Source organism: Hydrogenophaga sp. FG152, assembly GCF_057809615.1.
Map to the genome: position 1 here is coordinate 113095 of NZ_JBMDKH010000015.1, position 50636 is coordinate 163730.

46 protein-coding genes (1 of these 46 running past the window's edge) are annotated in these 50636 nt (G+C 68.8%); 27 read left to right on the forward strand and 19 right to left on the reverse strand.

Going from position 1 to position 50636, the window contains the following annotated elements; all coding sequences use genetic code 11:
- A protein-coding gene (locus tag ACODTB_RS18160) for a glycine zipper 2TM domain-containing protein (RefSeq protein ID WP_291116521.1) crosses the window boundary here: on the forward strand, window positions 1-545 show its 3' portion. It extends 7 nt beyond the left edge of the window; 545 of the gene's 552 nt are visible here — the last part of the coding sequence; its start codon lies beyond the left edge, outside the window; its stop codon occupies window positions 543-545.
- Between the two features lie 33 nt (window positions 546-578).
- On the opposite strand, the gene ACODTB_RS18165 is transcribed toward ACODTB_RS18160, so the two are convergent.
- Window positions 579-2591 (reverse strand): spermidine synthase, encoded by a 2013-nt coding sequence (locus ACODTB_RS18165; RefSeq protein ID WP_291116518.1) that lies wholly within the window; start codon window positions 2589-2591, stop codon window positions 579-581.
- Between the two features lie 66 nt (window positions 2592-2657).
- On the opposite strand from ACODTB_RS18165, the gene ACODTB_RS18170 reads away from it, so the two are divergent.
- Window positions 2658-3779, forward strand: coding sequence for an MBL fold metallo-hydrolase (locus ACODTB_RS18170; RefSeq protein WP_291116515.1), 1122 nt, complete (start codon window positions 2658-2660; stop codon window positions 3777-3779).
- A 13-nt stretch (window positions 3780-3792) separates the two neighbouring features.
- Window positions 3793-4398, forward strand: a complete 606-nt coding sequence (locus tag ACODTB_RS18175; RefSeq protein ID WP_291116512.1) for a DNA-3-methyladenine glycosylase I — start codon at window positions 3793-3795, stop codon at window positions 4396-4398.
- On the opposite strand, the gene ACODTB_RS18180 is transcribed toward ACODTB_RS18175, so the two are convergent.
- Entirely contained in the window at window positions 4395-4694 is a 300-nt protein-coding gene (locus ACODTB_RS18180) for a hypothetical protein (RefSeq protein WP_291116509.1), read from the reverse strand. The two genes, ACODTB_RS18175 and ACODTB_RS18180, sit on opposite strands and share 4 nt — an antisense overlap.
- A gap of 57 nt (window positions 4695-4751) precedes the next feature.
- Entirely contained in the window at window positions 4752-5402 is a 651-nt protein-coding gene (locus ACODTB_RS18185; RefSeq protein ID WP_291116506.1) for a GntR family transcriptional regulator, read from the reverse strand.
- Window positions 5403-5515: 113 nt separating this feature from the next.
- Here ACODTB_RS18185 and ACODTB_RS18190 point away from each other — a divergent pair, with 113 nt between their 5' ends.
- Genes ACODTB_RS18190 through ACODTB_RS18215 form a run of 6 tightly spaced genes read left to right on the forward strand, consistent with a single transcriptional unit; the run spans window position 5516 to window position 10994 of the window.
- Window positions 5516-6049, forward strand: a complete 534-nt coding sequence (locus ACODTB_RS18190; RefSeq protein ID WP_291116503.1) for a TRAP transporter small permease — start codon at window positions 5516-5518, stop codon at window positions 6047-6049.
- 16 nt (window positions 6050-6065) lie between these two features.
- On the forward strand, window positions 6066-7355 hold the full coding sequence (locus ACODTB_RS18195; RefSeq protein WP_488929609.1) for a TRAP transporter large permease: 1290 nt from the start codon (window positions 6066-6068) through the stop codon (window positions 7353-7355).
- Between the two features lie 31 nt (window positions 7356-7386).
- On the forward strand, window positions 7387-8400 hold the full coding sequence (locus ACODTB_RS18200) for a TRAP transporter substrate-binding protein (RefSeq protein ID WP_291113287.1): 1014 nt from the start codon (window positions 7387-7389) through the stop codon (window positions 8398-8400).
- Window positions 8401-8408: 8 nt separating this feature from the next.
- On the forward strand, window positions 8409-9365 hold the full coding sequence (locus tag ACODTB_RS18205; RefSeq protein WP_291113286.1) for a C-terminal binding protein: 957 nt from the start codon (window positions 8409-8411) through the stop codon (window positions 9363-9365).
- Between the two features lie 23 nt (window positions 9366-9388).
- On the forward strand, window positions 9389-10048 hold the full coding sequence (locus ACODTB_RS18210) for an RraA family protein (RefSeq protein WP_291113284.1): 660 nt from the start codon (window positions 9389-9391) through the stop codon (window positions 10046-10048).
- A complete protein-coding gene (locus ACODTB_RS18215; protein ID WP_488929610.1) occupies window positions 10035-10994 on the forward strand; it encodes a sugar kinase in 960 nt (319 codons plus the stop codon). The genes ACODTB_RS18210 and ACODTB_RS18215 overlap by 14 nt, the downstream gene beginning before the upstream one ends.
- Before the next feature lie 7 nt (window positions 10995-11001).
- Here the strand turns inward: ACODTB_RS18215 and ACODTB_RS18220 are convergent, their stop codons facing one another.
- The 3 genes from ACODTB_RS18220 to ACODTB_RS18230 all read right to left on the reverse strand — a co-directional run bounded on the left by ACODTB_RS18220 (window position 11002) and on the right by ACODTB_RS18230 (window position 12947).
- Entirely contained in the window at window positions 11002-11577 is a 576-nt protein-coding gene (locus tag ACODTB_RS18220; protein WP_291113280.1) for a mechanosensitive ion channel domain-containing protein, read from the reverse strand.
- On the reverse strand, window positions 11574-12317 hold the full coding sequence (locus ACODTB_RS18225; RefSeq protein WP_291113274.1) for an ABC transporter substrate-binding protein: 744 nt from the start codon (window positions 12315-12317) through the stop codon (window positions 11574-11576). Before ACODTB_RS18225 ends, ACODTB_RS18220 begins: the two co-directional genes overlap by 4 nt.
- Window positions 12318-12422: 105 nt before the next feature.
- Window positions 12423-12947: a DJ-1/PfpI family protein gene (locus ACODTB_RS18230; RefSeq protein ID WP_291113272.1), complete on the reverse strand. Its 525-nt coding sequence runs from the start codon at window positions 12945-12947 to the stop codon at window positions 12423-12425.
- 94 nt (window positions 12948-13041) lie between these two features.
- On the opposite strand from ACODTB_RS18230, the gene ACODTB_RS18235 reads away from it, so the two are divergent.
- A complete protein-coding gene (locus ACODTB_RS18235) occupies window positions 13042-13854 on the forward strand; it encodes a DUF72 domain-containing protein (protein WP_291113270.1) in 813 nt (270 codons plus the stop codon).
- On the opposite strand, the gene ACODTB_RS18240 is transcribed toward ACODTB_RS18235, so the two are convergent.
- The 6 genes from ACODTB_RS18240 to ACODTB_RS18265 form a co-directional block, all read right to left on the reverse strand.
- The gene (locus ACODTB_RS18240) at window positions 13851-14978 is read right to left on the reverse strand and encodes a Gfo/Idh/MocA family protein (RefSeq protein WP_291113268.1); all 1128 of its coding nucleotides are present in this window, start codon (window positions 14976-14978) and stop codon (window positions 13851-13853) included. The genes ACODTB_RS18235 and ACODTB_RS18240 overlap by 4 nt on opposite strands.
- The gene (locus ACODTB_RS18245; RefSeq protein WP_291113266.1) at window positions 14975-16042 is read right to left on the reverse strand and encodes a sugar phosphate isomerase/epimerase family protein; all 1068 of its coding nucleotides are present in this window, start codon (window positions 16040-16042) and stop codon (window positions 14975-14977) included. The genes ACODTB_RS18240 and ACODTB_RS18245 overlap by 4 nt, the downstream gene beginning before the upstream one ends.
- A 133-nt stretch (window positions 16043-16175) precedes the next feature.
- Complete coding sequence (locus tag ACODTB_RS18250; protein ID WP_488929611.1) at window positions 16176-17138, reverse strand: substrate-binding domain-containing protein; 963 nt, start codon at window positions 17136-17138, stop codon at window positions 16176-16178.
- A 54-nt stretch (window positions 17139-17192) separates the two neighbouring features.
- A complete protein-coding gene (locus ACODTB_RS18255) occupies window positions 17193-18197 on the reverse strand; it encodes an ABC transporter permease (RefSeq protein ID WP_291113250.1) in 1005 nt (334 codons plus the stop codon).
- Complete coding sequence (locus tag ACODTB_RS18260; RefSeq protein ID WP_291113248.1) at window positions 18178-19680, reverse strand: sugar ABC transporter ATP-binding protein; 1503 nt, start codon at window positions 19678-19680, stop codon at window positions 18178-18180. The genes ACODTB_RS18255 and ACODTB_RS18260 overlap by 20 nt, the downstream gene beginning before the upstream one ends.
- Window positions 19680-20876: an ROK family transcriptional regulator gene (locus tag ACODTB_RS18265; protein WP_291113246.1), complete on the reverse strand. Its 1197-nt coding sequence runs from the start codon at window positions 20874-20876 to the stop codon at window positions 19680-19682. The genes ACODTB_RS18260 and ACODTB_RS18265 overlap by 1 nt, the downstream gene beginning before the upstream one ends.
- A 204-nt stretch (window positions 20877-21080) precedes the next feature.
- Between ACODTB_RS18265 and ACODTB_RS18270 the strand changes: the two genes are divergently transcribed.
- A complete protein-coding gene (locus tag ACODTB_RS18270; protein WP_291113244.1) occupies window positions 21081-22139 on the forward strand; it encodes a hypothetical protein in 1059 nt (352 codons plus the stop codon).
- Window positions 22140-22175: 36 nt separating this feature from the next.
- On the opposite strand, the gene xdhB is transcribed toward ACODTB_RS18270, so the two are convergent.
- Both xdhB and xdhA read right to left on the reverse strand, forming a co-directional pair.
- Window positions 22176-24572, reverse strand: a complete 2397-nt coding sequence (xdhB, locus tag ACODTB_RS18275) for a xanthine dehydrogenase molybdopterin binding subunit (protein WP_291113242.1) — start codon at window positions 24570-24572, stop codon at window positions 22176-22178.
- Complete coding sequence (gene xdhA / locus ACODTB_RS18280) at window positions 24569-26068, reverse strand: xanthine dehydrogenase small subunit (RefSeq protein WP_291113240.1); 1500 nt, start codon at window positions 26066-26068, stop codon at window positions 24569-24571. The genes xdhB and xdhA overlap by 4 nt, the downstream gene beginning before the upstream one ends.
- Window positions 26069-26162: 94 nt before the next feature.
- Between xdhA and ACODTB_RS18285 the strand changes: the two genes are divergently transcribed.
- From ACODTB_RS18285 to ACODTB_RS18335, 11 genes are all read left to right on the forward strand, one after another.
- Entirely contained in the window at window positions 26163-27107 is a 945-nt protein-coding gene (locus tag ACODTB_RS18285; RefSeq protein WP_291113238.1) for a LysR family transcriptional regulator, read from the forward strand.
- Window positions 27108-27132: 25 nt separating this feature from the next.
- On the forward strand, window positions 27133-28677 hold the full coding sequence (locus ACODTB_RS18290; RefSeq protein WP_291113236.1) for an ABC transporter ATP-binding protein: 1545 nt from the start codon (window positions 27133-27135) through the stop codon (window positions 28675-28677).
- Complete coding sequence (locus ACODTB_RS18295; RefSeq protein ID WP_291113234.1) at window positions 28664-29722, forward strand: ABC transporter permease; 1059 nt, start codon at window positions 28664-28666, stop codon at window positions 29720-29722. The genes ACODTB_RS18290 and ACODTB_RS18295 overlap by 14 nt, the downstream gene beginning before the upstream one ends.
- A gap of 135 nt (window positions 29723-29857) precedes the next feature.
- Entirely contained in the window at window positions 29858-30778 is a 921-nt protein-coding gene (locus ACODTB_RS18300; protein ID WP_291113232.1) for an ABC transporter permease, read from the forward strand.
- A 57-nt stretch (window positions 30779-30835) separates the two neighbouring features.
- Window positions 30836-31987 carry a BMP family ABC transporter substrate-binding protein gene (locus tag ACODTB_RS18305; protein ID WP_291113230.1) on the forward strand — a complete coding sequence of 384 codons (1152 nt, stop codon included), beginning with the start codon at window positions 30836-30838 and terminating at the stop codon, window positions 31985-31987.
- A 69-nt stretch (window positions 31988-32056) separates the two neighbouring features.
- Window positions 32057-33079, forward strand: coding sequence for a Rieske 2Fe-2S domain-containing protein (locus ACODTB_RS18310; protein WP_291113228.1), 1023 nt, complete (start codon window positions 32057-32059; stop codon window positions 33077-33079).
- A gap of 148 nt (window positions 33080-33227) precedes the next feature.
- The gene (locus ACODTB_RS18315; RefSeq protein WP_291113289.1) at window positions 33228-34235 is read left to right on the forward strand and encodes an adenosine deaminase; all 1008 of its coding nucleotides are present in this window, start codon (window positions 33228-33230) and stop codon (window positions 34233-34235) included.
- A gap of 12 nt (window positions 34236-34247) precedes the next feature.
- Window positions 34248-34814: a 2'-5' RNA ligase family protein gene (locus ACODTB_RS18320; protein ID WP_291113226.1), complete on the forward strand. Its 567-nt coding sequence runs from the start codon at window positions 34248-34250 to the stop codon at window positions 34812-34814.
- A gap of 72 nt (window positions 34815-34886) precedes the next feature.
- Window positions 34887-35981 (forward strand): BMP family ABC transporter substrate-binding protein, encoded by a 1095-nt coding sequence (locus ACODTB_RS18325; protein WP_291113224.1) that lies wholly within the window; start codon window positions 34887-34889, stop codon window positions 35979-35981.
- Window positions 35982-36055: 74 nt separating this feature from the next.
- On the forward strand, window positions 36056-37336 hold the full coding sequence (guaD, locus tag ACODTB_RS18330) for a guanine deaminase (RefSeq protein ID WP_291113219.1): 1281 nt from the start codon (window positions 36056-36058) through the stop codon (window positions 37334-37336).
- A gap of 274 nt (window positions 37337-37610) precedes the next feature.
- Complete coding sequence (locus ACODTB_RS18335; protein ID WP_488929612.1) at window positions 37611-40082, forward strand: response regulator; 2472 nt, start codon at window positions 37611-37613, stop codon at window positions 40080-40082.
- Window positions 40083-40105: 23 nt separating this feature from the next.
- Here ACODTB_RS18335 and ACODTB_RS18340 read toward each other — a convergent pair whose 3' ends face one another.
- Genes ACODTB_RS18340 through ACODTB_RS18350 form a run of 3 tightly spaced genes read right to left on the reverse strand, consistent with a single transcriptional unit; the run spans window position 40106 to window position 43133 of the window.
- Window positions 40106-41116 (reverse strand): cytochrome d ubiquinol oxidase subunit II, encoded by a 1011-nt coding sequence (locus ACODTB_RS18340; RefSeq protein WP_291113215.1) that lies wholly within the window; start codon window positions 41114-41116, stop codon window positions 40106-40108.
- An 18-nt stretch (window positions 41117-41134) separates the two neighbouring features.
- The gene (locus ACODTB_RS18345; protein WP_291113213.1) at window positions 41135-42499 is read right to left on the reverse strand and encodes a cytochrome ubiquinol oxidase subunit I; all 1365 of its coding nucleotides are present in this window, start codon (window positions 42497-42499) and stop codon (window positions 41135-41137) included.
- A gap of 34 nt (window positions 42500-42533) precedes the next feature.
- Window positions 42534-43133 carry a GbsR/MarR family transcriptional regulator gene (locus tag ACODTB_RS18350; RefSeq protein WP_291113211.1) on the reverse strand — a complete coding sequence of 200 codons (600 nt, stop codon included), beginning with the start codon at window positions 43131-43133 and terminating at the stop codon, window positions 42534-42536.
- Between the two features lie 116 nt (window positions 43134-43249).
- On the opposite strand from ACODTB_RS18350, the gene dcd reads away from it, so the two are divergent.
- The 4 genes from dcd (at window position 43250) to ACODTB_RS18370 (ending at window position 47607) form a co-directional block, all read left to right on the forward strand.
- Entirely contained in the window at window positions 43250-43816 is a 567-nt protein-coding gene (dcd, locus tag ACODTB_RS18355) for a dCTP deaminase (RefSeq protein WP_291113209.1), read from the forward strand.
- Between the two features lie 62 nt (window positions 43817-43878).
- Window positions 43879-44982 carry a fatty acid desaturase gene (locus ACODTB_RS18360; protein WP_291113207.1) on the forward strand — a complete coding sequence of 368 codons (1104 nt, stop codon included), beginning with the start codon at window positions 43879-43881 and terminating at the stop codon, window positions 44980-44982.
- Window positions 44983-45053: 71 nt separating this feature from the next.
- A complete protein-coding gene (gene ypfJ, locus ACODTB_RS18365) occupies window positions 45054-45956 on the forward strand; it encodes a KPN_02809 family neutral zinc metallopeptidase (protein ID WP_291113205.1) in 903 nt (300 codons plus the stop codon).
- Between the two features lie 157 nt (window positions 45957-46113).
- On the forward strand, window positions 46114-47607 hold the full coding sequence (locus ACODTB_RS18370; RefSeq protein ID WP_291113204.1) for a DEAD/DEAH box helicase: 1494 nt from the start codon (window positions 46114-46116) through the stop codon (window positions 47605-47607).
- 49 nt (window positions 47608-47656) lie between these two features.
- On the opposite strand, the gene ACODTB_RS18375 is transcribed toward ACODTB_RS18370, so the two are convergent.
- The gene (locus ACODTB_RS18375; protein WP_488929613.1) at window positions 47657-48493 is read right to left on the reverse strand and encodes a symmetrical bis(5'-nucleosyl)-tetraphosphatase; all 837 of its coding nucleotides are present in this window, start codon (window positions 48491-48493) and stop codon (window positions 47657-47659) included.
- Between the two features lie 9 nt (window positions 48494-48502).
- Here ACODTB_RS18375 and ACODTB_RS18380 point away from each other — a divergent pair, with 9 nt between their 5' ends.
- Window positions 48503-49819, forward strand: coding sequence for a hemolysin family protein (locus ACODTB_RS18380; protein ID WP_291121287.1), 1317 nt, complete (start codon window positions 48503-48505; stop codon window positions 49817-49819).
- A 9-nt stretch (window positions 49820-49828) separates the two neighbouring features.
- On the opposite strand, the gene ACODTB_RS18385 is transcribed toward ACODTB_RS18380, so the two are convergent.
- The coding region (locus tag ACODTB_RS18385; RefSeq protein WP_488929614.1) for an ATP-dependent DNA helicase at window positions 49829-50636 on the reverse strand (808 nt) is incomplete at its 5' end.

Here is a 50636-nt window from a genome sequence, read left to right on the forward strand (position 1 = left end):
AATCAATGATGAAGGGACTGGTCGTCGGCGGGCTCGCCACGGTCGTCATCGGCGCCAGCGGCGTCACCGGCTACCAGACGCTGATGAAACCCAAAGTCGCCGAGGTTGTCGAGGTGAAGGAAGTCATGGCCACCGTGGTCACGCCGCGCGAGCATTGCGAGGACGTGGCGGTGCAAAGGCAGGCCCCCGTGAAGGACCAGCACCGCATCGCCGGCACGGTGATCGGCGGCGTGGCCGGCGGCCTGCTGGGCAGCACCATCGGCGGTGGCAGCGGCAAGACGCTGGCGACCGTGGCCGGCGCCGCGGCGGGCGGCTATGCCGGCAACCAGGTGCAGAAGAACATGCAGCAGAAGGACACGGTCGCTTCGGTGGAGCGGCGCTGCAAGACGGTCAACGAAAAGACGCAGAAGCTCAGCGGCTACCAGGTGACCTACCGCCTGGACGGCAAGGACGGCACGGTGCGCACCTCGTTCAAGCCGGGCGCGACGCTGCCGGTGAAGGACGGCCAGGTGGTCACCACACCACCGCCCGACGCGAAGTCGTGAAGCCGGCGCGGCGCATTTGAAAAAGAATGCAACTCAGATCAGGATGTCGAACAGGTTGGAAAAGGTGTCCGTCCACGGCCGGAAACCCGGCCGGGGTTGCAGCACCTGAGCGCCCTGCAAGGCCGGTGGCAGGTGCGCCGCCTGTGTGGGGTTGACGAACACCACCCACGACGAGCGCCGGCAGAACGGGTCGCCGTGGCCCGAGGGCAGTTCCAGCAGCAAGGCCACCTTGCCCATGTCTTGCGCGGCCGAGGCCATGACCGGGCGCAGGTCCAGGTAGGTGTTGGTGATGTGCACCGCCAGCAGCCCATCGGGTTTCATGTGGCGCTGGTAGGCCTGGAAGGCCTCGAGCGTGAGCAGGTGGGTGGGAATCGAGTCGCCTGAAAACGCGTCCATGGCCAGCAGGTCGAAGGCCTGCGGGGTCTCGTGTTCCAGCATCAGGCGGCCGTCGCCCAGCACCGGCACGGTGCGCGCGGCGCTGTCGGCGAGGAAGCTGAAGTGCCGCCGCGCCAGGTCCAGCACCTGGTCGTTGATCTCGTACAGGCGCATCTCGTCGCCCGCGCGGCCGTACACCGCGAGCGTGCCCGCGCCCAGGCCCACCACGCCCAGCTTGCGGGGTCGGTCGGTGGGCAGGCTCAACAACGCGCGGCCGATGCCGGTGCGCTCGCAGTAGTAGGCGGTGGCGCGCCTGGGGTGGTTCAGGTACTGCTCGCCGTGCGTGATGCTGCCGTGCACCATCTTGCGGACCGGGCCCAGGCCGTCCTCGTCCACGCTCTGCTCGATGCGCGTCTGGCTGTAGAAGTTGCGCACCACCTCGGTGTAGCCCCGCACATCGTCCAGCGAGAGGCTGGCCAGGCGCGCGCCATAGAGCAGCAGCGCCAGCAGCAGGGCGGCGCGCCAGCGCGCGCGCAGCCCGGGCCAGAGCACCCGCACCACCAGCAGCGCGCACAGGAACAGGCCCAGCGGCAGTTCGAAGTAGGCGCTGAAGACCGCTGGCGCCACCAGGCCCACGAACAGGCCGCCCAGCGCGCCGCCCACCGAGAGCATCAGGTAGAACAGCGTGAGGTGGCGCAGCGGCGGGCGGCGGCGCACCAGTTCGCCATGGCAGACCATGCAGAACACGAACACCGCCGCGCACAGCAGCGCCACCAGCATGGGCACGTCCAGGCCCTGGTTCATTGCCACGTCGAGCGCCACGAAGGCCAGTGGCAACAGACTCAGGAAGAAGGGGCGCACGTAGTAGCGCGGCGCGTCGAAGCACAGGATGAAGCTCAGCAGGTACAGCGCCAGCGGCAGCACCCAGAGGAAGGGCACGGGCGCCACGTCCTGCGTGAGATGGCGGGTGATGGCCAGCAGCAGCGTGGAGGCGGTCGCCGCCAGGCCGACCCACAGCAGGCACTCGCGCCAGCCGGGGCGGGGCGCGTCTTCCAGCGGTGCGGCGTGGGCCTCGGCGCCGTTCTGCCGCCGCACCGTGTAACCGGCCGTGGCCACGCAGACCAGCACGAACAGCGCATACCCGGCCGACCAGACCCAGGCCTGCGGTGTCACCGCCAGCGCCGGCTCGACCAGCACCGGGTAGGACAGCAGCGCCAGCATGGACGCCAGGTTGGACAGCGCGTACAGCCGGTAGGGCTGCGCGCCGTGGGCCAGGAAGGCGCGCGCGTACCAGGCCTGCATCAGCGGGCCGGTGGTGGACAGCAGCAGGTAGGGCACACCCACCGTGGTGGCCAGCACGCCGAGCACGCTCCAGGTCGGGTGCGCCTGGGCGTCGAGCTTCCAGGAAGGATCGGCCACCACCGGCAGGGTGGCCAGGCTGAGCAGCAGCAGCGCGCCGTGCACCCAGGGCTGGCGCCGGGGGCTGAGCTTCTCGTGCACCCAGTGCACATAGGCATAGCCCAGCAGCAGCTCCACCTGGAAGAACACCATGCACAGCGTCCAGACCGAGGACGAACCACCGAACCACGGCAGGATCATCTTGGCCACGATGGGCTGGATCTGGAACAGCAGGAAAGCGGACAGGAAAACCGTGGCTGCGAACAGAGGCATGGTAGTGTGGTCCTGGTCGGCGGGATGCCGGAGTATGGCCGGGCGCGCGCAAAAGGAGTGACCACCATGAACAGTTTTGGCAGACGGGCGCAGGGCGAGCGCCTGGAGCGCATGCGCGCTTCGCCCCGGTGGGACGGCACGGGTTTTCGCAACCTGCACCCGGTGCTGCCCGGGCTGCGCGACCTGACGGTGCCCCGGCCCACGCTCAAGGAGTTCCTGAGCGCGGGCGACCGGCGCCTGCCGGGCGCCGCGCTGCCCTCGCTGGACCCGCGCGAACGCTGGGGCCGCCCGGCCCAGAGCGGCCTGCGCGCCACCTGGCTGGGGCATTCCACGGTGCTGATCGAGATCGACGGCCACCGGGTGCTGACCGACCCGGTGTGGGGCACGCGCGCCTCGCCGTTCCGCCTGCTCGGCCCCAAGCGCTTCCAGCCCGTGCCGCTGCGCCTGCGGCAGATGCCCGAGGTGGACGTGGTGGTGATCTCGCACGACCACTACGACCACCTGGACTACCCCACCATCCGCGCGCTCGCGCGCCACAGCCGCGTGCCCTTCGTCACCTCGCTGGGCGTGGGCGCGCACCTGCAGGCCTGGGGCGTGGCGGCCGAGCGCATCACCGAGCTGGACTGGTGGGACAGCCACCGCGTGCCCGGCACCGGCATCACGGTCACGGCGGCGCCGTCACAGCACTTTTCCGGCCGCAGCTTCAAGGACCGCAACGCCACGCTGTGGTCGTCGATGGTGATCGCCGGCGAGCGGCACCGCGTGTTCTTCAGCGGCGACACCGGCCTGACCACCGAGTACGCCGCGATCCGCGAGCGGCTCGGGCCGTTCGATCTGGTCATGCTGGAGGTGGGCGCCTTCCACCCCGCCTGGGGCGACATCCACCTCGGGCCGGCCAACGCCCTGAAGGCGCACGCGCTGCTGGGCGGCGGCGCCCTGCTGCCGGTGCACTGGGGCACCTTCAGCCTGGCCATGCACGCCTGGGACGAACCGGTGGAGACCCTGCTGCAGCTCGCGCAAGGGCAGGGCACCCCCTTGCTGATGCCCCGGCTGGGCGAGGCGGTGGAGCCGGCCCACCTGGAGGTGGTGGTGCCCTGGTGGCGCGGGTTGAATGCGGGCAGCGAAGCCGCGCCCGCACCGGCCGGGCCGCCGGCCCTCCAGCGGGATTTGCCCTGGCCCCTCGATTGAAGAAAGACCTCGCATGAACACCACCGTTGCCGGCCCCGATGGCCAACCCCGTTGCCGCTGGTGCGCCGCCGCGCCCGAGTTCTTTGCCTACCACGACCGGGAATGGGGCTTCCCGGTCGACGACGACCGCCGGCTGTTCGAGAAGCTGTGCCTGGAGAGTTTCCAGTCGGGCCTGAGCTGGCGCACCATCCTCGCCAAGCGCGAGAACTTCCGGGCCGCCTTCCACGGCTTCGATTTCGATCGCGTCGCCCGCTTCACGGCCAGGGACGTGGAGCGCCTGCTGGGCAACGAAGGCATCGTGCGCCACCGCGGCAAGATCGAGGCGGTGATCAACAACGCGCAGCGCGCGCAGGAGATGGTGAAAGCCGAGGGTTCGCTGGCCGCGTTCTTCTGGCGCTACGAACCCGATGAGGCCGGCCTGGGAACGCCGCAGACCGCCTCGACCTCGGAGGCCTCCGTGCGCCTCTCGAAGGACTTGAAGAAGCTGGGCTGGGCCTTCGTCGGCCCCACCACGGTGTTTGCCTTCATGCAGGCGATGGGCCTGATCAACGACCACGCCGAGGCCTGCGTGGTGCGCGCGCAGGCCGCGCAGGCACGCCGGCGCTTCAACAGGCCTTAGAGCGGGTCGGCCAGCAGCTTGGAGAGGGCCGCGATGTTGGCCGCGCTGGGCACCTGGGGCTTCATCTCGTCCTCTTCGGCCGTGGCGTTCTCGTGCGCCTGGATCGCATTGACCATGGCGTACTGGTTCTCCCACGACAGCGTCTTGCCCTCGGGGCAGAGATCGCGCACGGTGCCGAACCAGTAGTAGCCATCCTTGCCGCCGAACAGCGCGTCGATGCCGCCGGCATCGCCCGGCTTGAGGCCATGGGCGGCCAGGATGAGCTTGAGCTTGTGGTGCGAAACGGAATACTGCATGGGGTGGTCGCGGGGTGAGGGGTCGGCGATTGTACTGAAGGGCCGCCGCCCACGCTGTCACGCGATGCCGCAGGCCAGCAGGTAGCGCGGCTCGTTTTCCAGCACGTGGCCGTGCAGCAGGGTGCTGGCCTTCTCAGTGTCCTGGTCTTCCACCGCGTCCACCAGCACCTGGTGGCTGGAGACCGCGTTGCTGATGGGCGAGCGGTGGCGCAGCGCGGTGAGCTGGTAACGCAGCAGCTCGTAGCTGGCGCGCAGGTAGTGGTTGTCGCAGTTCTCGAAGAACGCCCAGTGGAAGTTCATGTCGATGCGGGCGAGCGCGGGCAGGTCTTTCGCGCGCTCGGCGGTTTTCATTTCCTTCACGCACTGCGCCATGCGCTGCAGCAGCTCGCGCGGGTGGGACTGCATGGCCTCGCGCAGCGCCTCGGTCTCCACCATCGCGCGGAATTTCAGCAGGTGCGACAGCTCCTGCGGCGAGAGCGTGAAGACGAAGGTGCCGCGCTGCGGATGGATCTCCACCAGGCCTTCGCTCTTGAGCCGCAGCAGGGCCTCGCGCACCGGCGTCTTGCTCACGCCCATGCGCTGGGCCAGCTGGGCCTCCGACACCTGTTCGCCCAGCTTGAGGTCGCCATTGACGATGGCCTCGCGCAGCCGCTCGGCGACCACGTCGGTGAGCAGTCGGGGGCGTTGCAGTTCCAGGGTGGTGTTCATGGGGTGGTCAGGTTCGTGTGGCGGAGAGTATAGGGTTATTGCTGATTTAACATCTGAGATATCAGATACCATTGCACCCAGCAAGTCAAGCTGAGCAACCCGGAGACATTCACGTGAGTTCCCCGCCTTCCCCGTCCTCTCTCGCGCACCCGCTGGCGCGCGCCTTTCTCGCTGCCAACCGCTGGGTGCTCATCGTGCTGCTGGGGGTGATGGCCGCGCTGGTGATCGGCAACGTGTTCGCGCGCTATGCCTTCAGCCACTCCTTCACCTGGGTGGAAGAGGCCACGCGTTACATGATGATCTGGGCCGCCTTCATCGGCGCCGGGCCCGCGCTGCGCGTGGGCGGCCACATCGCCATCGACACGCTGCAGGCCTCGGTGCCGGTGGCCCTGGCGCGGTGGCTGCGTGTGCTGATCGTGGCCATCGTCGCGGCCACGCTGGTGACGCTGGTCTGGCTGGGCGTCGAGTACGTGGAGTTCGCCTGGTACCAGGAATCGCCGGTGCTGGGCTGGTCCCTGGGCAAGGTGTACCTCGCGTTGCCGCTGGGCGCGGCGCTGATGCTGGTGCACCTGGCGATGGTGGCGCGGCAGTGGGTCGTGTCGGGCGAGTGGGACCGGGTCGAAGGCTTCGACCCGCAGGCCCTGTGAACCCGGAGGGCCTGCGATGACGACGGTTCTCGGTCTCGTTTTTCTGGCGCTGATGGTGATCGGCGCACCCATTGCCTTCGCGATGCTCATCGCCGGCCTGGTGGCGGTCTGGCTCAAGCCCGGCCTGTCCTCGCTGGTGGTGATGCAAAACCTCTTCAGCGGGCTCGACAGCTTCCCGCTGATGGCGATCCCCTTCTTCATCCTCGCCGCCGAGCTCATGACCGGCGGCGCGCTCACCGACGTACTGCTCAAGTTCGCCGCGCGCCTGGTGGGCATGCGCCGCGGCGGCCTGGGCCACGCCAACATCCTCACGCTCACCTTCTTCTCGGGCATCAGCGGCTCGGCGCTGGCCGATGCAGCGGGCCCGGGCGCCATGCTCATCAAGATGATGCGCAAGGCCGGCTACAAGGACTCGTACGCCGCCGCGCTCACCGCGAGCACCGCCATCGTCGGCCCCATCATCCCGCCCTCGATCATCATGATCGTCTACGCGATGACGGACAACAGCGTGAGCATCACCGGCCTGTTCCTGGCCGGTGTGGTGCCGGGCTTCCTGATCGCGCTCTCGCTGATGGTGGTCAACCACATCGTGAGCGTGCGGCGAGGCTACCGCTCCTCGCCCGAGCTGCTGGACCCGGCACCGCTGCTGCGCCTGTTCTGGCGCGCGCTGCCGGCGCTGATGCTGCCGGTCATCATCCTGGGCGGCATCCACCTGGGCATCTTCACGCCCACCGAGGCCTCGGCCGCCGCCGTGCTGTATGCGCTGCTGGTGGGTCGCTTCGTCTACGGCACGCTGCGCATGGACATGCTGCCCGCCATCCTGTTCCGCTCGGCGCTGATGACGGCCTCCATCCTGTTCATCGTCGCCACCTCGGCGGTGTTCGCCTGGGTGCTCACGGTGGGCCAGATCCCGCAGCAGATGGCGGCATGGATCGCCGGCATGGCGCTTTCCCCGATCGAGCTGCTGATCGCCATCAACGTGCTGCTGCTGCTCGTGGGCATCTTCATCGAGCCACTGCCCGGCGTGATGATCATGGTGCCCATCCTCGGGCCGCTGGCCGACGCGGCCGGTCTCAACCCGTTGCACTTCGCCATCGTGATCATCGTGAACCTCACGCTGGGCATGGTCACGCCGCCCGTGGGCGGGCTGCTGTTCGTCACCTCCGCGGTCTCGGGCGTGCGCATGGGCCCCATGGTGCGCGAAATGGTGCCCATGCTGGTTGCGCTGTTCGGCGTGCTGATGCTGCTCACCTTCGTTCCCACGTTTTCCACCTGGTTGCCCGGCGTGCTCGGGTACTCACACTGACCCTCAGAACCACCCTAGAAGGAGACTCCCCGTGAAGATTCATCGCAAGCACTTCCTGGCGGCCGTGGCCGCCGCCTCCCTGCTGGCGTTCGGCGCCGGCCCCGCGTTCGCGCAGAAGGTGCTGAAGTACACCCACTACCAGCCGGCCGGCAACGACCAGCCCAAGCACGCCGCCGCGCTCGCGTTCAAGGACCACGTGGAAAAAGCCACCCACGGTTCGCTCAAGGTCGAGCTGTACCCCGCCGGCCAGCTCGGCCCGGCACAGCAGGTCATGGAGGGCCTGCGCCTGGGCACGGTCGAACTCGCCGTGGTGCACGACGGCGGCATTCCCGGCGTCTACAAGACCTTCAACATCTTCGGCTTGCCCTTCCTCTTCAACGACCACGCGCACGCCTACGCCGTGCTCGACGGCAAGTTCGGCCAGGAGCTGGCCGAGGACATGCGCAAGCGCACCGGCATCCGCCTGATGGGCTACGCCGACAATGGCATCCGCCACTTCACCAACAGCAAGCGCGCCATCAAGACGCCCGAGGACATGAAGGGCCTGAAGATCCGCGTGCAGCCCAGCCCGGTGTTCGTGAAGCTGGTCGAGTCGCTGGGCGCCAGCCCGACCGCGATCGACTGGGGCGAACTGCCCGCCGCGCTCGCGCAGGGCACGGCCGACGGCCAGGAAAACGGCGTCACCAACATCATGGCCGCCAGCCTGTTCCAGCACCAGAAACACATCACGCTGGACGGCCACGTCTACAGCCTGCACGCCTACATGGTCAGCGAGCGCTTCTTCAACGGCCTGAACGCCGCCGAGAAGAAGGCCGTGACCGAGGGCGTGGACATCGCCAAGAAGATCCACCGCGACATGACGCGCGCGCAGGACCTCTCGGCCAAGAAGGTGCTGACCGAGAAGGGCATGACGGTGACCGAGCTCACCCCGGCCGAGATCGACCGCTTCCGCAAGGTGGCGCAGCCGCCGGTGCGCGCCTACCTCGAAGCCGAGGTGAGCAAGGAGTGGACCGAGAAGCTGCTGCAAGCCGCTGCCGCCAAGTGAGCGACGGGGTGAAGCACGACCGCCTGGTGGTGGCCCTGGACGACGGCTACGCCGCCTACGACCAGGAAGAGGCCTTGCTGGGCGCCGAGGGCGCGCGCTTCGAGGTGCGCCCCTGCCGCCGCGACGAAAACGCGGCGGCCGCCTCGGTGGCGGACGCCGACGTGGTGCTGGTGCGCGAGTCGCCGGTGTCGCGCCGGGTGATCGACGCCATGACCCGCTGCCGCGCGGTGATCCGCTACGGCATCGGCGTGGACAACATCGACCAGGCCGCCGCGCGCGAGCGCGGCATCATGGTGGCCAACGTGCCCGACTACGGCACCGACGAGGTCAGCTCGCAGGCCGTGGCGCTGGCGCTCGCGGTCTCGCGCCGCATCGGCCTGCACGACGCCGAGGTGCGCGCGGGCCGCTGGTCCACCGGCGTGCTGCAGCCCATGTATCGGCTGCGCGGGCGCACGCTGGGCCTGGTGGGTTTCGGCCGCATCGCGCGCATGACGCTGGAGAAGCTCGCGGGCTTCGGCTTCGGCCGCGTGCTGGTGCACGACCCCAAGAGCGACATGCCCCCGGGTGTGGAGCGCACCGACCTCGACACCCTGTTCGCCGAGGCCGACGTGATCTCGCTGCATGCGCCGCTCAACGAGCAGACGAAACACATGGTGGACGCGCGGCGCATTGCGCTCATGCGGCCCACCGCCCTCCTGGTGAACACGGCGCGCGGCGGCCTGGTGGACACGCAGGCGCTGTACGAGGCCTTGCGCGAGCGCCGCATCCTGGGCGCGGGGCTGGACGTGTTCGAGCAGGAGCCGCCGGGCGCGCACCCGATCTTCGGCCTGGACAACGTGGTCGTGACCAACCACATGGGCTGGTACAGCGAAGAGGCCATGCGCGAACTGCAGCTCAAGACGGCGCAGGAGGCGGTGCGCGTCCTGCGCGGAGAACAACCCTTGCACTGGCTCAACCGCTGGTGATTTTTTGACTGAACGGAGAAACGATGAACAAGGAATTGAAGGAGCTGGTCGACGGCTTCAACCAGGTGGCCGTGGCCTCGGTGGCCGATGCGGTGGACAAGGTCTGCGGCCAGCGCGGCTACATGGACACGCCGATCAAGCCTCGCATCAACGACAAGCGCATCTGCGGCCCGGCCGCCACCGTGCTCGAATCGGCGACCGATGAATTCGTGCCACCCCAGCACGCGCTGGACCTGATCGACGAAGCCGAACCCGGCAGCGTGATCGTGATCTCCATCGACGGCGGCCAGCCCGACGTGGCGGTGTGGGGCGGCCTGATGACGGCCGGCGCCGTGGCCAACGGCCACGCCGGCGCGGTGCTCGATGGCGGCGTGCGCGACCTCACCGAGATCCGGCGCGACTACGGCTTCCCGGTCTATGCCCGCGACGTGAGCCCCGGCACCACGCTGGGCCGCTTCCGCACGGTGGCCTCGCAGGTGCCCGTGCGTGTCGGGGGCATCGTGGTGCACCCGGGCGACATCATGGTGGGCGACGTGGACGGCGTGGTCGTGGTGCCGCGCGCGAAGGCCGCCGAGGTGCTGGCCGCGTCGCGCGAGATCGACGAGCGCGAGCTGGAGCAGGCCAAGCTCATCATGGCCGAGAAGTCGCTGCGCAAGGGCCTGGCCAAATATGGCCGCATCTGAGGTGCCCAGCCACGCCGGGGCCGCGCAGATCGTGGCCCTGGGCGAGGCCATGGTGGAGTTCAACCAGACCGGCGAGAACGGCGGGCGCAGCTACCTGCAGGGCTTCGGTGGCGACACCTCCAACTTCGCCATCGCCGCCGCCCGCCAGGGCGCGCGCGTGGCCTATGTGAGCGCGCTCGGCGACGACCCTTATGGCGCCCTGCTGCGCCGCCTGTGGGACGAGGAGGGCGTGGACCACCGCCACGTGCTGACCGACCCGGCGGCCTTCAGCGCGATCTATTTCGTCACCCACAACGGGCAGGGCCACCACTTCAGCTTCTTCCGCAGCGGCTCGGCCGCGAGCCGGCTCACGCCGGCCACGCTGCCGCGCGCGCCGATCGAGACGGCGCGCGTGCTGCACCTCTCGGGCATCTCGCTGGCGATTTCACCGAACGCCTGCGACGCCGGTTATGCCGCCATCGAATGCGCGCGCGCCGCCGGGGCCTGGGTGTCGTTCGACACCAACCTGCGGCTCAAGCTGTGGTCGGTGGAGCGCGCGCGCGCCGTCATGACGGACGTGATCGGCCTGAGCGACATCTGCCTGCCCAGCTACGACGACGTGGTCGCCATCACCGGCCTACACGACCCGGATGCGCTGGTGGACCACTGCCTGCGCCTCGGCGCGAAGACCGTGGCGCTCAAGATGGGCGAGCAGGGCGCGATCGTGGCCACGGCCAGCGAGCGCCACCGCATCGCGCCCGCGCGCTGCCAGCCGGTGGACGCCACCGGCGCGGGCGATGCCTTCGGCGGGGCCTTCGTGGCGCGCCTGGTGGCGGGGGACGACCTGCCCACCGCCGGGCGCTACGCCGCCACGGTGGCCGCGCTCTCCACCGAGGGCTATGGCGCGGTGGCGCCGATTCCGCACGCCGCGCGCGTGCGCGAGGTGCTCGCGGCCGCCCGGCCCTGAGCGCCGCTCAGTCCAGCAGCGAGCGCACCACCGACTCGCGCGTGCGCAGGCGCGTGGTGCGCTGGAAGAACAGGCTGTTGGGCACGCGCAGGTAGGAAGGCTCCGCGCCCTCGGCGGTGTCTTCGCGCAGCGTGGTGTAGATCAGGTTGATGTCCATCACCTCGCCGGCCAGGCCCGGCTTGTCGCCGCCCTCCAGCAGTTCGATGCGGTCGCGCAGGCCGAACGGGCGCGAGGTGAAGATCAGCACCGCACAGAAGATGTTGGAGAGCACGCTCCAGGCCGCGAAGAAGGCGATGGCGCCCACCGTGGCAAAGCCGGTGAACGCGGTCCAGATCACCATGCCCGAGACACCCACGCGGTCCAGCACCAGCAGCAGGGCGGCGCCGAACAGCAGGAAGGTGACCACGCGCCGGCCGCCGATCACAAACTCCAGCGGCAGCCGCTTGTCCTCGCCCACGCGGGTGATGAGGCGGTGCAGCAGCGAGCGCAGCAGCAGCGCGACGAAGACGATCAGCGCGATCTGCAGCGCGATGGTGATGACGTCGATGAAGGGGTGGGCGTAGGCGGGGAGAACGTCTTTCATGGAGTGGTCGCGGCGGGGGCCACCGAGGCGCCCTGGATGTGGTGCTGGTTCAGGGAAGCGGCCACGAAGCCGGTCGATTTCATGTCTTCCACGAAGGCATGCAGATAGCGCGCCGCATCGGCGCCGCGGTCCTTGGGCAGGCCCATGGCCTGCTGGATCACCATGAAACGGCCGGGCAGCAGCCGCAGGCCGGGGTGGCGTTGCTGGTCGTGCTCCAGCTGCTGCCGCACGCCGGCGGCCACGTCCAGCCCCTGGCGCACGAACTCATCGACCACGGCCTGCGAACTGGCGGCCCGCACGATCTCGGCGTGCCGCAGCTCGCGCGTCAGAAACAGGTCGTAGGCGCTGCCCTTGCCCACGGTCACCCGCGTGCCCGGCCGGTCCACCTCGTCGTTGCGCTGCAGCGGGGATTCGTCGCGCACGAGGTAGCTGCCTTCGATCAGCACATAGGGCGCGGTGAAGGCGATGCCCTCGCCGCGCAGCGGGTCGATGGCGAAGAAGCCGACATCGGCCGCGCCGTTCCTCACCGCGTCCACCGATTGGCCCGCCGTGTCGAACACGACCAGCTCGATCCCGACGCCGAGCCCCTGCGCCAGGCGGTGCGCGAGGTCCACCGAGACGCCGACCGGCTGCCCGGTGGCGGGGTTGCGGTTGGCGAGGATGGGGTTGCCCAGGTTGATGGAGGCGCGCAGGCGGCCAGTGGGCGCGAAGCTGTGGGACAGGGGGAGGGAAGCGGTCATGGCGATGAGGGGGAAGGCGGGTGAACGTCCATGGCTTGCCGCGTGGCCGGGGCCCGCGGCAAAGGATGACCATGGTAACGGCCCTCCCGGATCACCGGGACGGCGTCAGGGGGACGGCGGCTCGATGTGGCGGCCGGTATGCCGGTCGCGCACGATGGCCTGGACGAAGGCCGTGGCGTCGTGGCCGACGACCAGCCCCGGGTCCGCCTGTCCCGACGGCAGGGTCAGGGACACGCCCGCCGCTTCGAGCAGCGCGCGGGAAGCGGGCATGGCCAGGATGGCCTTGCCGCTGCGGTGCTGGTCGCGGATGAAGTCCAGCGTGTGGGTGTCGCGCGCGAGGGCCTGCACGCCTTCGTCGCCATCGGGCAGGGCCAGCGCGTCGAACAGGAAGGCGGGTTCGTTCTGCAGCGAAGCCTCGGCGTCGACGAACACGCCGTCCACGGTCTTCACCGGGCCGATCCGGGGTGCCACGAAACGGGGCTGGGCGCCGAGGGCGAGCAAGGTGGCGTGCAGACCCACGGCGCTTTTGCCGACGATGCCGTGCGCGACCAGGATGGCCACCTTGCGGGCCCGGATCGAGGGATCGCCGGCCAGCACGGCGTGTTGAAGGGAGGGCGGGAGCTGAGCCATACCCACCACTGGGGCAAATGGCGTGCCCAGGGAAATCGCCCTGTCGCGCCGGTCCTCTTGTAGAGTTGCAGACGTTTTTTCCGCAGGAGACGGCATGGCCACCAGCAAGAAGGCAACATCGGGCGCGATCCGGTCGGGCGTGGGCGGCTGGACCTACGAGCCCTGGCGCGACAACTTCTACCCCAAGGGCCTGGCGCACAGCAAGGAGCTGGCCTACGCCAGCTCGAAGCTGACCGCGATCGAGGTCAACGGCACCTACTACAGCACCTTCAAGCCGCCCACCTTCGCCAAGTGGCGCGACGAGACGCCCGAGGGCTTCGTGTTCTCCCTGAAGGCCAACCGCTTCACCACCAACCGCCGGGTGCTGGCCGAGGCCGGCGAGTCCATCGAACGGTTCGTGGGCAGCGGCCTGAGCGAACTCGGCCCCAAGCTCGGGCCGCTGGTGTGGCAGTTCGCGCCGACCAAGGTGTTCGACCCGGTGGATTTCGAGGCCTTCCTGAAGCTGCTGCCGAGCGAGGTGGACGGCCTGCCGCTGCGCCACGCGCTGGACGTGCGGCATGCGAGCTTCCTGGACCCGGCCTACCTCGCGCTGGCGCGAAAGCACCGCTGCGCCACGGTGTTCACCGATTCGGACGACTACCCCTCGTTCGCCGATGTGACCGGCGACTTCGTCTACGCGCGCCTGATGCGAACCGACCCGAAGGTGAAGACGGGGTACGCGCCCAAGGCGCTGGACCGCTGGGCCGAAGCCGCCAAGACCTGGGCCGCGGGCGGTGAGCCGGCCGACGTGCCCCGCGTCGAAAGCGCCGGCAAGAAGGCCAAGGCGCGGGATGTGTTCATGTACTTCATCAGCGGCGCCAAGGAGCGCGCCCCGGCGGCCGCGATGGCGCTGATCGAACGCCTCTAGAGCCGCACCCAGCGTGCGTTCTGCCGGTGGCTGTTCAGCACGGCCTCGATGAAGGCCATGCCGTCCAGGCCGTCGAGCAGGCCGGGCATGTTCGACATGGCTTCGCCGCGCCAGGCGCGTGCGAAATCCCGGTACAGCGTGGCGAAGGCCTCCAGGTAGCCCTCGGGGTGGCCGGCCGGGATGCGGTTGTCACCGACCTGCGGCGCCATGCCCCGGCGCAGTTGCTGCACCGGGCCGCCTTGCGGGGCGAAGCTCAGGAACTCGGGCTGCTCCTGATCGAAATGCAGCGAGGCGCGCGTGCCATAGACGCGCAGGCGCAGCGCGTTGCAGGCGCCGCTGGCGACCTGGCTGGCCCACAGCATGCCGCGCGCGCCGCCCTCGAAACGCAGCATGGCCTGCACGTGGTCGTCCAGCGTTCGGCCGGGCACGAAGCTCGTGAGCTCGGCCGACAGCTCCTGCACGCTCAGCCCGCTCACGTAGCGCGCCAATTGGTAGGCGTGGGTGCCGATGTCGCCCAGCGCACCGGCCGGTCCGGCGCGCTTCGGGTCGGCGCGCCATTCGGCCTGCTTGTTGCCCCGGCGTTCGACCGGCTCGCCCAGCCAGTCCTGCGCGTACTCCACCTGCACGATGCGCAGCTCGCCGAGTTCACCGGCGGCCACCATCTCGCGCGCCTGGCGCACCATGGGGTAGCCCGCGTAGGTGTGGGTGAGCAGGAACAGCAGGCCGCGCTCGCGCACCACCTGCGCCAGGGCCTTTGCCTCGGCCAGCGAGGTGGCCAGCGGCTTGTCGCAGATGACGTGGATGCCTTGTTCGGCGAAGGCGCGCGCCACCGGCACGTGCAGGTGGTTGGGCGTGACGATGGCGACGGCGTCGATGCCGTCCTCGCGCTGCGCCTCGGCCCGCGCCATGGCGGCGTAGTCGGCGTAGCTGCGCTCGGGCGCGATGTGCAGGTTCGCGGCGCTGGCGTGCGCGCGTTCGGGTGTGGACGAGAGCGCGCCGGCCACGAGCTCGAACTGGTCGTCGAGGCGCGCGGCGATGCGGTGGGCCGCGCCGATGAAGCTGCCATCGCCACCGCCCACCATGCCCAGGCGGATGCGCCGCGTGGTGCGCTCGCCGGTGCTCATGGTGTGCCCCGGTTCAGGCCCAGCAGGGCGGCCAGGGTGGCGGGGTCGCCCGCGCTGGCGGCGAAGTCGTCGAAGGCGCGGTCGGCCACGCGGATGATGTGCTCGCGGATGAAGGCCGCGCCTTCGCGCGCGCCGTCTTCCGGGTGCTTGAGGCAGCACTCCCACTCCAGCACGGCCCAGCCGGCGTAGTCGTATTGCGCCATCTTCGAGAAGATGGCCTTGAAGTCCACCTGGCCGTCGCCGAGCGAGCGGAAGCGCCCGGCACGGTCGATCCAGTTCGAGAAGCCGCCGTACACGCCCTGCTTGCCGTTGGGGCGGAACTCGGCGTCCTTCACGTGGAAGGCGCGGATGCGCTCGTGGTAGTGGTCGATGAAGGCCAGGTGGTCGAGCTGCTGCAGCACGAAGTGGCTCGGGTCGTAGAGGATGTTCGCCCGCGGGTGCTGGCCCACGGCGTCGAGAAAACGCTCGAAGGTGATGCCGTCGTGCAGGTCTTCGCCGGGGTGCAGTTCGTAGCAGACGTCCACGCCGGCTTCATCGAAGGCGTCGAGCACCGGGCGCCAGCGCCTCGCGAGCTCCGCGAACGCCGCTTCGACCAGGCCCGGCGGGCGCTGCGGCCAGGGGTAGAGGTAGGGCCAGGCCAGCGCGCCCGAGAAGCTGGCGTGGGCTTTCAGGCCCAGGCGCCGCGAGGCCTTCGCGGCCAGCAGCAGTTGCTCATGCGCCCATGCGGTTCGCGCGGCCGGTTTGCCGCGCACGTGGGGCGCGGCGAAGGCGTCGAACTGCAGGTCGTAGGCGGGGTGCACGCACAGCAGCTGGCCCTGCAGGTGGGTCGAGAGTTCGGTGATCTGCTGGCCGTGCGCGGCGAGCCGGCCCTTCACCTCGTCGCAATAGGTGTCGCTGGTCGCGGCGCGTTCGAGATCGAAGATGGCCGCATCGCTGGTGGGGATCTGCACCCCCTTGTAGCCCAGCGAGGCGGCCCAGCCGGCCAGGCCGTCGAGCGTGTCGAACGGCGCGGCCTTGCTGATGAACTGGGCCAGGAAGATCCCGGGTCCCTGGATGGTTTTCATGGGAATACTCCAAAAGCCAAAGCGATCCGCCAGCGAAGGGCATCACCCAGAGACACCGAGGATCCGGCTTTGCCGGTCCCAGGTGTCGCCCCCCTTCAAGGGGGGTGGCGCGAAGCGCCGCGGGGGGTGCTCTCTAGAACGGTGAATCAGGGAAGTAGAAGTCCTTGGCGTTCGCCTTGGTGATCAGCACCGAAGGCACGATGGTCGAGGCTGGCAGCTTCTCGCCCTTCTTGCGCGCCAGCGCGGTCATCTTGATGGCGTCATAAAGGAACTTGGGCGAGTAGGACACGTTGGCCTGGATCAGCGGGTTGCTGCCGTCCATCAAGGTCTTGACCATGGCTTTGGCACCGGCGCCGCCGAAGACGATCTTGATGTCCTTGCGCTTGGCCTGCTCGATCGCGCGCAGCACGCCGAAGGCCATGTCGTCGTCGGCCGCCCACACGGCGTCGATCTCCTTGAAGCGGGTGAGGAAGTCCTGCATCACCTTGAAGGCGTCGTCGCGGTTCCAGTTGCCGTGTTTGGCGTCCAGCACCTTGATGCCAGGGTGGTTCTTCATCACCGCGTTGAAGGCGTCCATGCGCTCGTTGTCGATGGTGGTGGGGATGCCGCGCAGCGCCACGATGTTGCCCTTGCCGTTGAGCGCCTTGGCCAGGTACTCGGCCGGCACCTTGCCGAAGGCGGTGTTGTCGCCCGAGACGTAGGCGTCCTGCGCGCTGGTGTCGGTGAGGCCGCGATCCACCACCGTCACGTACACGCCCTTGGCCTTGACCTGTTGCACCGGTCGTGTCAGCGCGGCGGACTCGAAGGGCAGGATCACGAGCGAGTCGATCTTGGTCGCGGTGACCAGGTCCTGCAGCTGGTTGGCCTGTTCGGGCGCGCCGCTGGCGGTCTTGATCGTGACCTTGATGTCGGGGTCCTTCTCCAGTTCTTTCTTGGCTTCGTTGGCCCAGTACACCAGGCCGGCGGCGAAGCTGTGGGTGGCGGCCGGGATGGCCACGCCCAGGTTCACCTTGTTCTGGGCCTGCGCCAGCAGCGGGCTGGCCATGCCCAGCGCGGCCAGGGCGGCCAGCGCGAGCAGACGGGAACGGTACTTCATGCTTGTCTCCTTGATGTGTTGATGACAGGGAAAGAAAGAAGGCATGGCGTGCCTTCAGGGACGCCGCCGCTGCATGAATGCGACGGCGATGATCACGAAGCCCTGCACCGCCGCGTTGAGGTACACGCTGATGATGCTGGTGAGGTTGAGGATGTTGCTGATGACCGAGAGCAGGATGGCGCCGATCACGGTGCCGCCGATGCTGCCGGCGCCGCCGCGCAGCGCGGTGCCGCCCACGATCACGGCCGCGATGGCTTCGAGCTCCCACAGCAGGCCGGTGGTGGGCGAGGCCGAGCCCAGGCGCGGCACGTAGAGCAGCGTGGCGATGCCCACGCACACACCGAGCAGGGTGTAGGTGAGCACCTTGATGCGGTCCACGTCCACCGCGGCGTAGCGCGCCACCTGCTCGTTGGAGCCGATCGCCTGCACGTAGCGGCCGTAGGCGGTGCGGTTGAGCAGCAGGGCGCCCGCGAAAGCGACCAGCGCGAAGATCCACACCGGGATGGGCACACCCAGCAGGCTGCCGTAGTACACCGGGCCGTAGGCGTCGGCCAGCGCGTTGTCGAGCGCGAGCGCGCCGCCGTCGGCGAAGTAGGTGAGGTAGGCGCGGAAGATGCCCAGCGTGCCCAGCGTGACGATGAAGGGCTCGATGCGCCCGCGCGTGATGAGCAGGCCGTGCGCCAGGCCGAACAGCGCGCCCAGCAGCACGGCGGCGGCCATGCCCACCATCACCACCGCCACCGGCGGCCAGCCCAGCGGGGCGATCCTGTTCATGAGCAGGATCACCACGCCCGCGATCAGCGCGGCCATGGAGCCCACCGAGAGGTCGATGCCGCCCGAGATGATCACGAAGCACATGCCCACGGCGATGATGCCGATGAAGGCGGTGCGCGTGAGCACGTTCATGGCGTTGTCCACCGTGGCGAACTCGCGGTTGAGCAGCGTGCCGGCGATGCACAGCAGCACCAGGCCGAGCAGCGGGCCCAGGGTGGGCAGGCGCCAGGCGCGGCCGGCGGCCGGGGGCGGTGCCGGGGTGGCGTCAGTGCGTTCCTGTGGCATGGGCGATGAGCTCCTGTTCGTTGAGGTCGGCGGCCGAGAGCGTGGCCTGCAGGCGGCCCGAGCGCATCACCGCGACGCGGTGGCACAGGCCGATGAGTTCCATGAGCTCGGACGAGATCACGACCACCGCGCGGCCGCTGGCGGCCAGGCGCTGGATGAGGGCGTAGATGTCGCGCTTGGCGCCGATGTCCACGCCGCGCGTGGGCTCGTCGAGCACCACCACGCGCGGGTCCGGGTGCAGCACCTTGGCCAGTGCGAGCTTCTGCTGGTTGCCGCCCGAGAGCGAGCCGGCCGGCACGTCCAGCGAGCCGGTGCGGATGCCGAAATCGCGCACCGCCTGCGCCAGCGCGGCGGTCTCGCTCGCGGGCTGCAGCCAGGGGCGGGCGTGCTTCTGCAGCGCCATCAGCGTGAGGTTCTCGCGCAGGCCGAAGCGCACGTGCAGGCCGCGGCCCTTGCGGTCTTCGCTCAGGTAGGTCAGGCCGGCGTCGGCCGCCTCGCGCGGCGAGCGCGGCAGCAGCTCGCGCCCGGCCACCTGCACCGCCTGCGCGCTGCGCTCGCGCAGGCCCAGCAGGCCTTCGAAGAGTTCGGTGCGCCCCGCGCCCACCAGGCCGGCGAAGCCGAACACCTCGCCCGCGCGCACCTCGAAGCTCACGTCCTGCGCCCAGCCGGGCACGCTCAGGGCGCGCACCGAGAGCAGCACCGGCGCGTCGGCCGGCACCTCGGCGCGCGGCGGGTAGAGGTCGGCGAGTTCGCGGCCCACCATCAGGTTCGCCATCTGCGCGCGCGTGAGCGTGGCCGTGGCCTGCTGCGCCACCAGGCGACCGTCGCGCATCACGATCACTTCCTCGGTGATGCGCTCCACCTCGTCGAGCTTGTGCGAGATGAAGACGATGGTCACGCCTTCGGCCTGCAGGCGCGCGACCAGGCCGAACAGCCGGCCGGTCTCGCCCGGCGTGAGCGTGGCGGTGGGCTCGTCCATGATGAGCACGCGCGCGTGGCGCGACAGCGCCTTGGCGATCTCCACCAGCTGGCGCTCGGCCACGATGAGGTCGCGCACGCGGGTGTCGGGGTGCACCTTGCTCAGACCCACGTCGTCGAGCACGCGGCGCGTGGTGGCGCGCATGGCGCCGTCGTCGAGCCAGAGGCCGCGCCGCTTTTTCTCGTGGCCCAGGAAGATGTTCTGCGCCACCGTGAGGTCTTCGGCCAGGTTGAACTCCTGGTGGATCAGCACGATGCCTTCGGCCTCGGCCGCGCGCGGGCCGTCGAAGCGCACCGCGCGGCCGTTCACCTGCAGCGTGCCTTCGCTGGGCCGTTCGTAGCCCGCGAGGATCTTCATAAGGGTGGACTTGCCCGCGCCGTTCTCGCCCAGCAGGCCGTAGACGCGGCCGGGCTCGAAGGCCAGGTCCACGCCGTGCAGCACCTGCACCGGGCCGAAGCGCTTGACGATGCCGCGCAGCTCGATGCGCACGCCGGTGGCGGCCATCACGCCAGCTCCATCTGTCGCAGGCTTTCCTGCATGGCCAGCACGCCCGCGCCAATGAGCCCGGCGCGCTCACCCAACGGCGTGTACTGGATCTCCAGGTGCCGGGTGGAGAGCGCGAGCGAGCGGTGGTACACGCTCTGGCGCACGGCGGCCAGGAACAGCGGCCCCACGCGCGTGACGCCGCCGCCGATGAACACGTGCGAGGGGTTGAAGAAGTTCACCACCGACGCGAGCATCTGCCCCACCAGCGCGCCGGAGCGCTGCACCACCTGGTTGGCCGCCATGTCGCCTGCGCGGCTGGCCTCGGCCACGTCCTGCAGGCGCAGCGCGCCGCGCTCGGCCAGCCGGCGCGCGAGCAGCGGGCTCTGGCCGGCCTGGGCCGCTTCGGTGGCCATGCGCGCGATCGCGGGCCCGGCGGCCATCGCCTCCACACAGCCCAGGTTGCCGCAATGGCAGCGCGGGCCGTCGGGCACCACGCAGATGTGGCCCACGTCGCCGGCCGAGCCGTTGGCGCCGCGGTAGACCTGGCCCTGGCAGACGATGCCGCAGCCCACGCCGGTGCCGACCTTCACTACCAGGAAGTTCGAGAGGCTGCGCTGCATGCGCCAGAGCTCGCCCAGGGCCATCACGTTGACGTCGTTGTCCACGAACACGGGGGCGCTGAAGTCGGCGGCGAGGTCGTCGCGAATGGAGTACCCGTCCCACAGCGGCATCAAGGGTGGGCTCACCAGCTGGCCGCTGTCGAAATCCACCGGGCCGGGCAGGCCGATGCCGATGCCGATCACCTGGCGCGGCGCCACGCCGCAGCGCGCCAGCAGCTCGTGCATGAGCACGCGGATGCGCGAGAGCACCGGGCCGGGGCCGTCGTGCACGTCGGCCGGTTCGCTGTGGTGGGCCATCACGGCCAGGTCGGGGCTGAGGATGCCGACCTCCAGTCCGGTGGCGCCCACGGCCACGCCGATCAGCACGCCCAGGCTGCGGCTCAGGCGCAGGGTGTCGGCGCGGCGCCCGCCGGTGGGCACCTGCTCGCCGGTCTGCTCCAGCAGGCCTTGTTCGAGCAGATCGGCGACCGCGGCGTTGGCGCGGGTCTTGGAAAACGAGGCGGCGGCGGCCAGGGCGTCGCGCGAGATGCCGCTGGCCCAGAACACGTGGTCCAGCACGGTGCGCTCACCGGTTTTCAGGCCTTTCCAGTTCACGTTGCTTGTCTCCGTTGGTGTGCCGTCGTCGGGCGCGGCACTGGAGACGCATGCTATTCGGTCGAATTCGACCCGACAAGATCTAAGTTCGGTCCAAATTGGGTCAATCAAAGAACAGTCTTGCCGCAGGTCTCACTCAATGTCGAGCCGGTCGTCGCTCGCCATGGGCGTCGGACATGGCCTTGTCCAACAACCCCATCCACCATGAACTTCCATCCCGATATCACGAGCTTTGACCAATTGAATGCGATTCACGACGCCGCCTTTGGCGATCTGAAAACCCATGCTGGATACGGTTTGCCCGAGTTCCACGATCCGATCGTGAACCCAGTGGTTTCGCTGCGCTCTCTGGAAGCGCAGACGTGGGATCAGAAGGAGGCCTTGTCCACGCTGGCCGGGTTCGACGGGACGCTGAAACGTCTGAAAGCCGAGGGGCTGCCGGGCGGTGGACGGACCAGCGAAGTGGGCCGGGCCTTCTTCGACGCCGGTGTCAACGCGTTGGCCAATGCGGTGGGCTATTTCGTCGGTTATGTGGTCGCCGTGAAAGTCGAAGAGCTCTATGACCGAAACCCCGCCGATCTGAGCTACTGGCAAAGGTTTGCCAGTGAGATGGCCAACAGGCTGGTTCAACAGTCGATCCGCTGGATGTTGCGGGATCTGCTGTGGCCTGCGTGCCAACGCTCGATCGGGATGCACGCCGTTTCGCTGGAAGAGGCTTCGAAAGGCCGGCAATGGGGTCAGCTCGGCATTGCCACGGGTGCCACGGTGGGCGGCGACATGCTGGGGGCCTTTCTGTACGACCTCCTGCCGCAGCCGTCGGGTCCCGATGTGCTCGTGCAAGGCGCCGCCCGTACGCTGGTGTTTGCCGTGACCGACGCCCTGGCCCTGTGGGTCAGAAGCCTCACGGCACGCACCAGCAAGCATGCGCGATTCGAGGTCAACGAGAACATCCAGGAAGGCGCTCGTGTCTCCGCCGGCATTCGTGGTGTCCAGGTGGCCCTGGATTCTTTTTTCCTGGCCTTGTACAAGCTGCACTGCTCGAACCTTTACGGCTTCGTGGCCTTGCTGGACGCATGTGAACTGACACCCTATCTCCTGTGGGAGGGCGGGCGGCTCTGCCGCGCCACGTCCCTGGAACAAACGGTGCCCATCGAGCTCCGCCAGGCCCAGGGGGGCGAGGGCCGTGGGCGCGACCAGCCGTCGCAGGCAGATGTCTCGCGCGTCTCGGCGCGTTCCCGGCTGTCGCGGATCAATATGCCGTGACCACGGGCGGTGCAAGGCTTGACGGGCCGGGTCGGCTCAGGCGGTGATCGCCTTCAAGACCTCTTCCGCCGTGCCCGGCGCGTTCATCGCCCCGGGCCGACCGCCGGCCTGCGCCACCGCGTCCCGCAGCGCCTCGAACACGCTGATGGCCAGCATGAAGGGTGGCTCGCCCACCGCCTTGCTGCCGTGCACGTTGTCTTCGCGGTTGGCCTCGGGCCAGAGCTCGACCTTGAAGTGCTCGGGGATGTCGCCGGTGGCCGGGATCTTGTAGGTGCTGGGCGCGTGGGTCTGCAGGTAGCCCTTGTCGTTCCACACCAGCTGCTCGGTGGTGAGCCAGCCCATGCCCTGCACGAAACCGCCCTCGATCTGGCCGATGTCGATCGCCGGGTTGATGCTGTGGCCGACGTCGTGGAGGATGTCCACCTTCAGCACGCGGCTCTCGCCGGTGAGCGTGTCGATGGCCACTTCGGTGACCGCCGCGCCGTAGGCGAAGTAATAAAAGGGCCGGCCGGTGAGGGTGGTCTTGTCGTAGTGGATCTTGGGCGTGCGGTAGAAGCCGTCGCTCCAGAGCTGGATGCGGTTGGCGTAGGCGGCATGCACCACGTCCTCGAAGCTGCGCGTGGTGGTGGGCGTGATGACCTGGCCACCCTCGAAGCGCACCGCGCCCGCGCCGCAGCCGTCCAGCCCGGCGACGAAGGCCGCGAGGTTGTCGCGCACGTGGCGCGCGGCGAATTGCGCGGCGCGGCCGTTGAGGTCGGTGCCGCTGGAGGCGGCGGTGGCGCTGGCGTTGGGCACCTTGCTGGTGTCGGAGGCGGTGGAGAGCACGCGCTCGAAGGGCACGCCGAGCTCGTCGGCCACGATGGCGGCGACCTTGGTGTTGAGGCCCTGGCCCATCTCGGTGCCGCCGTGGTTCACCTGCACGCTGCCGTCGGTGTACACGTGCACCAGCGCGCCGGCCTGGTTGAACAGCGTGGCGGTGAAGCTGATGCCGAACTTCACCGGCGTGAGCGAAATGCCTTTCTTGATGACCGGGCTGTCCGCGTTCCAGGCTGCGATCTGCCCGCGCCGCTCGCGGTAGCGGCTGGTCTGCGCGAGGGTGGTCATGAGCGGTTCGAGGATGTTGTCCTCCACCGCCATCTGGTAGTGGGTGACGTTGCGGCTTTCGATGCCATAGAGGTTGCGCAGGCGCACGTCCAGCGGGTCCCTGCCGAGCGCCTGGGCGATGTCGCTCAGGATGCGCTCGATCACGATCACGCCCTGCGGGCCGCCGAAGCCACGGAAGGCGGTGTGGCTCTGGGTGTTGGTCTTGCAGCGGTAGCTGGAGATCGTCACGTCTTCCAGGAAGTAGGCGTTGTCGGCATGGAAGATCGCGCGGTCGGCCACGGGGCCGGAGAGGTCGGCGCTGAAGCCGCAGTTGGCGAGCATTTCCAGGTCGAGCCCGCTGAGCAGACCGGTGTCGTCGAAGCCCACGCGGTAGTGGTAGGCGAAGGGGTGGCGCTTGCCGGTGATCATGAAGTCGTCGTCGCGGTCCAGCCGCAGCTTGACCGGGCGCTGCAGCTTGCGCGAGGCCACGGCGGCCCACACCGCGAGGTGGCCGGCTTGCGTTTCCTTGCCGCCGAAGCCGCCGCCCATGCGCCGGCATTCCACCGTCACCGCGTGGTTGTGAATGCCCAGTGCGTGCGACACCCAGTGCTGCACCTCGCCCGGGTGCTGGGTGCTGGAGTAGACCCACCACTGGTTCTGTTCCAGCGGCAGCACGTAGGCGATCTGTCCTTCCAGGTAGAAGTGTTCCTGGCCGCCGACTTCGAAGGTGCCCTCCAGCTGGTGGGGCGCGCGCGCCAGGGCTGCCGCCGCGTCGCCGCGCTTCACGTGCACCGGGGGCAGCACGTAGCTGCCCTGGGCATGGGCCTGGTGCACCGAGAGCACGGCGGGCAGGGGCTCGATGTCGAGCTTGACCAGGCGCGCGGCGCGGCGCGCGGTCATCACGTCGTCGGCCACGACCACGGCCACCACCTGGCCGATGAACTGGACCGTTTCGCTGGCGAACACGGGTTCGTCGTGCGCGAAGGCGGCCAGCGTGGGGTCGCCGGGGATGTCGCTGGCACCGAAGACGCCGCGCACGCCCGGCACGGCCAGGGCGGCCGAGGCGTCCACGCCGCGCAGCCGGCCGTGTGGCACCGGGGAGCAGACCGGGGCGGCGTGCAACGTGCCGCGCACCTCGGGGATGTCGTCGATGTAGGTGGCGCCGCCGGCCACCTGGGCGCGCGCGCTCTCATGGAAGCGCGAGACACCGGCCGCGCGCGGGCTCGCGGGCGGCACGGGGATGGCGGGGCGGGCTTCGGCCACGTCGTCGGACGGGGCGGTGGCGTCCGCGCGGGACGAGATCACCACCGGCGCGGGTGTGTCGGGGTTGTTGGGGTCGCGTGCGTTCATGCCAGTGCCTCCAGCGTTGCCGCATTGAGGTTGTCCAGGTTGATGTGCTGCAAGCCCTGGCTTTCCAGCCAGAAGCGCTGCAGCAGGTTGCCCAGCACAGCCTGTCGGTAGGCGGCGCTGGCGCGCATGTCGGAGATGGGCTGGAACTCGGCGCGCAGCGCGGCCACGGCGGCTTTCACCGTGTCGGGCGTCCAGGGCTGGCCGCGCAGGGCGGCTTCGGTCTGGCGCGCGCGCGCCGGTGTGGCGGCCACGCCGCCGGCACCGATGGAGACCTGCGCCACCACGCCCTCGGTCACCGTCATCTGGATCGCGAGGCAGACGGCGGAGATGTCGTCGTCGAAGCGCTTGCTGATCTTGTAGGCCTTGAAGGTTTCCCCGGCCGTGGGGCGGGGCACCTTGATCCAGGCCAGCAGCTCGTCGGGTCGCATCACGTTGGTGCGGTAGCCGGTGTAGAGGTCTTCCAGCCGCAGTTCGCGGTGGGCGATGGCGCCGCGCTTCGCATCCCAGCGCATCAGCACCACGCTGGCGCCCAGGCCGATCAGCAGGGGCATGGAGTCGCCGATGGGCGAGCCGTTGGCCACGTTGCCGCCCAGCGTGCCCGAGTTGCGCACCGGCAGGCCGGCAAAGCGCTGGGCGAAGGTCTGGAGCTGGGGGCGGTCTTTCACCAGGGCGGCGTAGGCGTCGGTCAGGGTGACGGCGGCGCCGATGGCGATGTGGTGCGGGTAGCCTTCCACCCGGCGCAGCTCGCGCACGGCGGTCACGTCCAGCACCTGGGCGAAGCGCTTGTGCATCTTGGTGACCCACAGGCCCACGTCGGTGCAGCCGGCGACCACCTGGGCCTGGGGGTGGGCGGCGCGCTGGCGCAGCAGCTCCGTCAGCCGGGTCGGGCGCAGGTAGGTGGTGCCGTCTTCCTGGTCCTTCCTGAGCACCTGGAGCGCCGCCACGGTGGCGGCCTCGTTCACGCCACAGCCCTGGGGCAAGGGCAGGCCGCCCATCTGCTGCGCGGCGTCCAGGATCGGGCGGTAGCCGGTGCAGCGGCAGAGGTTGCCGGAGAGGTCGGCCTGGGCATGGGCGCGGTCGATGCCTTTTCCGCCGTGGGTGTTCTGGTACATGCCGAACAGGCTCATCACGAAGCCGGGTGTGCAGAAACCGCATTGGCTGCCGTGGCACTGCACCATGGCTTCCTGGGCCGGGTGCAGCTCGCCGCTCTCGTTGGCCAGGTCTTCCACGGTCCAGACCGCCAGGCCGTTCACCGAGTGCGCCAGCCGGATGCAGCTGTTGATGGCCTTGTATTCCAGTTGGCCGTCCACCGCCTCGCCCAGCACCACGGTGCAGGCGCCGCAGTCGCCCTCGCCGCAGCCCTCCTTGGTGCCGGTGCAGTGCAGGTCTTCGCGCAGCACCTCCAGCAAGGTGCGGTCGGGGGCCACGTGGCGCAGCGTCACGGGCTGGCCGCGGCGCAGGAAGGTCAGGGTTTGTGCGGATATTTCGGTGCTCATGCGTGCCAGCATAGCGCTGCCCCCTTGGCACAACATATGCTCGACCATATGTCCAAAATGCCCAAAACACCATTCACCCACATAGGACAAGGGTATGAAATACATGTCCATGTTCGACAAGATTGACCTGCACCTGATCCGCGTGCTGCACACCGTGCTCACCGAGCGCAGTGTCTCGCGCGCGGCGCTGCGCCTGGGCATGTACCAGCCGGCGGTGAGTGCGGCGCTCAAACGCCTGCGCGAAATGGCCGGCGACCCCCTTCTGGTGCGCTCGGGTTCGGGCATGGTGCCCACGGTGGCGGGGCTGCGCATGATCGAGCCGGCGGCCGACATCCTGCGCAGCGCCGAGGTGCTGTTCTCCGACGCGCGCAGCTTCGAACCCGCCACCGCGCGCCACAGCTTCAGCATCGCCGCCAGCGACTACATGGACCCGCTGTTCCTGCCGCAGCTGGTGACCCAGATCAAGAGCCAGGCGCCGAACTGCCCGATCGACATCCACCCGCTCTCGCGCGACTCCGACTACCGCAACCACCTGGCCCAAGGCGATGTGGACGTCGTGATCGGCAACTGGACGCAGCCGCCCGAGGACCTGCACCTGGGCCGCCTGTTCGGCGACGAGGTGGTCTGCCTGGTCTCCCAGCAGCACCCGGCGGCGCGCCGGGGCTGGGACGTGGAGGCCTGGCTGGGCGCCGAGCACATCGCGCCCACGCCCACCCACCCCGGCGCGCGCGGTTTCGTGGACGAGCACCTGGCGACCCTGGGCCTGGTGCGCAACATCACCGCCCGCTGCCCGCATTTCGGGCTGATCCCGGCCATGGTGGCAGGCAGCCTGCTGGTGCTGACCACCGGGCGCCAGTACTGCGACCGCTTCACCGGCGTGCTGCCGGTGAAGGTGCTGCCCAGCCCGGTGGAGTTCCCGCGAATGATGTATTACCAGCTCTGGCACGAGCGCACTCACGCCTCCAAGGCCGGGCGCTGGCTGCGCGAGCAGGTCAAGAGCGTGGCCGCCTCGCTGAAGCGGCCCGATGCCGACGGCTGACCCGACAAGACAACGAAGGAGACCCATGACCACGACACGACTGCAACTCAGCGGCATCACCAAGCGATATCCGGGCGTGGTGGCCAACAGCGGCGTCTCGCTCACCGTGCAGCCCGGCGAGGTGCACGCCGTGCTGGGCGAGAACGGCGCCGGCAAGTCCACGCTGATGAAGATCATCTACGGCTCGGTGAAACCCGACGAGGGCACGGTGATGTTCAACGGCCGGCCGGTGCACATCCGCAACCCGCAGGAGGCGCGCGCCCTGGGCATCAGCATGGTGTTCCAGCACTTCAGCCTGTTCGACACGCTCACCGTGGCCGAGAACGTCTGGCTCGGCCTGGACAAATCGCTCACGCTGCCGGAGGTGAGCGCGAGCATCACCGCCAAGGCCACCGAGTACGGGCTGGACATCGACCCCTCGCGCCCGGTGCACACGCTTTCGGTGGGCGAGATGCAGCGGGTGGAGATCATCCGCGCGCTGCTGACCAACCCGCAGCTGCTGATCCTGGACGAGCCGACCTCGGTGCTCACGCCGCAGGCGGTGGAAAAGCTCTTCGTGGTGCTGCGCAAGCTCGCGGCCGAGGGCTGCAGCATCCTCTACATCAGCCACAAGCTGCACGAGATCCGCGAGCTGTGCACGGCCTGCACGGTGCTGCGCGGCGGCCAGGTCACGGGCGTGTGCGACCCGCGCCAGGAAAGCAATGCCTCGCTCTCGCGCCTGATGATCGGCGCCGAACCACCTGCGCTGGAGGTGCGCGAGCTGCACGCCGGCGCGGCGGTGCTGGAGGTGAAGGGCCTCACGCTGCAGAGCGACGACCCCTTCGGCACGCACCTGGCCGACATCGCGCTCACGGTGCGCGCGGGCGAGGTGGTGGGCATCGCGGGTGTGTCGGGCAACGGCCAGAGCGAGCTGCTGTACGCGCTCTCGGGCGAAGACCGGCGCGCGCCGGCCGGCAGCATCCGCCTGGGCGGGCAGGACGTGTCGCACGCCGGCCCGGCCCGGCGGCGCGCCCAGGGCCAGCACTTCGTGCCCGAGGAGCGCCTGGGCCGGGGCGCCGTGCCCACGCTCTCGCTGTCGCACAACCTGCTGCTCTCGCGCACGGACGCGCTCGGCTCGGGCGGCTGGATCCGCGTGGGCGCGCTCAAGGCGCAGGCGGCCGACATCATCGCGCGCTACAAGGTCAAGGCCAATGGGCCGGACGCGGCGGCCAAGTCGCTCTCGGGCGGCAACCTGCAGAAGTTCATCGTCGGCCGCGAGATCGAGGCCAGGCCCAAGCTGCTGATCGTGAGCCAGCCCACCTGGGGCGTGGACGTGGGCGCGTCCGCGCAGATCCGCGGCGAGATCCTCAAGCTGCGCGACGCGGGCTGCGCGGTGCTGGTGGTGAGCGAAGAGCTCGACGAGCTGTTCGAGATCAGCGACCGCCTGCACGTGATCGCCAAGGGGCGCCTCTCGCCCAGCCTGGACCGGGCCGACGCCACCATCGAGCGCATCGGCGAATGGATGTCCGGTCTCTGGGACACCGCCGCCACCCACCACAAGAAAGAGGAGACCGCCCATGCTGCGGCTTGAAGTCCGTCCCCAACCCTCGGCGCGCTGGGGCTACGCCTCGCCGCTGCTGGCCCTGCTGATCACCGTGGTGATCGGCGTCATCCTGTTCGCCGTGCTGGGCAAGGACCCGGTGCGCGGCCTGCAGGTGTTCTTCTGGGAGCCGATCAAGAGCACCTACGCGCTGTCCGAGCTGATGGTGAAGGCCACGCCGCTGCTCATCATCGCGCTCGGGCTGGCGGTGTGTTTCCGCTCCAACGTGTGGAACATCGGCGCCGAGGGGCAGTACATCATCGGCGCGATCTTCGCGGCCGGCGTGGCGCTCACAGCCGACAAGAGCACCGGCGCCTGGATCGTGCCCGCCGTGCTGGTGGCCGGCGTGCTGGGCGGCATGTTCTGGGCGGGCATCACCGCGCTGCTGCGCGACCGCTTCAACGCCAACGAGATCCTCGTGAGCCTGATGCTGGTCTATGTGGCGGTGCAGGTGCTCAACTTCCTGGTCTATGGCCCGTGGAAGGACCCCATGGGCTACAACTTCCCGCAGACCAAGACCTTCGAGTCGGTCACGCAGATCCCGCGCCTCATGAGCGGTTCGCGCGTCACCATCGGCCTGCTGATCGCGCTGGCCGGCGTGGCGGCGGTGTGGGTCTTCCTGTTCCGCACCTACGCGGGCTACGCCCAGCTGGTGGGCGGCCTGGCGCCCGCGGCGGCGCGCTACGCGGGCTTTTCCTCGCGCAAGGCGCTGTGGATCGCGCTGCTGACCTCGGGTGGCGCGGCCGGCCTGGCCGGCGCGCTGGAGGTGGCCGGCCCGATCGGCCAGCTCACGCCCTATGTGCCGGCGGGCTACGGCTTCGCGGCCATCATCGTCGCCTTCGTGGGGCGGCTGCACCCGGTGGGCATCGTGTTCTCGGCCATCCTCATGAGCATGTTCTACATCGGCGGCGAGCTCGCGCAGTCGCGCCTGGGCCTGCCCAAGTCCATCACCGGCGTGTTCCAGGGCCTGCTGCTCTTTGCCTTGCTGGCCTGCGACACCCTGATCGCCTACCGCCTCGTCTGGAAAAAGCGATGACCACCCCCGTTGCTTGCTCGCTGCGCGTAGCCGCATCCCCCCTCAAGGGGGCAACGCCTGTGGCCCGGCAAAGCCGGTTCCACGGCGTTCCTGGATCGGTTGTCCGCGCCCGTGACACTGAATGGAGTATTTGATATGGAATCCACTGCTCTCCTGATCGCCGCCTCGCTCAACGCGGGCACCGTGCTGGCCATTGCCTCGCTGGGCCTGCTCATCAACGAGAAAGCCGGCATCGTCAACCTCGGCGCCGAGGGCATGATGCTGTGCGCCGCGCTGGCCGGCTTCGCCACCGTGGTCCACACCGGCAGCACCACGCTGGGCTTTGCGGCCGGCATGGCGGCCGGGGCCCTGCTCGCGGCCATCTTCGGCGGCCTGGTGATCTGGCTCAACACCAACCAGTACGCCACCGGCCTGGCGCTCAGCCTGTTCGGCGCGGGCTTCTCGGCCTTCGCCGGCACCAGCTACGTGCAGGAGAAACTGCCCGAGCAGACCCGCCACGCGATCCCGCTGCTCGGCGACATCCCGCTGATCGGCCCGGCGCTGTTCCGCCACCACCCCATGGTCTACATCTGTGTGGCGCTGGTGATCGGCCTGATCTGGTTCCTCTACCGCACGCGCGCCGGCCTCGTGCTGCGCAGCGTGGGCGAGAGCCCGGAGTCCTCGCACGCGCTGGGCTACCCGGTGCGCCGCATCCGCCTGGTGGCGGTGATGGCCGGGGGCGCGCTCTGCGGCCTGGCCGGTGCGTATGTGTCCACCGTCTACACACCGCTGTGGGTGGAGGGCATGATCGCCGGCAAGGGCTGGATCGCGCTGGCGCTGACCACCTTCGCCACCTGGCGGCCGGCCCGCGTGCTGCTGGGGGCCTACCTGTTCGGCGGCGTGACCATGCTGCAGTTCCACCTGCAAGGCATCGGCGTCAACGTGCCCAGCCAGTTCCTGACCATGATGCCCTACATCGCCACCATCGTCGTGCTGGTCCTGATCTCGCGCAACCCGACGTGGATCCGCATCAACATGCCTTCCTCGATCGGAAAACCCTTTTACCCGGGCGCATAATCTTTTCTGTTTTTTGCATAGTTTCCGCTCCACCCTTTCCCAACAAAGAGGTTATCCATGACAGACCTGAGCAAACGTTCCCTGATGAAGGTTGCCGCGCTGACCGCGCTGACCAGCGCCGTCCTGATCGGCTGCGGCAAGAAGGAAGAGGCCGCCGCGCCCGCCGCGCCTGCGCCCGCACCGGCTGTGGCCGAGGCACCGAAGGCCGCGCCGCTGAAGATCGCGTTTGCCTACGTCGGCCCGGTGGGCGACGGCGGCTGGACCTTTGCGCACGACAACGGCCGCAAGGCGCTGGAGAAGGAATTCGGCGACAAGATCGTGACCAGCTTCGTCGAGAACGTGCCTGAGAGCGCCGACGCCGAGCGCGTGATCCGCGATCTGGCCGGCCAGGGCAACAAGCTGGTGTTCGGCACCACCTTCGGCTACATGGAGCCCATGCTCAAGATCGCGCCCGACTTCAAGGACGTGAAGTTCGAGCACGCCACCGGCTACAAGACCGCCGAGAACATGCGCACCTACGACAGCCGAACCTACGAAGGCGCATACATGGCCGGCGTGATCGCGGGCGGCATGACCAAGTCCAACACCCTGGGCGTGGTGGCTTCCATCCCAATCCCCGAGGTGATCCGCAACATCAACAGCTTCACGCTGGGCGCGCAATCAGTGAACCCCAAGGTCAAGACCAAGGTGGTCTGGGTCAACGGCTGGTTCGACCCACCGAAGGAAACCGAAGCCGCCACCTCGCTGATCAACGGCGGCGCCGACATCCTGTTCCAGAACACCGACTCGTCGGCCGTGCTGCAGACCGCCGAGAAGCTGGGCAAGCGCGCCTTCGGCTGGGATTCCGACATGACCGCCTACGGCCCCAAGGCCCACCTGGGTTCGGCCGTGATCAACTGGGCGCCGTACTACATCAAGGCCACCAAGGACGTGCTGGAAGGCACCTGGTCCACCGGCGGCGTGTGGTGGGGCGTGAAGGAGGGCGCGATCGACATGGTCTCCGTCGCTGAAGACGTGCCGGCCGAAGTCAAGGCCAAGGTCGACACCGTGCGCGCCGGCCTGAAGGACGGCAGCTTCTCGATCTGGAAGGGCCCGATCCTGGGTTCCGACGGCAAGGAAGTGCTGGCCAAGGACACCGTCGCCGACGACAAGTTCCTCGGTGGCATCAAGTTCTACGTCAAGGGCGTTGAAGGCAAAGTGCCGAACTGATCCGCCTTCTGGCGTGTCCTGGAAAAGAAAGCCGCCTCCGGGCGGCTTTCTTGCTTGAGTGAGACCACGATGATCGAACGACAACTCTGGCACCCCGTGATCGCATCGAACCAGGTGCGCGACCAGCCCGTGGCGTGTTCGCTGCTCGGGCAGCCGCTGGTGCTCTGGCGCGAGCAGGCGCACGACGTCCACCGCGTGCATGCCTGGGCCGACCGCTGCCCGCACCGGGGCGCGAGGCTGTCGCTGGGCCGCGTGCTGATCGGCTTGCACGGCACCCGGCTGGAATGTCCGTACCACGGCTGGCAGTTCGGCGGCGAGGGCCGTTGCCAGCACGTGCCCGCCGCGCCCGACTTCGTGCCGCCGGCCAGCCACTGCGCCGCGGTGTTCGAGGCGCGCGAGCACCATGGCCTGGTGTGGGTGCGGCTGGAGACGCCGTCGCAAGTCCCGGCCCCGGCCCTGGCCGAGCCGCCGGTGTTTGCACCGGGCGACGACCCGGCCTGGCGCACCGTGTTGTGCGGCCCCTACGAACTCAACACCAGCGCACCGCGCCTGGTGGAAAACTTCCTGGACCTGAGCCATTTCGGCTTCGTGCACGAAGGCTGGCTGGGCGAGCGCGGCCACGCGCAGGTGCAGACCGGTGCGGTCGAAGAGGGCGAGGAGGCCTCTGACCTGGTGGTGCGCGAGGCCCGGGCCTGGCAGCCGCGCGCCTATGCCGGCGCGGACGGGGGCGCCTGGATCGCCTACCGATACGACGTGCCGCACCCCTTTGCCGCCATCCTGCGCAAGGACGCCACCGAAGGCGACCCGGTGAGCAATGCCATCGCGCTCTTCATCCGGCCCGATGGCCATGAACTCTGCACCGCCTGGTTCGTGATGGCCACGCAAGGCGACCCCTCCACCGACCAGGAGTTGGTCGCCTTCCAGGACGCGGTGTTCGCGCAGGACCGCCCGGTGGTCGAATCGCAGTCACCGCGCGCACTGCCGGTGGGCCGCACCCTCCCGGTGACCGAAGTGCACGGCCCGGCCGACCGTGTCTCCAGCGCCTACCGCCGTTATCTGAACCGCCTGGGCATCACGCTCGGCACCTGCTAGATGAAACACCCCCGCCGCGCTTCGCGCGACCCCCTGAAGGGGGCGGCAACTGCGGCCCGGCAAAGCCGGTTCCGCGTCGCCTCTGGATGGCATCATTTCGCCGGTGGCGTCTCGCGCGCCGGGTTTCAAAGAGAGTTCTGACATGACCATGACCCCCGCCCAACTCGCCGCCGCCATCCCCAAGGCCGAGCTGCACATGCACATCGAAGGCTCGCTGGAGCCCGAGCTGATCTTCGCGCTGGCCCAGCGCAACGGCCTGAGCCTGCCCTACGCCAGCGTGGACGCGCTGCGCGAGGCCTACGCCTTCACCAACCTGCAGAGCTTCCTGGACATCTACTACGCGGGCGCCAGCGTGCTGCTGCACGAGGCCGACTTCCACGACATGGCCTGGGCCTACTTCCTGCGCGCCAAGGCCGACAACGTGGCGCACGCCGAGCTCTTCTTCGATCCCCAGACCCACACAGCGCGCGGCGTGCCCATGGCCACGGTGATCCAGGGTCTGGCCAGCGCCTGCGCTCGCGCGCAAGCCGAGCTGGGCGTGAGCGCGGCGCTGATCCTGTGCTTCCTGCGCCACCTGAGCGAGGAAGACGCCTTCCAGACGCTGGAAGCCGCCCTGCCTTACCGCCAGCACTTCATCGGCGTGGGCCTGGATTCGAGCGAGGTCGGCCACCCGCCGTCCAAATTCTCGCGCGTCTTCGCGCGTTGCCGCGAGCTGGGTTTCCATGTGGTGGCGCACGCGGGCGAAGAGGGTCCGCCGGCCTACATCTGGGAAGCACTGAACGACCTGAAGACCGAGCGCATCGACCACGGCGTGCGCTCGCTGGAAGACCCGGCCCTGGTCGCCGAACTGGCGCGGCGGCGCATCCCGCTCACGGTGTGCCCGCTCTCCAACCTCAAGCTCTGCGTGGTGAACGACCTGAAGGAGCACCCGATGAAGCGCCTGCTCGACGCCGGCCTGTGCGCCACCGTCAACTCCGACGACCCGGCCTATTTCGGTGGCTACATGAACGCCAACTTCGTGCAGACCGTGGAAGCGTTGGGCCTCACGCGCGAAGACGTCGTCACCCTGGCGCGCAACAGCTTCGAGGCCAGCTTCGTGAGCGCGGCGAGGCGCGCCGAGCTCATGGCCTTGCTGGACGCTGCAGTGGCCAGTTGAGGACGGAAGGCCATGACCGGACCCCGTTTCCTGGTTGTGGCCATGCCCTCCCTGAGGGAGCGCAGGGCATTGGCGGGCGAGCTGGAAACCTCGGGGCTGAAGGCCCGGCTGAAAGGCGCGATGTTCGATCCAGCGAACTGGCACCAGTCGCTGTCGGACAGGTTCCAGGTGCCATCGGAGATCGAGCGCTTGAGGCGTGCCTGCGCGAACGTCCGCGCGCGAGCCTGCACGCTGACGTGGAACCGGATTCGCTGCGATGGGCCGCATTGGGCTTTCCGCGCGCACGGTAATCCGCCCAGCTTCATCGAGCTGGTAGAGGCGGTGAAGGCAGCCTTCGCTGGAGAAGGCCTGTTCGGATTGAAGGGGCACTCGCCGCACATCAGCATCAGCTACCGGGCGCCACCGACCCGATCCACCCACAGGATCCGTCCGATCCAGTGGACCATCGACGAAATTCTCCTGGTCAAAGGGCACCAGATGGGCGGCCACGAAGAGCACTACGGCTACGACGTGATCGACAGCTGGCGGCTGCAGCCCGCCCGGCAGCTGGATCTGTTTGATGGCCCCGGGCCCGGGTAAAATCACGCCCCAGCGAGCCCGGTGCTTCCCCGGCTCGCTTTTTCATTCACGGAAGCCATGTAGAGGAACACCATGTACAAAAACCTCGTGGCCCGGTGCGCGTGCGCACTGGCGGCTGCCAGCTTTTCATTTCCCTTTTCCACCACCGCCCAGGCACAGACACCGCCGCTCAAGGCCGCGTTCGTCTACGTGACGCCGCTGACCGAAGCCGGCTGGGTGCGCCAGCACGAGCAGGCCCGGCTCGCCGTGCAGGCCGCCCTGGGCAACAAGGTCGAGACACGCTACGTGGAGAACGTGGCCGAAGGCGCCGACGCTGAGCGCGTGATCCGCGACCTGGCGCAGCAGGGCCACCGCATCATCTTCACGCCCAGCTTCGGCTACATGGAGCCCACGCTCAAGGTGGCGCGCGACTTCCCGGACGTGAAGTTCGAGTCCATCACCGGCTACAAGACGGCACCCAACGTCGCCACCGCCAACGCGCGCTACTACGAGGGCCGCTACCTGGCCGGCGTGGCCGCCGGCCGCATGGCCACGCAGGCGGGCTACATCGCCGGGTTCCCCATTCCCGAGGTGATCCAGGGCGTCAACGCCTTCACCCTGGGCATGCGCTCGGTCAACCCGCGCGCCACCGTCAAGGTGGTGTGGCTGGGTGAGTGGTTCAACCCACCGCGCGAGCGCGACGCGGCCATGACGCTGATGAACCAGGGCGCCGAGGTGCTGGCCTTCCACACCGGCTCCACCGCCGTGATGGTGGCCGCGCAGGAGCGCGGCAGGCTCGCCGTGGCCTACCACTCCGACATGCGCCGCTTCGGGCCCGATGCGCAGATCGCCGCCGTGACCCACCTCTGGGGCGACTACTACACCCGCCGCGTGCAGGCCGTGCTGGACGGCACCTGGCAGAGCACCAGCGTCTGGGGCGGGGTGAAGGACGGCATGATCCGTGTCGACAGCTTCGGCAGCAAGGTGCCGGCCAAGGTGCGCGACGAGGTGCAGGCGCGCCAGGCCGACATGGCCGCCGGCAAGCTCGCGGTGTTCGCGGCGCGCAAGAGCGCCGTGCGCGACAACCAGGGCAAGACCGTCATTGAGCCCGGCAAGGCACTGGACGACGGGCAGATTCTCGGCATGAACTGGCTGGTGGAAGGCGTGCAGGGCTCGGTGGAGCGCTGAGCCCCGCTGGGGGGTATGGGCCTTATCGGGGGCGCGATATGCCCCCAGCCGCCCAAGGCGTTAAGCTGCGCGGCATGAACGCCTACCGTGCCGCCCTCCTGCGTTTCGACGACCAGCAACGCCCCATTTACGACGCCGATGGCCTCCTGGTCATCGGCCCCGATGCCCAGGGCCGGCGCGTGGTGCGCGCAGCGGGCGACCATGCTGCGCTGATCGGCAACTACCCCGGCGTGTCGGTGGAAGACCTGAGCGGCCAGCTGATCGCGCCCGGCTTCATCGACATGCACGTGCACTACCCGCAGACGGACGTGATCGGCGCGCCCGCTGCAGGCTTGCTGCCCTGGCTGGAGAACTACACCTTTCCGCACGAGTCGCGCTTTCACGAGCGGGAGCACGCGCGCGAGGTGGCGGCCTTCTTTCTGGACGAACTCTCTCGCAACGGCGTGACCACCGCGCTCACTTTCGCGACCTCGCACCCGGCCTCGGTGGACGCCATGTTCGAGGCCGCGCGTGCACGCGGCCTGCGCTTCATCACCGGCAAGGTGCTGCAGGACCGCCACAGCCCCGACGGCGTGCGGGACCAGACCGAACAAAGCCTGATCGACACCGAGGCGCTGATCCAGCGCTGGCACGGTGTGGACCGCCTGGGCTACGCGATCACACCGCGCTTCGCCCCCACCAGCACGCCCGAGCAACTGCGCGGCGCGGGCGAGCTGGCGGCGAAGTACGGCGACGTGTGGGTCCAGTCGCACGTGGCGGAAAACCGCGACGAGGTGCGCTGGGCGGCCGAGCTGTTCCCGAAGTCGCGCAGCTACCTGGGTGTGTACGGCGACTTCGGCCTGCTGCGCCAGCGCGCGGTGTACGCCCACTGCATCCACCTCGACCAGGCCGATCGCGAGCTGATGGCCACCACCGGCACCACCGCCGCCGTGAGCCCGACCAGCAACCAGTTCCTCGGTAGCGGCTTCTTCGACTACCTGGCCGCCGACGCGGCGGGCATGGGCTACGGTTTGGCGAGCGATGTGGGCGGTGGCACCAGCTTCTCGCCGTTCCGCACCATGCTCGCGGCCTACTGCGTGGGTCGTGAGGGCCAGACCAAGCCAGGCCTGAGCCTCACCCCGGGGCAGTTGTGGTGGCAGCACACGGCGGGCGCCGCGCGCGCGCTGGGTCTGGAAGGCGTGGTGGGCAACCTGCAGCCCGGCCATGAAGCGGACTTCGTGGTGCTCGATCCGCAGGCCACGCCCTTGCTGGCGCGCAAGACCTCGCAGGCGAACAGCCTGGACGAGCTGCTGTTTGCGCTGATCGTGCTGGGGGACGATCGGGTGGTGGCGCGCACGGTCATCGCTGGCGGCTGATCTCGAGCGTGGCTTGGGCGTGTCGTTTTTTCGCCTATTTCTCGACCTAGGGAATGTCCCAGTCTTCGGGTTCCAATGATCTGAATTTGGAAACGAAACGACGTCATTTGGGATTCAAGTGCACTTTGTTCGGGGCCGCCCACTGCCCGAGGGGGTTCTGGGCTGTTGTGGTGAACAGAACACCCCCTTAGCATCGCCCTGCCAATTTTTTGGGAGGTGCGATTTGAGCTCACTGGCCGCTGGTTTGTTCGCGAGGTACCGCTCGCATCACGACATGAACAGGTCGTTCCTGGTGTGGATGGGGGCTGTGGGGAGCCTGGCCTTCCCGCTCTTCTATCTGCTGCGTTTCACGGGGCAACTCCCGCCGCGCTACGACAATCTGGCGCTCAGGGCGATCGCCACCCTGTTGTGCCTGGCGCTGGCGCTGCGCCCGTGGTGGCCCGCGAAGGCCAAGCCGTTCTACCTCGCGCATGCCTACTTCACGTCGGTCTACTGCCTGGCGTTTCTGCTCACGTTCACGGCCCTGAAGAATCAGGGCGACAGCTTTTCTTTCGTGAACATGGTGATCGGCGTGGTGTGTGTCATTCTGGTCGCCGACTGGCGCAATGCCGTGGTGATGCTGGTCGCTGGATACGCCCTTGGGGCGCTCGCGTTCTGGGCATCACACCCCGGCACCGCGTTCACGCCGGACATCTGGATCTGGCTGCCTGCGCCGACGCTGCTTTTTGTGGCCGGTACCTTGTCCCATTTCGAAAGAAGACAGGCCGAGCGGGCGCACCATCGCCTGTACATGAGCCTCGCGGGTTCCATCGCGCACGAGATGCGCGGGCCGATGCAGAAGATCCAGGGTGTCTTCGACACTCTGGAGCGCGACTTCCTGCGCCTGGGGCCATCCCAGTCCTCGGTGTCCCACACGCGCGAGCAGGTCATGGCGATGGTGCGGGTGATGAACGAGGGCCGCAACGCGATCAAGCTGGGTCTGCAGTCGATCACGGTGACGCTGCAGCAGCTCAAGAGCAGGGCTTTCGATGCCTCGGGTTTCACCTACCTTTCGGCGGCGGTGTGCACCGAGCGCGCGGTGAGCGACTTCGGTTACGGGAGCGAGGCGCAGCGCGAGCGGGTGCGCCTGGCGGAGGTGACCGACTTCACGTTCAAGGGCGATGCAACCCTCCTGACGCTGATCCTGTTCAACCTCATCAAGAACGCGCTGTATTACATGCCGGCCTGTCCCGACGCCACGGTGACGGTCACCGTGGATGCGCGGCGCATCACGGTGACCGACACAGGGCCCGGCATCGCGCCGGAAAAGATGGAGCACCTGTTCGATGACTTCCAGACCTCCGGCAAGGTCGATGGCACGGGCCTGGGGCTGGCGTTTTGCCGGCGCGCCATGCGCGCCCTCGGCGGGGAGATCACCTGCACATCGCGTTTGGGCGAGTTCACGGTGTTCACGCTGTCGTTTCCGGCGGTGGCGCAGGCGGAGGTCCGGGCCCAGACTGCTGAAGCCATGCGGCATGCCGCGCGGCTGCTGCGCGGCGCCCGCGTGCTGCTGGTGGATGACGATCCGATCCGGCGCCGCGCCACCCTGGCCCAACTCCTGGCGCTGGTGGGCAGCAGCAGCATCGACGAGGCCGGCAACGGCGCTCAGGCGCTGGAGCTGCTTCGCCTGGCATCGGATGTGCCCTATGACCTCGTCGTGATAGACCTTCACATGCCGGGTCTCGATGGTTGTGACACCGTGCGCCAGATCCGCCTGGGGGCGGCCGCCGGGCATGAACAGGTGCCGGTGCTGGCGCGCAGTGTCCGGCCGGCGGACGAGGCCCGCGCGCAAGCCCGCGAAGCGGGCATGGACGGGTTCCTGAGCGCGCCTTGCACCCTGCCTGAGATGGCCGGGGCGATCGTGAGCCTGCTCAAGGACCAGCCCTTGCGCCACAGCGCCAAGGACGCGGCGCCATTCATGGGCAGCTCCGTGCTGCTGGCGGAGGACAACGTGGTGAGCCGCGCCGTCGTCAAAGGCTACCTGAAGGACATGGGGTTGGAGGTGGTGGAGGCGCAGCAGGGGCAGGACGTCCTGCAGTTCCTCAAGGCGGGCGTGCGGCCAGCCGTGATCCTGATGGACGTGGAGATACCCGTGCTCGGCGGCATGGAGACGACGCGGCAGCTGCGCGCGATGGCCGATGGCGTGCGCAACATTCCCGTGGTGGCGCTCACCGGGCATGCCTCGCAGGAGCACAGGCAGGCGGCGCGGGACGCGGGCATGGACGGCTTTCTCATCAAGCCCGTGAACGTGGTGGCCTTGCGCGGGGAGCTGGCCCGCCTGATTGGCGAGCGTCCGGTGGGTGAGGCCCAGGCGGCGGCGCCGTCGCCCGCGCGCCTGGCGGGGGCGACCATCGATGGGCCCTTGCTGGATGACGAACGTGTCGAGCAGCTCAAGAGCATGAACATCATGGTGAACCTGCTGCCCGATGGCCTGGCCCAGGCCCGGGGGCACATTGCCGATCTGGAGGCTGCCGAGCGGCGCAACGACCTCAAAAGCGCACGCCAGGCGCTGCATTCGCTGGCCGGCCTGAGTGGCGAGATGGGGGCTCACGCCATGTCCGAGACCGCGAAGCAGCATTCGCGCGTGGTCGAGAGCAACGCCTGGCCGTTCGAGCCGAACTGGCTGGCGCGGTTCAACACGCTCTTCCTCGAATCCGAACAGGCCTTGCTCACGAGCTTTGCCCTGCGCAAGACCTCACCCTCCTAGGCGGTTGAAGCGGCGGCGCGGGTTCAGTTGTAGGTCAGTGCCCGCGCCTTGCCCCAGAACACGCGGTACATGTAGATGGTGTAGATGATGATCACCGGCAGCGTGATGGCCACGCCGATGAAGATGACGGTGAGCGAGCCGGTGGACACGGCCGCCTGCCACACGTTCATGCGGCCGATCACGATGTCGGGGAAGATGCTGTATGCCAGGCCGAAGAAGGCCAGCACGAAGATCAGCACGGTGGCCGCGAACACCACCCAGCCATAACCCGCCTTCACCACATTGGGGTGCGTGACCACCCAGCGCACCGCGAAGAAGGCGATCGCGCAGCTCAGGGGGATCGGCATCAGACCGAACACCTCGGGCACGCTGAACCACTTCGCCACCACGCCAGGGTTCACCAGCGGTGTGGCCACCGAGATCGCCACCAGCGCGAAACCCATGGGCCACAGCACGCGGGCCGCCCAGCGCACCGCGTGGGTCTGCAGCTCGCCTTCGGTCTTCATGATCAGCCAGCCCGCGCCGAGCAGGATGTAGGCCGCCGGCAGCGTGAGCGCGATGCCCAGGCTGAATGCCAGGCCCAGCCAGCCCTGGTCGAAGCCTGTGATGTAGCTGCCCAGCATCCAGCCCTGCGAGGCACTGGCGAGCAGCGAGCCGACGAAGAAGGCGCGGTTCCAGAACGGCACGTATTTCGTGGGCGCCTTCACACGGAAGTCGAACGCCACGCCGCGCAGGATCAGCCCGATCAGCATCACCGCCACCGGCAGGTAGAGCGCCTGCAGCACCAGCCCGTGGGCCATCGGAAAGGCCACCAGCAGCACGCCGACACCGAGCACCAACCAGGTTTCGTTGGCGTCCCAGAACGGGCCGATGCTGGAGATCATGGTGTCCTTCTGCTCCTTGCTCTCGGCCAGGGGCAGCAGCAGGCCCACGCCGAGGTCGTAGCCGTCGAGGATCACGTAGGCCAGCAGGGCCAGGCCCATCACGGCCAGGAAGATGAGAGGGAGCACTTCGGCCCAGGTGGTCATGTTCATGGGGTGTTCTCCGTTCGGTCAGACGCCGGCCTTGCCGAGTTCGGCGCCGTGGGGTGCTTCGGGGGCATGTTTGAACGGGTGTTCGGCCATGTACTTGAGCACGCCGACGTAGGTGATGAGCAGGAGGCCATACACGATGAGGTAGGCCGTGAGCGTGGCCGCGATCATGGGCGAGGGGGTGTTGGTGACCAGGTCGGCGGTGCGCAGGTGGCCGTAGACCAGGAAGGGCTGGCGGCCGATCTCGGTGACGTACCAGCCCGACAGCGTGGCCAGCCAGCCCGAGAAGGTCATGCCCGCCAGCACGTACAGCGCGGGTTTGGGCAGGTCCAGCGAGCCCTGCGCCTGGCGGCGCCGGCGCCAGAGCATCCAGGCCGAGGCCCAGGCCACGACCAGCATCAGCGTGCCCACGCCGACCATCACGCGAAAGGCCCAGAAGATCGGCGCCACCGGTGGGTGGGCGTTCGGGAATTCGTTGAGGCCCTTGAGTTCGGCGTCGGCGTCGTGCGCCAGGATGAGGCTCGCCATCTTGGGAATTTTCACCGCGTAGTGCGTGGTGCCGGCGGCCTCGTCGGGAATGCCGAACAGCGTGAGCGGCGCGCTCTTCTCGGTGTGCCAGATGCCCTCGAGCGCCGCGATCTTGGCGGGCTGGTGCTCCAGGGTATTCAGCCCGTGCATGTCGCCGGCCAGGAACTGCAGTGGCATGGCCACCGAGGCGGCGATGATGGCCGTGCGCAAGGCCTTGTGCGTGCCGCCGGTGGCGCTGCCCTTGATGAGCTGCCAGGCGCAGAGGCCGGCGATGAGGAACGAGGCCGTGAGCGCCGAGGCCAGCAGCTTGTGCGCCAGGCGGTAGGGGAAGGAGGGGTTGAATACCACGGCGAACCAGTCGACCGCGACGAACTTGCCGTCCACGATCTCGAAGCCCGCGGGCGTCTGCATCCACGAGTTCAGGCTCAGGATCCAGAACGCCGACATGGTGGTGCCGAAGGCCACCAGGAAGGTGGCGGCCAGGTGCACGCGCTCGCTCACGCGGCCCCGGCCGAACAGCATGATGCCCAGGAAGCTGGCCTCCAGGAAGAAGGCGGTCAGCACCTCGTAGCCCAGCAGCGGGCCTGCGATGTTGCCGGCCCGTTCCATGAAGCCGGGCCAGTTGGTGCCGAACTGGAAGCTCATCACGATGCCGGAGACCACGCCGAGCGCGAAGCTCAGCGCGAACACCTTGGTCCAGAAGTAGTAGGCCTCTTCCCAAGCCGGGTCGCGCGTCTTGATATGGCGGATGCGGAAGTACAGCAGGAACCAGCCCATCGCGATCGTGATGGTCGGGAACAGGATGTGAAAGCTGATGTTCGCCGCGAACTGGATGCGCGAGAGGAGCAGGGCGTCCATGGGGGTTCTCCGTGGGGTTCTTGTCTGGTGGGGGTCAGGCGGCGTCGGGCAATTTTTCCGGGCGCGCGCTGCGGCCCGCCGCCTTGCCCGTCAGGCGGTCCTTGAGTTCGAGCACGCGCGTGACGGTTGCACCCATGCCCATCAGCTGCATCGCGGTTTCGGGGGCCAGCTTCTGCACGTCGTCGAACCAGGTCATGAGGCGGTCGATCAGGTCGTGCATCTCGCGCATGCGGGCCTGCGCGTGGCGCTCGGCGTCGGTCTTGGGCGTTTCCAGCAGTGCGGTGCGCAGCATCGAAAGGGTGGGTTCCACTTCGCGGCGGCGGCGCTCCTCGGCCAGCACGCGGAAGATCTCCCACACATCGGCCGGCGCCTCGAAGTACTCGCGCCGGTCGCCCGGCTGGTGGCGCAGGCGCACCAGCCGCCAGGCCTGCAATTCCTTCAGACCCATGCTGACGTTCGAGCGCGAGAACTCCAGCGTCTCGGCGATCTCGTCGGCGTTGAGCGCGTTGGGTGAAATGAAGAGCAGGGCGTAGATCTGCCCCACGGTGCGGTTGATGCCCCAGCGGCTGCCCATTTCTCCAAAGTGGGCAACGAACTCGCGGTTGAGGGGGGGGAGGTGGTCTTGCAGTGGCATGCCCGGAAATGTAGCTGTTTCGACCTGAATTTTCAGTAATTACTGAAATTCCGGTAATTTCCTGGGGACTCTCCGCAGTCCGGGACCGGTGGGCGCGCCACCTACAATCGCGCCCCATGAGCATCAAAAGCGACAAATGGATCCGCCGCATGGCCGAACAACACGGCCTGATCGAACCGTTCGAGCCCAACCAGGTGCGGGCGGTGGATGGCAAGAAGGTGATCAGCTACGGCACGTCGAGCTACGGCTACGACATCCGTTGCGCGCCGGAATTCAAGGTGTTCACCAACATCCACAGCACCGTGGTGGACCCGAAGAATTTCGACGAGAACAGCTTCGTGGACATCAACAAGGACGTCTGCGTGATCCCGCCCAACAGCTTTGCGCTGGCGCGCACGGTGGAGTACTTCCGCATCCCGCGCAACGTGCTCACCATCTGCCTGGGCAAGAGCACCTACGCGCGCTGCGGCATCATCGTCAACGTCACGCCCTTCGAGCCCGAGTGGGAGGGCTATGTGACGCTGGAGTTCAGCAACACCACGCCACTGCCAGCGAAGATCTACGCGGGCGAGGGCTGCGCCCAGGTGCTGTTCTTCGAGAGCGACGAGGTCTGCGAGACCTCCTACAAGGACCGGGGCGGCAAGTACCAGGGCCAGGTCGGCGTGACCTTGCCCAAAGCTTGACGGTTCGTGCGCCTTGACCCAGGTCAAGGCGGCCGGGCAACCCGGCCGATAGCATGCCGGGCATGTCACGCAACCCGCCCGGTTTCTCCTCTCCCGCCCCCATCCCCGCTGGCCAGCCGCTGCCGCACCGCAAGGTGATCCGCGGCTGGCTCGCCCCGCTCGTCGAGCGGCGGACCGCGCACGCGATCGCGCTGCTGGTGTTCGACTGGGTGGTCTTCGCCGCGCTCATGGCCGGCACCGTGTGGTTCGCTGCGGTGTGGGCCAAGCTGCTGTGCGGCCTGGCGGCGGGCTTCATGATCGGGCGGCTGTTCATCATCGGCCACGACGCCTGCCACCAGAGCTACACGCCGCACCGGGGGCTGAACCGCGTGCTGGGCCGCATCGCCATGCTGCCCTCGCTCACGCCCTACAGCCTGTGGGAAGTGGGGCACAACGTGGTGCACCACGGCTACACCAACCTCAAGGGCGTGGACTTCGTGTGGGCGCCGCTCACGCGCGAGGAGTTCGCCGCGCTCTCGCCGATGCGCCGCGCCCTGGAGCGCGCGTACCGCAGCGGCTTCGGTCCGGCGCTGTACTACCTGGTGGAGATGTGGTGGCACCGCATGTTCTTCCCGCGCAAGACCTACCTGGGCACGCGGCGCGCCGAGTTCGTGTGGGACGGCGTGTTCGTCAGCGCCTGCGCGCTGGCCTGGATCGGCGGCCTGGTGGCCGCCGCCTCGGCCACGGGCCAGTCGGTCTGGCTGCTGCTGGCCACGGGCTTTGCCGTGCCCTTTCTGTTCTGGAACGCCATGATCGGTTTCGTGGTCTACGTGCACCACACGCACACGGCGGTGCAGTGGCACGACGACAAGGCCGCCTGGGGCCGCGCGGCGCCCTTTGTCTCGACCACGGTGCACCTCACCTTCCCTTTGCGCATCGGCGCACTGCTGCACCACATCATGGAGCACACCGCGCACCATGTGGACATGAGCATCCCCCTCTACCAGCTCGAGGGCGTGCAGCGCCTGTTGGAGGATGCGCTGCCGGGCCGCGTCATCGTGCAGCGCTTCTCGTGGCGCTGGTACTTCGACACCGCGCGCCGCTGCAAGCTCTACGACTTCGGCCGGCGCTGCTGGACCGACTTCCAGGGCCGCCCCACCAGCGCCAGCGCACCCGCCGTCGCCTGAGTCCGGCGGGGCCATGCCCGCTTCATAATGGGATACCCGCACCCGTACCGAGGTCGCCGAGGAGCCATGCCATGAAGTGGGAAAACAACCGCCAGTCCGATCAGATCGAAGACCGCCGCGCCGACCCCGGCGGCGGCGGGCTCGGCGGCCTGGGCGGCGGCCGGCGCGTGGGCGGGCGCGGCATCGGCCTGGGCACCATCGCGGTCGCGCTGGTCGCGGGCTGGATCTTCGGCATCAACCCCATGACCATCCTCGGCGTGCTCGGCGGCGTGGGCGATGGCGCACCCACGGCCCAGGTGGAGACCACCCAGGGCCCGACACAGGCGCCCACCGACGACATGGGCAAGTTCGTGGCCGCCGTGCTCGGCGGCACGGAGGACGTGTGGGGCCAGGTGTTCCAGCAAGCCGGCGCGCAGTACCAGAAACCGCGCCTCGTGCTGTTCCGGGGCGCCACGCCCACGGCCTGCGGCACCGGCCAGTCGGCCATGGGCCCGTTCTACTGCCCGGGCGATCAGAAGGTCTACATCGACCTGAGCTTCTACGACACCCTGCGCCGCCAGCTCGGCGCACCGGGCGACTTTGCCCAAGCCTACGTGATCGCGCACGAGGTCGGCCACCACGTGCAGAACCTCATGGGCATCACCGACCAGATGGAACAGGCGCGCCGGCGCGTGGGCGAGCGCGAGTACAACGCGCTGTCGGTGCGGCTGGAGCTGCAGGCCGATTGTTTTGCCGGCATCTGGGCCCACCACAACCACAAGAACAAGGCGATCCTGGAGCCGGGCGATGTGGAGGAGGCGCTGAACGCCGCCGCCGCGATCGGCGACGACGCCTTGCAGCGCAAGAGCCAGGGACAGGTGGTGCCCGACAGCTTCACCCACGGCACCAGCGCGCAGCGCCAGCGCTGGTTCAACACGGGGCTGCAAAGCGGCAGCGTGCAGTCCTGCGACACCTTCAAAGCGGGCAGCGTCTGAGGCCTGCCAGAGGCGGCCGGCCCGGATTTGGGCGAAAAACGGTCAAAGTGCGACAATACAGGGCTAACCAGCCGTTCGCCGGGCCGCCCCAAGAACGGATGCACCCCCTCGGGGGGCCTGGCTCGGCCAGGGCTGGGGGCCCCCAAACTTACCGCCAATGACCCAATCCTTCTCCGAACTCTCCCTCTCGCCCGCCATTGAGCGAGCCGTGGCCGAAATGGGCTACGCGACCATGACGCCGATCCAGGCGCAGGCGATTCCGGTGGTGCTGCAAGGCCGTGACGTGATGGGCGCTGCCCAGACCGGCACCGGCAAGACCGCCGCGTTCACGCTGCCGCTGCTGCAGCGCATGCTCAAGCACGAGAACGCCTCCACCTCGCCCGCGCGCCACCCGGTGCGCGCCCTGGTGCTGCTGCCCACGCGCGAGCTGGCCGACCAGGTGGCCGAGCAGGTCAAGCTGTACGCCAAGTACACCAACCTGCGCAGCACGGTGGTGTTCGGCGGCATGGACATGAAGCCGCAGACGGCCGAGCTCAAGAAGGGCGTCGAGGTGCTGGTGGCCACGCCCGGGCGCCTGCTGGACCACATCGAGGCCAAGAACTGCGTGCTCAACCAGGTCGAGTACGTGGTGCTCGACGAGGCCGACCGCATGCTGGACATCGGCTTCCTGCCCGACCTGCAGCGCATCCTGAGCTACCTGCCCAAGCAGCGCACCACGCTGCTGTTCTCGGCCACCTTCTCGCCCGAGATCAAGCGCCTGGCCAACAGCTACCTGCAGGACCCGGTGACCATCGAGGTGGCGCGCTCCAACGCCACGGCGTCCACCGTGGAGCAGCATTTCTACCGCGTGGAAGACGACGACAAGCGCGGCATCCTCAAGCAGATCCTGCGCGAGCGCGGCCTCAAGCAGGCCTTCGTGTTCGTCAACAGCAAGCTCGGTTGCGCGCGCCTGGCGCGTTCGCTGGAGCGCGAAGGCCTCAACACCACGGCCCTGCACGGCGACAAGAGCCAGGACGAGCGCCTCAAGGCCCTGGAAGCCTTCAAGACCGGTGCGGTGGACCTGCTGGTCTGCACCGACGTGGCCGCGCGCGGCCTGGACATCAAGGACGTGCCGGCGGTGTTCAACTTCGACATCCCGTTCAACGCCGAGGACTACGTGCACCGCATCGGCCGCACCGGCCGCGCGGGCGCTTCGGGCCTGGCGGTGTCGTTCGTGAGCGGGCGCGACACGCGCCTCATGGGCGACCTGGAAAAGCTGCTGGGCAAGAAGCTCGAACTCGAAGCGCTGGAGTTCGAGGCCGACCGCCGCCCGGCGGGCCGCTTCAACGATGGTCAGCGCGCCTGGCAGCAGCCCGAAGGGCAGGACGCCGAGCGCCGCGAGAGCCGGGCCATCCGTGAGAGCCGCGAAAGCCGCACCCCGCGCGAAGCGCGAAGCGCCTCCGACTCGCGCCCGAGCCGCGCACCGCGCGCGCCGGCCGATCCGTTGTTCGACAAGCCTTACGAACCGAGCGCCGTCAGCGAGACGCCGCCGTCGTGGGAGGTGTCGCAGCGCGCCGCCGCGCGCACGGCCTCGCCCAACATCAAGACGCGCCGCAAGGTGCCGGCCTTGTTCAAGAGCGCCCCCGCACCGGCGCCGGCTCAGGAAAGCTGAGGGCGAAGCCCTTGCCTGAGCCTGCCAGGCGGCTTTCGCCGCCACGCCTTCAGCGCTTGCCAGGCTTGCTGGCCTGCTCGCAGCGCACCGAGATCCGCTCCACCTCGCCCGGCACTTCCGTGATGCGGGCCGCGGTGAGGCAGCCGCCCCACACACAACCCGTGTCCAGCGCCTGCAGGTCGTGGCGCTGCACTGCGCCCAGCGTGGACCAGTGGCCGAACGCAATCGGCACGCCTTCGGTGCGCCGGCCCGGCACGTCGAACCAGGGCATGAAGCCCTCGGGCGCCGCGCCCGCGCTGTCCTTGGTGTCGAACTCCATCACGCCCTGCGCGGTGCAGAAGCGCAGCCGCGTGAAGGCATTGACGATCACGCGCAGGCGCGCGGCGCCGCGCAGCGAGTCGCTCCACAGCGGCGGTTCGTTGCCATACATCTCCTGCAGGAAGCCGGTCCAGTCGGCGCTGCGCAGCACGGCCTGCAGCTCGCCGGCCAGCGCCAGCGTGCCGGCCACATCCCATTGCGGCAGCACGCCCGCGTGGACCATCAGCCAGCCGTGTTCGAACAGCGCCATGGGCCGCGCGCGCAGCCAGTCGAGCAGGGCCTCGCGGTCAGGCGCGGCGAGGATGTCGCCCACCGTGTCGCTGCGGTGCGGCTTGCGCACGCCGTGCGCCGTGGCCAGCAGGTGCAGGTCGTGGTTGCCGAGCAGGCAGTGCGCCGCGCCGTCGAGCGAGATCAGCCGGCGCAGCACGGCCAGCGAGGCCGGCCCGCGGTTCACGAGGTCGCCGAGCAGGTACAGCGTGTCGCGGCTGGGTGAGAAACCGATGTCGTCGAGCAGGCGGCCGAGCGCCGCGTCGCAGCCCTGCACATCCCCGATCATGTAAAGTGCCATTGGCCGATTATGGACACCCTCCTCATTGTTTTTCTGACGCTGCTCAACGGGGCGTTCGCCATGTCCGAGCTGGCCCTGGCATCCAGCCGCAAGGCGCGGCTCACGGCCATGGCCGAGGCCGGCGACAAGGGCTCGGTCACCGCGCTCCAGCTGCTGGACAATCCCACGCAGTTTCTCTCTTCGGTGCAAGTCGGCATCACCTCCATCGGCATGCTCAACGGCATCGTGGGGGAAGCCGCGTTCAGCGACGACCTGGGCCGCCAGCTCGTGGCATGGGGCCTGACGGAAGCCACGGCGAGCGTGATGGCCACCGCGATCGTGGTGGTGGTCATCACCTTCATTACCATCGTGTTCGGCGAGCTGGTGCCCAAGCGCATCGGCCAGCTCTACCCGGAGGCCGTCTCGCGCTGGGTCTCGCGCCCCATGGCCTTCGTGGCCCAGGCCGCCAAGCCTTTCGTGTGGCTGCTCACGCACACCACGCAGTGGGTGCTCAAGCTGCTGCGCATCGACACCAACGCCGTGCAGCACGTGACCGAAGAGGAAATCAACGCCAGCCTGGAGGAAGGCGTGGACGCCGGCATCATCGAGGAGCACGAGCACCAGATGGTGCGCAACGTGTTCCTGCTCGACGACCGCCAGCTCACCTCCATCATGGTGCCGCACTCGGAGATCGAATGGCTCGACGCCGAGGACCGCATCGACGTGGCGGTGCAGAAGGCCTGGACCACCGGCCATTCCTGGTACCCGGTGTGCCGTGGTGGGCTGGAGGACGTGGTCGGTGTGATCCACCTGCCCCGCATGCTCGCACTCCAAGCCGAGGGCAACAACGAGCCCTTGATGCGCCACGTGCTGCCGGCCGTGTTCGTGCCCGAGACGCTCAGCGGCATGGAGCTGCTGGAGCAGTTCCGTGAGCGCGCGACGCGCATGGTGTTCGTGGTCGACGAATACGGCGTGGTACAGGGCCTGCTCACGCCGCTGGACATGCTGGAAGCCATCACCGGCGAGCTTTCGCCGCGCACCGCCGTGGACGCCTGGGCCACGCGGCGCGAGGACGGCGCCTGGCTGGTGGACGGCGCGATGCCCGTGGCCGAGCTGAAGTCGCGCCTGGCCATCGACGAGCTGCCCGACGAGGACAAGGGGCGCTACAACACCGTGGCCGGTCTGATGCAGACGGTGGCGGGCGACCTGCTGGGCCGGCGCGAGCACGTGGACTGCGCCGGCTGGCGCTTCGAGGTGCTGGTGCTCGACGGGCGTCGCATCGACCAGGTGCTCATCACGCGCCTGCCCGAGCCCGAGGCGCAAGTGGCGGCCGAGGTCGACGGCTGAGCCGCGCGCTCACAAGCCCCACCACGCGGGCAGCCAGCGCCGCACCTCCGGCCGGCCGAAGCGCTCGTCCATCAGCACCACCACGCCTTGGTCGTCCGGCCCGCGGATGACGCGGCCGGCCGCCTGCACCACCTTCTGCAGGCCGGGGAACAGGTAGGCGTAGTCGTAGCCCTGGCCGAAACGCGCCTGCAGCCGCGCGCGCAATTGTTCGGTCACCGGGTTGAGCTGCGGCAGGCCCAGGGTGGCGATGAAGGCGCCGATGAGGCGCTGCCCAGGCAGGTCGATGCCTTCTCCGAACGCACCACCCAGCACCGCGAAGCCGATGCCCTGGCTGTCTTCGGTGAAGCGCGCGACGAAGGCCTCGCGCTCGGGTTCGCCCATGCCGCGTGACTGCGCCCACGCCGGCAGCGCCGGGTGCGTGGCCTGCAGGCGTTGCAGCGCCTGCTGCAGGTAGTCGAAGCTGCTGAAGAAGGCGAGGTAGTTGCCGGGCCGCTGGGCGTACTGGTCGGCCATGACCTCGACCAATTGGTCGAGCGAGGCGGCGCGGTCGGCGTAGCGGGTGGAGAGGTTCGGCGTCACGCGCACCTGCAGCTGCGAGGCATCGAAGGGTGAGGGCACGGTCAGGCGCGCGGTGTCTTGCGGCAGGCCGAGCAGGTCGCCAACGTAGGCCATGGGGCTGAGCGTGGCCGAGAACAGCGTGGCGCTGTGCGCGGCCTGCCAGCGCGGCTGCAGCAGCGGCCCGGGGTCGAGGTTGCGGATGTTCAGCACCGGCTGGCGGGGGGGGGGGGCGGGGGGGGGGGGGGGGGGGGGGGGGGGC

What these genes read in the sequence shown, in the direction of transcription:
- ACODTB_RS18165 (WP_291116518.1), bottom strand. Translation starts at nt 2,591, where the DNA reads ATGCCTCTGTTCGCAGCCACGGTTTTCCTGTCCGCTTTCCTGCTGTTC.
- ACODTB_RS18170 (WP_291116515.1), top strand. Translation starts at nt 2,658, where the DNA reads ATGAACAGTTTTGGCAGACGGGCGCAGGGCGAGCGCCTGGAGCGCATG.
- ACODTB_RS18175 (WP_291116512.1), top strand. Translation starts at nt 3,793, where the DNA reads ATGAACACCACCGTTGCCGGCCCCGATGGCCAACCCCGTTGCCGCTGG.
- ACODTB_RS18180 (WP_291116509.1), bottom strand. Translation starts at nt 4,694, where the DNA reads ATGCAGTATTCCGTTTCGCACCACAAGCTCAAGCTCATCCTGGCCGCC.
- ACODTB_RS18185 (WP_291116506.1), bottom strand. Translation starts at nt 5,402, where the DNA reads ATGAACACCACCCTGGAACTGCAACGCCCCCGACTGCTCACCGACGTG.
- ACODTB_RS18195 (WP_488929609.1), top strand. Translation starts at nt 6,066, where the DNA reads ATGACGACGGTTCTCGGTCTCGTTTTTCTGGCGCTGATGGTGATCGGC.
- ACODTB_RS18210 (WP_291113284.1), top strand. Translation starts at nt 9,389, where the DNA reads ATGAACAAGGAATTGAAGGAGCTGGTCGACGGCTTCAACCAGGTGGCC.
- ACODTB_RS18215 (WP_488929610.1), top strand. Translation starts at nt 10,035, where the DNA reads ATGGCCGCATCTGAGGTGCCCAGCCACGCCGGGGCCGCGCAGATCGTG.
- ACODTB_RS18220 (WP_291113280.1), bottom strand. Translation starts at nt 11,577, where the DNA reads ATGAAAGACGTTCTCCCCGCCTACGCCCACCCCTTCATCGACGTCATC.
- ACODTB_RS18225 (WP_291113274.1), bottom strand. Translation starts at nt 12,317, where the DNA reads ATGACCGCTTCCCTCCCCCTGTCCCACAGCTTCGCGCCCACTGGCCGC.
- ACODTB_RS18230 (WP_291113272.1), bottom strand. Translation starts at nt 12,947, where the DNA reads ATGGCTCAGCTCCCGCCCTCCCTTCAACACGCCGTGCTGGCCGGCGAT.
- ACODTB_RS18235 (WP_291113270.1), top strand. Translation starts at nt 13,042, where the DNA reads ATGGCCACCAGCAAGAAGGCAACATCGGGCGCGATCCGGTCGGGCGTG.
- ACODTB_RS18240 (WP_291113268.1), bottom strand. Translation starts at nt 14,978, where the DNA reads ATGAGCACCGGCGAGCGCACCACGCGGCGCATCCGCCTGGGCATGGTG.
- ACODTB_RS18245 (WP_291113266.1), bottom strand. Translation starts at nt 16,042, where the DNA reads ATGAAAACCATCCAGGGACCCGGGATCTTCCTGGCCCAGTTCATCAGC.
- ACODTB_RS18250 (WP_488929611.1), bottom strand. Translation starts at nt 17,138, where the DNA reads ATGAAGTACCGTTCCCGTCTGCTCGCGCTGGCCGCCCTGGCCGCGCTG.
- ACODTB_RS18255 (WP_291113250.1), bottom strand. Translation starts at nt 18,197, where the DNA reads ATGCCACAGGAACGCACTGACGCCACCCCGGCACCGCCCCCGGCCGCC.
- ACODTB_RS18260 (WP_291113248.1), bottom strand. Translation starts at nt 19,680, where the DNA reads ATGGCCGCCACCGGCGTGCGCATCGAGCTGCGCGGCATCGTCAAGCGC.
- ACODTB_RS18270 (WP_291113244.1), top strand. Translation starts at nt 21,081, where the DNA reads ATGAACTTCCATCCCGATATCACGAGCTTTGACCAATTGAATGCGATT.
- xdhB (WP_291113242.1), bottom strand. Translation starts at nt 24,572, where the DNA reads ATGAACGCACGCGACCCCAACAACCCCGACACACCCGCGCCGGTGGTG.
- xdhA (WP_291113240.1), bottom strand. Translation starts at nt 26,068, where the DNA reads ATGAGCACCGAAATATCCGCACAAACCCTGACCTTCCTGCGCCGCGGC.
- ACODTB_RS18285 (WP_291113238.1), top strand. Translation starts at nt 26,163, where the DNA reads ATGAAATACATGTCCATGTTCGACAAGATTGACCTGCACCTGATCCGC.
- ACODTB_RS18290 (WP_291113236.1), top strand. Translation starts at nt 27,133, where the DNA reads ATGACCACGACACGACTGCAACTCAGCGGCATCACCAAGCGATATCCG.
- ACODTB_RS18295 (WP_291113234.1), top strand. Translation starts at nt 28,664, where the DNA reads ATGCTGCGGCTTGAAGTCCGTCCCCAACCCTCGGCGCGCTGGGGCTAC.
- ACODTB_RS18300 (WP_291113232.1), top strand. Translation starts at nt 29,858, where the DNA reads ATGGAATCCACTGCTCTCCTGATCGCCGCCTCGCTCAACGCGGGCACC.
- ACODTB_RS18305 (WP_291113230.1), top strand. Translation starts at nt 30,836, where the DNA reads ATGACAGACCTGAGCAAACGTTCCCTGATGAAGGTTGCCGCGCTGACC.
- ACODTB_RS18310 (WP_291113228.1), top strand. Translation starts at nt 32,057, where the DNA reads ATGATCGAACGACAACTCTGGCACCCCGTGATCGCATCGAACCAGGTG.
- ACODTB_RS18315 (WP_291113289.1), top strand. Translation starts at nt 33,228, where the DNA reads ATGACCCCCGCCCAACTCGCCGCCGCCATCCCCAAGGCCGAGCTGCAC.
- ACODTB_RS18320 (WP_291113226.1), top strand. Translation starts at nt 34,248, where the DNA reads ATGACCGGACCCCGTTTCCTGGTTGTGGCCATGCCCTCCCTGAGGGAG.
- ACODTB_RS18325 (WP_291113224.1), top strand. Translation starts at nt 34,887, where the DNA reads ATGTACAAAAACCTCGTGGCCCGGTGCGCGTGCGCACTGGCGGCTGCC.
- guaD (WP_291113219.1), top strand. Translation starts at nt 36,056, where the DNA reads ATGAACGCCTACCGTGCCGCCCTCCTGCGTTTCGACGACCAGCAACGC.
- ACODTB_RS18335 (WP_488929612.1), top strand. Translation starts at nt 37,611, where the DNA reads ATGAACAGGTCGTTCCTGGTGTGGATGGGGGCTGTGGGGAGCCTGGCC.
- ACODTB_RS18340 (WP_291113215.1), bottom strand. Translation starts at nt 41,116, where the DNA reads ATGAACATGACCACCTGGGCCGAAGTGCTCCCTCTCATCTTCCTGGCC.
- ACODTB_RS18345 (WP_291113213.1), bottom strand. Translation starts at nt 42,499, where the DNA reads ATGGACGCCCTGCTCCTCTCGCGCATCCAGTTCGCGGCGAACATCAGC.
- ACODTB_RS18350 (WP_291113211.1), bottom strand. Translation starts at nt 43,133, where the DNA reads ATGCCACTGCAAGACCACCTCCCCCCCCTCAACCGCGAGTTCGTTGCC.
- dcd (WP_291113209.1), top strand. Translation starts at nt 43,250, where the DNA reads ATGAGCATCAAAAGCGACAAATGGATCCGCCGCATGGCCGAACAACAC.
- ACODTB_RS18360 (WP_291113207.1), top strand. Translation starts at nt 43,879, where the DNA reads ATGTCACGCAACCCGCCCGGTTTCTCCTCTCCCGCCCCCATCCCCGCT.
- ypfJ (WP_291113205.1), top strand. Translation starts at nt 45,054, where the DNA reads ATGAAGTGGGAAAACAACCGCCAGTCCGATCAGATCGAAGACCGCCGC.
- ACODTB_RS18370 (WP_291113204.1), top strand. Translation starts at nt 46,114, where the DNA reads ATGACCCAATCCTTCTCCGAACTCTCCCTCTCGCCCGCCATTGAGCGA.
- ACODTB_RS18375 (WP_488929613.1), bottom strand. Translation starts at nt 48,493, where the DNA reads ATGGCACTTTACATGATCGGGGATGTGCAGGGCTGCGACGCGGCGCTC.
- ACODTB_RS18380 (WP_291121287.1), top strand. Translation starts at nt 48,503, where the DNA reads ATGGACACCCTCCTCATTGTTTTTCTGACGCTGCTCAACGGGGCGTTC.